We start from the raw sequence: 57,671 nt of genomic DNA, 5'->3' as shown, positions 1-57,671 counted from the left end.
ATTGAACCTCCAAAAGCGCTATTAGGCACTATTACTACCGGTGAAGAAGTAACTATAAAATTTTCAAGCACATTTAAATAATATAAAACAACACTAAATATATATAACATGAGAACAATTTTAAAGAAAGTACTCGTAACAGGAATAATACTTACAGGATTCAGCACTTTTGCACAAAGTAATCGTAGTATTGATAATTATAGAGAGCCAGACCAACATGGAATTAATGTATTTGAAACACCAAAAGATACAACTAGTACGTTTGAAAACGTAAAAGTAAGAGTGGGAGGTTCATTTGCTTTACAATACCAATCAATTGATCACGAAAACTCAGGAGCAGTTGAACTGGCTGAAATAGGAACTAATTTTAACTTAGCTACAGCTAACTGGGATTTAGATGTGGCACTATATGACGGTGTAAATATGCACTTACGTACGTATTTATCTTCAAGACACCATAATGAACCTTATGTAAAAGGTGGTTATTTTCAAGTGGACAAACTAGATTTTATCAAAGAAGGTTTTTTAGAAGATATCATGAAAAATACGACCATTAAAATTGGTCATATGGAAATCAACTACGGTGATACTCATTTTAGAAGAACTGATAATGCACAAGCTATATACAACCCTTTTGTTGGAAACTTAATAATGGATGCTTTTACTACTGAGGTTGGTGCTGAATTGTACTATAGAACAGAGAGTGGATTTTTAGGAATGATTGGTTTTACTAATGGAAAATTAAACCAAAGTGTCGAAACCTCTAATGGCAGTACTGGCGGTGCAGCTTTTATTGCAAAACTTGGTTATGATAAGCAATTAAACGATGATTTAAGATTCAGGTTAACAGGGTCATTATACAACACAGGTTATGCACAATCTGTATACTTATATCATGCAGACAGAGCTGGATCACGTTATTACCATGTAATGCAAGCAGTTGATGATGATGACGATTTTAGATCAGGTCGTTTTTATCCTGAGTTTACAAACCAAATTACCACAGTAATGGTAAATCCATTTGTAAAATACGGTGGTTTAGAATTTTTCGGAACACTTGAATTTGCATCTGGTAAAAGTTTAGATGAAGTTGACCGTAGAAATGTAGAACAATATGCTGGTGAAGTAATTTATAGATTCGGACCACAAGAAAAAGTTTATGTAGGCGGTCGTTACAATACAGTTAGTGCCGAACTAAATACTGGTGACGATGTTAATATTGATAGATTTCAATTAGGTGCAGGTTGGTTTATGACTAAAAATATATTACTAAAAGCTGAATATGTAAATCAAAACTATAATGATTACGCAACTGGAGACATTCTTGAAGATGGCCAATTTAATGGTGTTATTGCAGAGGCTGTAATTAGCTTCTAATTAAATCAAGTACAAACAACACATCTTAAAGTACAACTCATTACTCGTATTTTAAGATGTGTTGTTTTAACCTCAACATATAATCTCATGACACTAAAAAAGATTTTACTGTTGCTAACCCTTTTTTTCGTGTTTGCTTTTACCAATAGCGATACTGCACTAAAAAGGACACAAATACACATTTCAAAAAATAGCTCTTTACTTATTAAAGGCACAAGTAATGTAAACTCCTTTAAATGTTATTATAACATCAAAAAAATAGGAAACCCAATTCCTATACAATATAAATTTAAAGACGAGAATTTAAAATTTGAGAATACGCTGTTAACTCTAAATAATTCTTGCTTTGATTGTGGTGGGAGAGCTATTAATAATGACTTCAATAAAATATTAGACTCTAATAATCACCCTCAACTATTCTTAACATTACAAGAAATTAATCCGATAAAAAACACCACTAGCGTTGAAGCTAATTTGGCTATCACAATTGCAGGTGTCACTAATAATTACAGAATACCTGTAGGTATTGAAAATGGTATAAACATGCAGGTTACAGGTGATTTATCACTTAGTTTAAATGACTTCAATTTAAAGTCACCAAAAAAAATATTTGGATTAATTAAAGTTGATGATACTATCAACATTTTTTTTAAGTTATTTATTAATGTAGAATAATTCTAAATAAACTCACATAAACTTAATTAAGTTACCAAAATATAACAGCAATAATGTTGTTATAGGTATACAAAATTCTTATTTTTAAAACTCTTTTTAAGAAACCATTACGCATGAGCAAAGCTATTTATATTGCCACTTCTGAACCCAATAGTGGAAAGTCAATTATATCATTAGGATTAATGCAAATTCTACTTGGTAAAACCGCTAAAGTTGGTTATTTCAGACCAATAATTGATGATTCTGAAGATGATAAAACAGATAATCATATCCAAACAGTTCTAAGTTATTTTGATGTTGATTTGAAACCTGAAGATGCCTACGCTTACAAACGTAGTAAGGTTTTAAAACTAAAAAATGAAAATAAAGATGATGAGATTATAAACCACATCATTCATAAATACAAAGCTGTAGAAGATAAGTTTGATTTTGTTTTAGTAGAAGGAACAGATTTTTCTGGTGAGGGTGCAATTATTGAGTGGGATATCAATGTACTTATCGCTAAAAATTTAGGAATACCTGCTATCGTAATTAGTAGCGCTAGAAAGAAAACTACTGAAGATTTGGTAAGCAACTTGTATATGGCTTACGATTCATTTAAAGAAAAAGGCGTTGAAGTTTTACTGGCAATCGCCAATAAAATAAAAGAAGAAAATGTTAAAGAAACACTTGCCGAATTAAAAGAAAAATTCCCTAAAGAAGTACTCTTAGGCGCTATTCCTAAAAACAATATTTTAGGTAGCCCTACTATCAAACAAATTACTGATGAGTTAGACGGTCAAGTGTTATTCGGCGAAGAATATATTAACAACCAAGTATTAGGTTTTGGTGTTGGTGCCATGCAACTTCGCAATTACATCACTCATTTACGAAAAGGTAGTTTAGTTATTACTCCTGGTGACAGAGCAGATATTATATTGGGTGCATTACAAGCCAATGCATCAAGCAATTACCCAAATTTATCAGGAATCATACTTACTGGTGGCTTAATACCTGAAGATTCTATTATTAAACTAATTGAAGGTTTGTCTGATATAATCCCGATTGTTGCTGTTAATGAGGGTACATTCTCTGTAACTAATAAAATTGGCGCTATAAAACCACGTATTTATGCTGATGATACTAAAAAAATTGTCACTTCAATACAAGAGTTTGAAAAACACATTCCCGTTAATGAATTGGCGGAAAGTCTCATTACATTTAAGGCGGAAGGTATTACACCAAGAATGTTTCAGTACAACTTATTGAAAAGAGCAAAATCATCAAAAAAACATATTGTTTTACCCGAAGGTAATGATGAGCGTATTTTAATTGCTGCTAAAAAATTAATTGAGTCTGATGCTGTAAAACTAACCATTCTAGGTGATGTTGCCCAAGTAAAAGCTAATTTGAAAGAGCTTGGTTTGGCAATAGACCCTAATCAAATTCAAATTATAGACCCTTTAAAGTCTGATAACTTTGAAGATTATGCTGCTACCCTATACGAACTTCGTAAACATAAAAATGTGAATCTTGCCATGGCAAAAGATCTTATGGAAGATGTATCGTATTTTGGTACTATGATGGTATATAAAGGTCATGCAGATGGTATGGTTTCTGGTGCAGTACATACTACACAACACACTATTTTACCCGCATTGCAATTTATAAAAACAAAACCAGGCGTATCAATCGTATCTTCTGTATTTTTCATGTGCTTGCCTAACCGTATTACTGTTTTTGGCGATTGTGCTATTAACCCAAACCCTACGGCAGAACAATTATCAGAGATTGCAATATCATCGGCAGCAACAAGTGCTGCATTTGGCATTGACCCTAAAATAGCTATGTTATCATACTCTTCTGGTGCCTCTGGTGTTGGTGTTGATGTTGACCGTGTTCGTAAAGCCACTGAAATTATCAAAGAAAAAAATCCGGAATTAAAAGTAGAAGGTCCTATACAATACGATGCTGCGGTAGATAGTAAAGTTGGTTTAAGTAAACTACCAAATTCTCAAGTAGCAGGGCAAGCAAGTGTGTTTATTTTTCCAGATTTAAATACTGGAAATAACACCTATAAAGCGGTACAAAGAGAAACTGGAGCCCTAGCAATTGGCCCTATGTTACAAGGTTTAAACAAGCCAGTAAACGATTTAAGTCGTGGTTGTACTGTTGATGATATTTTTAATACCGTAATAATAACTGCCATCCAAGCTGAAGGCTTATAAAATTTAAAATGTGAACATATTAATCATAAATTCAGGAAGCTCATCAATCAAATACCAGTTAATTCATATGCCATCGGAAAAAGTTACTTGCGGTGGTTTAATTGAACGTATTGGTACTGATAAAGCAACTATAAAATATAAAACAGAAACCGAAGATATTGAAGAAGTACTGCCTATTGCAGATCATCAAATTGGTTTACAAAAAATAGCACAATTACTTCTAGATAATGAAATTGGTGTTATTGCCGATACTAAAGAAATTGATATTGTTGGGCACCGCGTGGTACATGGTGGAAAACCGTTTAAAAAAACTACGGTTATTGATGATGATGTAAAAGACAAAATAAAAAGTCTGTTTACCCTAGCTCCATTACACAACCCGCCAAATTTACAAGGTATTATTCTGGCAGAAGAAATATTTAGTACGGCCAAACAGGTTGCGGTTTTTGACACTGCTTTTCATCATACTATTCCTGAAAAAGTAAAGAAATACGCAATTCCTACCGATTTTTATGATAATCACAGAATTCAGTTATATGGTTTTCATGGTACAAGCCATAAATATGTATCTGAAAAAGCAATTGAATTTTTAAAGCTAAAACAGTCTAAAATAATTACCATTCATTTAGGTAACGGTTGTAGTATTACTGCTGTAAAAGATGGTGTAAGTATTGATCATAGTATGGGCTTTACGCCTTCAAACGGACTTATTATGGGCTCACGAAGTGGTGATATTGATCATGCACTTATTTTTCACATGGTAACAACAATGGGGTACAATCTTGAAGATGTAAATACGCTTTTAACCAAAAAAAGTGGTATGCTTGGCCTAACGGGCTATAGCGATTTACGTGATATTGAAGCTGAAGCCGCCAATGGTAATAAAGCTTGCCAATTAGGACTTGAAATGAATGCTTATAGAATTAAGAAATATATTGGCTCATATGCTGTTGCTATGAACGGATTAGATGCTATTGTATTTACTGCTGGTATTGGTGAAAATTCTGATTTATTACGCACTATGGTTTGTAGTGATATGGACTTTATGGGTATTGAAATAGATAACATTAAAAATGAAGCCCGTAGTAAAGGTATTAATGTAATTAGTAAAGATGATGCTAAAGTAAAGGTAATGGTAATACCTACTAATGAAGAGTTAGAAATTGCAAAACAAGCATATAACTTATAAACCACAATCATAAAAACAACTATGGATTTTACTTTTAAAACCCATAGTTGTTTTTTTATATTTTTTTATCTCCGCAACTACCTAAAACCCTTAATAATACACATTTAGGTAACTATCTTACAAAAATGTAACTTATTGTTTTACAATATCATATACTATAATTTTGTCCTAAAATTAATAAGTATAGTTATGAATAAATTTTTCACAATAGTATATTTCTCCCTTATGTTTTTACAAGTGGGACAAGCACAAAATAAAGAAGAAGTTGCAAAACCATTCCCTAGAACATTTTCACATATTGGTATTACCGTACCTAATATTGAAAAAGCTGTAAAGTTTTATACTGAGGTTTTAGGTTTTTATACCATAATGGAACCAACAACCATTAAAGAAGAGAGTGATACTGCTATAGGCAAAATGTGTATTGATGTATTTGGTACGGGCTGGAAACAGTTTAATATCGCACATCTTTCTACAGGTGATAAAATTGGTGTTGAGTTATTTGAATTCCCACAGAGTAAAGATTTGAAACCATCTTTTGAGCCTTTTAAAACAGGATTATTTCATTTTGCAGTACAGGATCCAGATATTGAAGGTTTGGTTGCTAAAATTGTTGTCGCAGGTGGCAAACAAAGAATGCCAATTAGAGCGTATTACCCAGGTGAAAAGCCTTACCGTATGTGCTATGTTGAAGATCCATTTGGGAATGTTTTTGAAGTATACTCACACTCTTACGAATTAAATTATTCTGCAGGAGCATACAACTAATTGTTTTTAAATTTTTATCCCCCCCCCGAAATCCCCAATAATCTAATAATTAGATAATGGGGATTTTTAGTTTTTAATATAAGTTATTTATTTCCAGAATTCCCACCATTTTTTAGCTGGTTCCGGATTTTTCTTTATATCTTGACTTATTTTTACTTTGGATACCGCCTGCGATGCTGACGAACTTGATTCTGCTGTTTTACTTCTTTTATCTGGAGTTTCAATTCCCCGTTTTTTATATTCCGCTAATAACTTAGACATTTTTGTTAATGCCTCAATATTTGTTCGTGCATTCGGAATTTGTAAAATAGCAACAAATGCCAAGTCTAATTCAGCTGTTGACAGTCCTGATAAAACAAAACCTTCTTCTGATTTTTCTTCTGATAAATTGAGGTGATTTGATTTCGCTTCAAATAAAATTTTATCATTGTACTTAGCCTCTATAGTAACCTCTCTACCATGTGTTTTTGACCAATTTTTGGTATTCTCTTCTGCTAATTCTTCTCTAATAGCATTCTTTATGGCAAAAGCTAAAAAACTCTCATCTTTTACACAGTTATCAGGAATTTGTATTTTAAACTCACCACTCAATTTATTTGAATCTGGAGAAGAAAATTTACTCCTTAAAAATCTTTTCATTGTAGCGGTAATAATACTCGGGTTATCATGAGTTAAAACTGCTACATAATTTACAAGCCCTGTCTTTTTATCCTTTAATGCTATACCATTAAAACCAATTTCTTCAACAGAATAATCTGGGTTATCAGTAACTTTAACAGGCATTTTTAATTCAGGACTGCCTAAAAAAGTAACCTTTGAAATTTTAGAAAAAGCTCCTTTTTCTTTTGGTAAAAACATTTGACCTAATACCACACCTTTCTCTTGTGTAACATCATAACCATGTACTATAATAGCATCTGTTCGCTCATTATTTTCCCCAACCAAATTACCTTCAAAGCCTATGATAAACTGTTGAAATGGTTTTTCTTCTTTCTCTAAAATTTTAAAAGCAAACTCTACAGGATCACCATCTACCATTAAACTTCTAATATATTGGTTCTCTCCGTCTTTTAAATATATAAATGGAGAAATAGGCGATTCCATATCATGACGTAAAAAAACACCCCAATCAACACCAAACATCACTAGTTCTTCTAATTTTCTATTTGAATTGAATATGTCCATAATTTATTATTTAATTGGTTGGTTATTGAGAACTTATGTTATTTACTTCCAGAATTGCCACCATTTTTTTTGTGATTTTAATGTAGACTTAGATTGAATTACTGGTGATGTTTCCGGTTTTGTTGAAGTTATTTCACTTCTTTTATCAGGAGTTTCAATTCCTCGATTTTTATACTCCGCTAATAATTTAGACATTTTCCTTAACGCTTCAATATTTGTTCGCGCATTCGGAATTTGTGTAATTGCAACAAATGCCATATCTAACTCCGTTGTAGAAAACTCTGATAATTCATTATCTTCTTTTGGCTTTTCTTCTAAAGAACTACCCATATTCTGAGTAGTATTTTTTTTATCTTTTGAAAGTATTTTTTCCCTATCATTATCACTTAAACAAGTGGTTAAATTAGCTAAGTCTACAGGTACTCTTTCAGCCAACTCTGCTTCAACAACTCCAGTTGCATTACAATAAGCACAATTACCAGTACCCCAAACACCTACTTTATTTAACCTTATAATATCGTCTTTATTTACATGACCATCACCTAAACATCTTGGGCAAGTAACTTCTCCTTCTTTCAATAATACAGTTTTAGAATCTATTTTTCCTTTACGCTCTATTTCATCATTCTCATTTTTTTTCGGAGCCGAACTAAAAACATATCTTACGGCTTTTTCTTCCATATCAATATCCCAAAAACGTTTACCAAGAACAACTCCTATTTGATTCCAAATTAAATCTGATGTATCCCCTGAAGTTGCTTCCACCGCTAATGGATCACCTTCATCATTCATTCTATCATCTTCAATTTGCATAATTGAGCGTTTTACCTCTGTGTTTTCTAAATACTCAAGATTAAATGCCATCGAAGTTTCAGAAAGTGCAAAAGTCAACACATTTTGATTTGCAACACTATACCTTTTCGTACATCTATCCATACTAATGAAAAGTAATGTTCCTTCTTCAGAAAAGTATACATCACAAATTCCTTCCTCTTTCCAATTAGATGATGCAGTCTCAAAAATAATATCAGATTCTTTTTCTAAATGCCAACCGAGCTCTTCTTGTAATTCTTCAAAATTGTCTTTGTAGTTTTTATTAACGGCAATACCTGAAAGGTTAAATCCCATACGAATTGGTGGTTTTTTGGTTATATTAATATAAAACACATCCAATTTCATTTTATTGCATAGGTTTTACTTATTGACTACTAGTCTAATTATGATCTTTTATTTGATAAAAATCATTTTTAATAAAAAACAAAATCCCCAAAAATCTAATAATTAGACAATGGGGATTTTTAGTTTTTAATTACCTGTTCTATACTGCTATTTGCTATTCAAAAGGATTGTCTGCATTGCTCTTGGTGCAATTTTAGTAGTGTATAACTCAGTTTCTAAATTTATAGACACTTCCACATCTTCTTCATTTTTATTAAAAATAACAACCGCTATTGAGCCATCTGTGTTTTTTGCCGCTGTGTATATAATTCCGTCTACCTGTTCACCATCCAAAGCAATTCTTTCTGCATCAGGGCGAATAAATTTACTAAAGTGACTCAATAAGTAATACAATGGTGTGTAAATTACTTCATCCGTTTCTGGGTTAATAAGTACAGGTGCACTGTTGAAGTTATTATACGGGTTTGGTTGCCCTTTATCGCTCAAAATACTGCACCACTCTACATACCCTTGTGTTCCGTGATTTAAATCGCTAATAATATCATAAGCATAGGTCTCAAACGGAATAAATTTTCCTGCATAATCAGTACTCAACCTCCAATATTGACCAATTGGATCATTAGCATCAATATCAATACTAGACTCAGAATGTATAATTGCTTTGTTAGGCCATTTCTCTTTCAGCTTTGTAATTTCACCTGCATAGTAATTGTTTTCTTCTAATTCAGAATTTGCATACCAATGGAAAGCTGTTCCCCATGCATATTTTGATGCTTCTGGGTCTTCATAAGTTGGTGTTACATAATCTATCATGTTTGATTTGTTGTGGTCATACAACAACACATGCAAACTAGCGTCTAAATCATCAATATTTAAATGACCATCTTTTACTAGTTGAGGCCCTAAATAATCTCTCAAAAAATCTCGCCCTTGTTTGGGTTCAAATCCATTACTATCCCATTGCGCATCATGATAATGCAAAGGCTCGTTTTGTGGTGTAAGCCCCCAAATAGCAATACCTTTTTCGGCATAAGCTGTTATGTATTTAGATAAATAGTTGGCCCAAAGTCCGTAATATTTTGGCAGTAAGCTGCCGTTAGTCATTGGTGCTGTTTCTCCAGTTTTCATCCACGATGGAGGACTCCATGCTGATGCTATAATTTTAAAGTCTGCTCCGGGAATGTTTGATGCTTCTAAAATCATTGGGATAAGATCATAGCCTGGTGTTACTAATGCGACACCTCGAACTTGATCATTTTCATCACCTGTAAAACCTTTTAAATCTTCTGCTATACTAAATGTAGAAAGGTCTTTATCTCCATCTTCAACATAGGTATAATGTGTGTTAGAATAATCACTACTGTTTATATGCGTTCGGGTAAGTGAAAAACCCGCTCCTTCTGTTGGACTAAAAAGTTTAGTCATTACTTCTTTTCGCTTAGCTACAGGAATGGTTGCTAAATTCCATGCTGATGATTCTGTAAATGATGCGCCAAAACCATAATATTTTTGATAGGTTTTATTGGGTTGTAGTTCTAAGTTTACTTGTTTTAATTCTTCAGTATCTGTGGTACGTTTATCAAGTGATAGTAGTTTTAAATTATCGCCTGCAAATGATGTTTGATAAACTTCAGTTGTATATTTTTTAGTTTCAGGTTTGGCTTCGGGTTTACACCCAATAAATAAAGCTGAAATTGCTAAAAGTGGCAACCACTTAGTTTGTACTATTTTTGATTTTTTTAAGTTGGTTTGAATACTAGTTTCCCCCATAGTAGTTGTGAATATTTTAAATTAAGGTTGAGTTTGTTTTTAACAAGCTAAATATAATTGGATTTTTTCATAATAATATAATTTAAAATACTTTAATCGTTCTTTTTTAAGTATAAAAAAAATCTCAAAAAATCTATAGCTAGATCTCTGAGATTTTTTTATTTAACCCTGAATATTATAAAGATTTATTTTTTTACTATTTGAGCATTTTGAATCAATATTCTTTCATCATTTTTATAAACAATTAAATTAGCTGGTGCACTTTCTGATGTTCCTATAACATTTATAGAACATATATATTTATAATTCCCATTAGTAAATTCATAACTATGATTGCCACCTGTACCTTCCCTTATCCATTGGCCATTTTTTAATACTAAATCTGGTTTTAAATCCATACCTGAATTTATAGACCATGAAGCATATCTATACGTTTGATCTTCAAGCTCATCTATTCTAATTCTAAATTTTTTAGTTTCTAATATTAATTCCGGATTTTTAAATGTAGTTAAGCTATAATGAATTGCATTTCTATCAGTTTCTATCAGCTTAGCTCTTAACCCCGCTTCTATATCTGACTGATAATTTACGGCTATTAATTTTCCATCATAATCCAACCAAAGTGTTCCGTTATTTAGCATTATGCCTCTCCAGCCTACAGCAGACCAATCATTATAAAGGTTAGAACTAGATATTTCATTTATCAATTTATCGTCAAAAACGTCATCAAACCTTTTTTCAAATTCAATTTCATTTTTAATATCAGGAATTGGATACTCCCGTGTTAATGGATAAGCTATTAACGTTTTTAATTTTTCAATATTCCGTGTTTTAATACTTTCAGCGAATATGGACACAATATCATGATACTTTGTTTCTAATTCTTGCGCTTTACTCAAGTTGGAAACAAAAAAGAATAGAATAAATAACAATTTTATTTTCATGCTTTTATCTTATAAAAACTACTTTAATCTTTAATTATAGGCAATTTTATTTGTGACGGATATTTTGAAGAATGATGTATGGTATTATGCGCCACAATTCCCTCTTTTTCATCATAATTATTACCACCTGTATTTAAATTACGAGCAAATCGCGGGAAATTACTACTTGAAATTTCAATACGAATGCGGTGTCCTTTTTTAAAGTAATTACTGGTAGCCATAGCCGTTAAGTCTATTTTATAGACTTCTCCTTTTTTCATAAATACTTCTTTCTCATAGCCTTCACGGTAGCGCGCTCGTTGAATGGTTTCATCTAAATTGTACGCTTTTCCGTCAGGATGAACATCAATAAGTTTAATGGTAAAATCGGTATCTTTTACGTCAGACGATACATAAAGGGTTGATTCTATAAAACCAGTTACTTCAATACCTTTTTCTAAAACATCAGATGTGTACACCAAAATATCATCTCTGGTTTCTTCCTCTTGATGATCAAAAGCACCACCTCGTAATATACTATCATCACAACATGGAGTGCCACCAAAAGATGGTATTGGTAACATTGGATCGTACGTAAAAGTATCAAGGTTATTCGTTTTTGCTTTTGTAGTGCTCAATATTCCGTCACCATACAAACTGTTTGCATCACCATTACTGTTTAAATAATACGTAGTTAATTTAGAATTTTCAGGTGGCCAGGTTTCTGATGCTTGCCACTTGTTGCTTCCCATCGTATAATATTGTACTCTAGGTGTTTTCGCTTTAAAATCGTTATCCTCGCCTTTTAATAGAAAATCATACCAATCATAAATCTGCTCGGTATAATTTAAACGTGCATCACCTACATTTAGCTCACCAATCATGGTATTTTCGCTTGAGCCACGAGTAAAACCGCAATGTAAATTTGGCGAAATTATCAAATACTGGTTATCTCTAACGGCCTTATCTTTAGTAGTTTTACGTACATGATTAAATAATTTTAAGTTGGGCGTTATAGACATATCATACCAAGAAGCAAACCAAAAACTAGGCACTTTAATTTCCATATCATCATGATACAAACCACCTTTATACCAAGCTTCATCATTGGGTTCACGACGAATCATTTTATCAAAAATCTCCGTTTTCCCTTTTAAATTTTTAATACCATCTTGTATGGGTAAATAATCAAAAGCCTGTTCAAAATCTACTGCCGGATTTTCAGGGTCTAAATCATAATACCTTGATATTCTAATTAAATCTTCTTGCGTTGCATCTTTAGGAATTCGAGGCTTAAACTTATCATGCTCTACGCGATACAACCACGCCATAAATGACATTTGAAAAACACCACCACGGTACCAATTACCTTGTTCGTATATATCACCAATACGACCAATACCTGCACCATAACCTTGTGATACCATTGCGGCATGAGACGGATGATCTAAGGCTGCTACTGCCATTTGCCATTCTGCTGAAGAAGAACAACCATACGTAGCAATTTTACCGTTAGACCATGGTTGATTTTTCATCCACGTAAAGGTATCGTAACCATCAGTTACAGGGGTACCTAAAATATCCCATACGCCTTCAGAAAAATAACGCCCACGCTCATTTTCAACAATATATGCATAGCCTTTTTTTACCGCTTCTAATGCTTTTCTAACTCGTATAGTGGTAATTTCTTTACCATCAACCCAATTGTTGAAGTTGTATGGTGTTCGTGAAAATATAATTGGGACTTTTTTGTCTGTTTTTGGACGGTACACATCAGCCACCAAACGCACACCATCGCGCATAGGTATCCTAACCTTTTGATCAATAATCGCAATCTCTCTTAACTCTTGAAGTTCTTTAGATTGTGCTTGAAGTTTAAAATTTGTTACAGCAAAAAATGCAATTAGCGCAACTATTAAAATAGTACTTTTTTTCATGGTATTAAGGGTATTCTTGTTACTAAAAAAAGCTAATGGCGACCTAAAAATACATATAAAAGCGCATTAAATCAGCTTCTTTTTTTACAAAAAAATAAACTAAATGAACCGTAATAAAAACTTAGTTAAACATCAGGTATTTATAAGTTACTAATACTCAATTATACTTTATGCAGACTTCTCTAAAGCATTAGCTTTATTTACTGATTCCATTTTTTAGGCGTCGGTTAACACTAATTGTTTCCACTTACCAGATTCTGCAAAGTCTTTAACAATTCTATTGCGCTCGGTTAACAAGTCTGTCATGTAATTTAATAAGAATAACTTATCTGCTACCTTACCCAAAACACCTAATGGAGACTCATAATAAAAATAATCAGTCATTAAAGTACCAGCTTCAAGTTTAGTAAAATGATGCTCATGCCTAAAACTCTTAAAAGCTCCTTTAACCATTTCATCTACAAACAAATTTGGACGCTCAAACGCTGTTATTTTTGAAGTAAGCCGTTGATAAATACCAAAGTGTTTTGCTCGCCACGTAACAGATTCATTCATACCAATTAAACCGCTAGTTTTGCCTGCAATTGCCGTTTCATTAGTCTGTTCTGTAGAAATTTTATGTAAATCAATACTTCTTGATAAATCAAATACAATATCAATATCCGCTACAATTTCTGTGGTTAATTTTATTTTTGCCATCTTAATTCTTTAGTTAAGCTTTCTTTTTTTAATATTTTCTTCAATTTCATATAAAATTCTAGCTTCAAATTCTTTTTTTGCTTTCGAATTTTTCCACCACCAAAAATATTTATTTGCATCAGTCCAATTTCCTAAATCATTGCCGCTTTTATAAGCACTAAATGCAAATGTTGTGGTTGTTTCACTCTTTGGTCTTGCCCACGTATGAATAATTTGATTCTTATCTTGGTAATAAAAATAAAAAGAATACAAATTATTTTTTCTTCCATCTTCATAACCATAAGATGGCACCTTAAGTTCTTGATGTTCCTGTTTGACTTCGTCAATTATTTTAATAAATATTTCTTCTGATATTTGAAACTCGTAGGTTTCAGATCTTGCATAACTTCCGGGTGCAAATAACTAAGCTAAGTAATACATAAATAGTCCGAATCCGAAAATTACGATAGTTATAAATAAAAATTTCTTGTTCATTTAAATTGGAGAAATAGGCTTATTTAATAACGTATTAAGCTTGTTATATATAAAATTTAACTATAAATCAGGAAGACTACATTATAAAACTTAAGCTTTAATATTGCCTAATTATATAGAAAATCAATATACTAAAAAAAAGCTCAAATAATCTATTTTTGAATGTATAAGCCTAGAATAATAGTATCTAAATTTAATGAAGATTTTGTTTGTTTTTTACCTCAGTTCTTTGTTGGGCACTGGCTTTATTTTATTCCTAGTAGAGATTCTTTGAAATTATCTATTGTTAAATCCTCATCTTGGTGCTTATCCAATAAATCATTATGATACTCTAAAGTTGTATTTATTTCTAAAATTGCCTGTTCAATTGTTCCAATTTGCTTCTCGCTCCCTAATTCAATCAACTTTTTTACAAGGATATCTAAATAATTATGAAGATGTTCAATTAAAATTTGAGTGTATGTAGGATATGAGCCTGAATGGATAATTAAACTTCTAGTGCGATAAATTCTTCTTAAATGCCAACCTATTTTAGTGTAATGCTTAGAAAGGACTTTCTTTATGTTTTTAGGACAATTAAACATTTCGTGAATACCATATATTCTATTTTTTAGCAAAGGAAAGTCATCTAATTTTTCATAGATTTTTAAACGTAAATCCTTATTCTCACTTAAAGTTACGAGTGCTGCTACTGATACAATTGGATTATTTTCCTCAAAACCTTTTGCCTTCTTTAGTTGCTCAAGAAAAAAATCACTATCCCAATTTTCTAAGTTATCATATAATTCAGCAAACTGTTTTTCAATGTAATTGATTTGTAGAAATGGAATTAGCTGGTCTGCTATTTGTACGATTCTATCCTTATTTGATTCGTTAGACTTGGGTATTAAAGTTTCTAATGCTGCCCATAAATCAAGCATTTGATTTTCAATTGCTGAAGCTGAAAGTGCGGCACTATGTAAATCTATGCTTCTTGAAAAACGATATGTTGATTCGCCATCGAATTTAAAACCTTCTAGAACCTTTTCGACTGATTTCGCAGCAATGTTAGGATATTCATCACTTTTTGTTTTTAGAATTGATTTTATTGGTTTATCAATTACAACAACATAATTGTCACTTGTTCGAGAAACTATACTAATGTCGTTTATTTTTGGTTTCTCTTTGTGATGAAAGAAATTAAAGAGATTGGTTACTTGTCCTAGAAATTTTTCTATATTTTCTCTAGCAGAGTGGTGGTCCAAACCATCAACTTTAGAACAAATAATGAATGATTCGTTATTTCGTCTACTTTTTTGGAATGAAATATCTCCTGGTATTGTTGAAAAGCAGTTGTATGTCCTAGTAACAACAATATCATATTTATTTAATGTTTCTTTAAATTCTCTAAACAATATACTTCCAATAAAGACTACTGTATATTCATTTGATTCGAAATTAAATAAATTGTAGAAGTCTTTTAGCTGTTTTACTTCTTTTACTTCTTGGTTTTTAGATGTGTCAAAAAAGAAATGGTAGTTCTGATAGTCAATATGATTCGGATGATAACCATAGTTAATTAACTCAGTAAGCAGAGAGCTTGTTAGGTTTTTTATCTTTTCTTTTTGTTTGCCCTCCGCAACAAGCTGATAAAGACATTTTTTTACTTCTTTGAGATATTTTCGTTGACTAAAATGGTTATGAATAAACTTTATTACATTTTCTAAAGTTTTAAGTTTTATTTCATTAGGTTTTATTTGGTTTAAATAAAATTCAAATTTTTTCCCTAAAATGCTTTTGGCTGCAATATCTTTCTCCAAACTCCATTTTAACTCTTCTAAAACAGATTGAAGATTTTTTTTTGGCATAAAGCCATCTCTAATTTCTCCAATAGTACTTAAGCATTCAATACATAATAATCGACAATTTAATGCCATTGGTTTGTATGAGTCCAAAGTGTATTCGAATAACATTTCATCTACAGTTTGCGCAAAAAATAAAAGACCTTCTAAGTCAGAAAGATTTTTCCAATGTGATGATGATGTTTTTCTCATATTTTGTTTTTTTCAGCTTGTGCCCAACGGTTAATGTATGGTGTCGTAGCATTCCGAAGGGTGCTATGCACTATACATATTGTTGTATGCCGTTTTTACTATTTAATTTTTCCACTCGTTTAGAATGTTTTCGAAGTTTACATTCTTCCATTGTTCTTTCCATATTTCAAAGTATTCAATGTCAGATGATTTTGGTTCAGGATCACATCTTTCTATTTTCACTAAAGAAGGGAGAACAATTGATTCACCTATTAACAATGCTTCTCCAGACTGAAGCGTAGGAAGAGTTTCAGTTAAATTACCTAAAGTATCAGGCAACAATCTCTTTACATAGTTTTGGTCTTCAGGATTTGTTAGTCTCATGGCTATAAAATTATTGCATTGAGAAAATATTGTTTCTGATATTTCGGAAGGTCTTTGACTTACAATACCCAATGTAACTCCATATTTTCGACCTTCTTTCGCAATTCTTTCAATAGCTAGTTTTGATGCTTTATATTTTAGCAGATCACTTTTAGGAACATATATATGGGCTTCTTCATATAAGAGAAGAATAGGAGTTTTTGTTTTTTCTCCTTGTTGTAGAGTTTTATTGAAAAAGAAGCCAAAATCAAATAGAATTCTTGAGATTAAAGAAACGGTTATACTGAGAACTTCAAAAGGAATTCCTCCCAAATTTATAATAGTTACATTGGCTTTATTATCATCTCTAAAACCAATAAATTGCTTGACAGTATCCTCAAATGAAATATCCCTAGATTGATTTCCAAAAAGAAACTCTAATCTTAAATTCTGGAGTTTATTCTCTAATCTTTCGACAAACTTATCTAGTGTTCCATCGGCATAAACTCCATTCGCAACACTTTGATTTTTATTGGGGTAAAATTCTAACTTGGATTCAAAATATTTAAGTATTCTAGCTTCTTGAGTTAGTTCAAGACCACTTTCGATAGTAGTTGAATCTCCAGCATTATAGCCTTCGCATTCTCCAACAACCATATATCTGTTACTAGCCTTAGAATTAATAGATTCTGTTTGCACATTATACAGACAATTATAAACTTCTGTAATGTCAAATTTTAAAGGTGAATCAAAATGAATTTTATCTATACCTGAATTGTGCTTTTTTTTGTTTTCTGTTATTATTTTCCTTAGCACGGAAGATTGGTTGTAATTGTTGCGATCACCAGTGTCTAAGAATAACTGTTCGAGTTCATCTCCATTTAACATCCAATATGGTAGCGAAAGATTTGAAGCATTAAGAATTTGAGCGTCTGGAAATGCTTGTTCATATTCACCATGTATGTCAAAGATTACTATGTGAGAGTTGTTCAACCCATCATACTGTCCATTTTTTTGACTAACAGCTTCTTGTATTACTTTAGCAACTGTATGGGATTTTCCAGACCCTGTTGATCCAACTATAGCAAAGTGTTTATTAAAAAATTTGTTGCCATTAACAGGAATACGTATTTCCTTTGTTGTTAATTCTGAAAAATAAAACCTTTCATTTTCGGACATTTTTGTGGTAAATATCCCATTCAACTCTTCCTCTGTTAGCAAGGCAATTCCGTTATTAGGAGGTAGTGGAATGCCATGCCCACCTCGTTCAAATATTGGAGCACCACCTTCTGTATCTATTGTACCAGTGAGTTTAACCTCTAGGACAAACGATGGAGGAGTTGAGTCTGTTTCGTCATCGCCATTATCTTCATCTTTAATACGATAGTTTTCTATTATACCTACAACGAATTTAGTATCGTTGTTTTTATATGGAATTTTTATGTAACTCCCTAGATTGAACTGGTCGTCAAACTGGGTGGGATCAACGATTTCAATACTTAGTGAAGTTGAAGAAACGTTAATGATTTTAAAATTATTTGAGTCCATGCTAAAAGAGTTTTAGTATTTGTTGAGTGTTTAATTGGTTAATTATTTGGAAGTCCGTTTCACCGATTAATTGGTGTCTGGGAGTGTTTATTAATACCCAGGAACCTTGGATTCCGAATTCAGACATCTGACTAAAAGTAGACTCTGAAACCAATCTGGCTTTGAATGAAGTTTTTGATAAACTATTGGTTGTCCTTCTTCCTGAGATTTTCTTATTGATGATAGCAGGTGATTCAAAAAGTTTTTGGTTAAACTGAATTGTCTCACAACCATCATTAAAAGGACAATTCTGTGATATAAAATGCTTTTTTACATCCTCAATTTTATCGTCTGTAATAATAAAAGTTAACGGCTTGACATCATGAGTTGCTTTGTAGTAGTGTTTTTCTACGATTTGATGCGTAAGAGATCCAAGGGTGCAAGAATCTTCCACTTCCACATTTCCAAATCTGAAGATTGTATTTTGATTCTTTCTTGGCCTAAGAAAACGAGATTTAAGTAATTTGAAATATTCTTGTTGTCCAATAAACTCTTTGTATGCAGGCATAAATACAATTCGTCTGCCACTGTTTAGATGAGAAAGTAATTCCCCCTTGGTCACTTGTCTCGAACCCAAATCTGAAGGTGGATTGTTTATTACTTTTTTGCGCAAGAAATCAACAAGGATAGAGTAATAATATCGCGCATCATCTTGAGAACCGCAAAAAGAAAGTTCTTGCAATTTATCTATTACTATGTCATACTGATTTTGAAATTCAGGAGAAAAACGAAGTTTGAACTTAGTTAAAAAATTGGTCTTTAATGAGACTGAAAAAGTAGTTTCCTCCTTACCTAAAATCTTGTCAAGAAGTACAGAATCTACCGTTTCATTATAGCCATTATTATCAGCGAAATAACAATATAAAATATAGTCCTTGTTCGGATCAGAACTATATTCCTCAATTAATTGAATTATAGGTTTTCGAATAACAGAAGGATTCAATTTTGTCGCTTCTTTGTACTTTACCTGCATAACGTAATCATCGGTATCAATGTCTTGAATTTGTTCAAGTCTAACCACTGAATCATTACTAGACGAGGTAAGAACTTCAAGAAGTGTTTTGTCTATTTGAAATTCAAATCCTTTTATTGCATAATATCCTCCATCCATTCTGATTAATTGATTTTGCTGGTTTTTAATGGCATACAACGGCTCGTATATGAAAAGTAGCGCTGAAAATAAGCGATAACTTTTCGGAATAAATTCAAGCCGAATTTTTAAATTTTATTAATTATTTTATTTTTGGGAATTTGTCAAATTTAAAAATTTGGCGACTTCCTAAAAATGCCCGAATCTTTGTTTTAGCAATGACTCGCGCTATTTTTTATATACATTGTTACCACACGTTTTTATTCCGTTCCGTATTTTCTCATAAATAAATTAACTCCGTCAAGCATAATTTTAATTCTGTTCTTATCTGCAACATTTTCCCAATGTCCGTGAGCAGCATCATTTCGAGTTCCGCCCCAAGAAACTATATCTTTAACGTCTTGTTTAGTTATTTTTTCTAACCTTTTTAATTCAGACGAATATGCATCAAGGCTATTTTTAATTTTCGTCAAATCAGTTCCCTCTTCTTCCAACCAGTTTCTTAAAAATTCCTCTAATGATGCTCCGATAATAACTGCTGGCGCAGCTGGATGAACTTTTTTGTCATTGAGTAAACTTTCTGCTTGTTCGAGATAATCAGATACTGTATCGATTTGGATTTCACGTTCTAAAGAAATACTCCGTAAAAGGTCGTTCTGTACAAATTGAGAAAATGATGTTAATACTTCACGAACTCTATTTGACTTTTGTGCATCAATCGCCCGACTTTGAATCTGAGATAATGTCTTAAAGAAAGAACTTTCTTCGCCAGCGACAACTCTCAAAAATTCACGAGCTTGAGTCAGTCCACCGTGAGGTTGATTTTGAGCGTCTTTAATAATTCGGTCGCAATGTGCTATTATTTCTTCTTTAGTCATATTTTTTCTCAAATGTGTGGTAACGATTAGGCTATGGTTAGTACGGGAATTAAAAGTAATTAATTTCCAATTAAGCACTTAGCCAAAGCTTTTTATTTTGTTTTATCTTTTCATTTTTAAAGCCAAATCAAAAGATTTGGCGGACTTAGTTAAAAGCTCTGAACTTTGGGTTAAGCACCAAAACCCGTATTAACTATAGCCATTGTTGTGCTTAGTTTTTTATATTATTTCTAAACATTTTATAAAGTCTTGAAGTACGTTTATTCCATTTTCTCCTTCATTCTTTAATTCATTATTATGCAATTCAATATTTAAATCGTCACAAAGGTTTATAATTTGACTAAACTTATTTTGTGTTTCAAATTGATTGACATTATTAGACTTTAATGTCTCAGTAAAAGTTCTTATGCTCTTTCTACTCTTAATATCTTCTTTAAGATGACTGTAATATTTTTTAGTAAACACGTCTTCTAATATTTTTCTAGATTTTGAAAATAACCCTTCAATTTCAGTCGGTGTAATATTATTATCAATTAGTTTAATGATTTCTTTTAAATCTTTCCGAGTATCACTTTCCAGATATAATTCTTTATTTGTTCTTAAAATTGTACTTTTTTTAATTCCGTCCTGCATTCCTTCATTTTGTATTTCTAAAGCTGTCGCTTCAGGAAACTTAATTAAACACCACTTATAAAAATCAAGTTCGTGTGTTAAAATAATTATTTGTTTAGGTTTTGACATAGTGCTATTAAAAGAAATATTTTGAATCTCTTTGATAATTGCTCTTCTTCTTTCTTTATCTAAGCTTGAAAAAGGGTCGTCTAGAATTATAATTTTATTATTTAATTTTTCATTATTCTTTAAAAGAGAGATGAAAAATGAAAAAGCCAGTACTCTTTTATCGCTTTCGCTTAATGAGTTTTTGAAATTTGGGATTGCAGAGTTTTCAGTCTCTAGAGTTATTTTGTGGTTATTATAAAAAACTAAAGAAAAAATTCTCTCAGTTTTACCAATTATTTTTTTCAAAGGTATAAATTCATCAAGTCTGTAATCTGCTTGAAGGTTAGATAGAACTTCATTTATTGTCTGATGATTTTTTTTATAAATTTCTCTACCATAAATTTCTAATTCCTCCCTTTTTTGTTCTCGTTTCTGTTTTAGTAATTTAAATTCTTTGTCTAAATCATCTTTTTTCTCAAAATAACTCTCCCAATTTTCAGTAGTTGAATATCTGATTTTAGTAAACTGTAATGTTGAAAGTTTTGATTTTAACTCTTTCAAATCGATATTGATTTCTTTTAATTTCGATTTCTTTTGAGTATTATATTCTTCTTTTATGTCTTCAAATGTTTTGATAAGTTCTTCAAATTCTTGAAAATTTATAGAATATGAAAGGTCATTCAATTTTTTATTAAATTCATTGTTGCATTCATTTTTTAATTCAATGAGTTTATCTTTAGGAATGTCAATGTTAATTTTAATCATTCCACCTATTGTCTTTATTTGACTGATAGCAAGTTCTATGTTCCAGTTATTGAAGTCGTTTATTACTGACGATATCTGCTTTTGAAAATCGATAAATTCTTTAGAAAATAATTTAGAATATTCATTTAATAATTTTAAAGCATCAATATTCAGTGATTGACCACAAAAAACACAGTCTTTAGGTTCTTCCTTAAGCAATTGAAAACCCTGTTGTAGGAAATTAAATGAGTTCTCAGACTTGTTCCAAGTTTTTTGAATATGTTCAATTACATATTCCTTGTTTAATTTAAAATGTTTAGATAAAAGGTTGATAATTGAATATTCTGGAATCGAAGAAAAGACATTTTCAATTTGATTGCATTTCGATTTTATATTGTCTTGATTATTATAATCGTCAATTTGGGCTTCAACTTTTAAAATTTCTTTGTCAATATCTTCTATATTCTTAAGTTTTCTGAATTTCTGTAATGTTATTGGTGCTTCAGGAAATCTATTTGTAAAAATATTTCCGTGTTTTTTTTTGTTTGCAGTAACTTTACTTATTTCACTTTGTAATTGTTCTATTTCGATAGCTAACTTTTGTCCTTCCTCTCCAATAATTATTGAATTCAAACTTTTTTGGTTATCATAAATTATTTGACCACCCAGATGAACATTATTGTTAATGAAATCTTCATCAAAAATTATAATATCCTTAATTCCGTTATTCCATTTGTTACTAGAAAAGGATATTTCTCCTTCATTTGCTAATTGAATAACTATTTTTTGAGAAGAAACTCCGAAGGTTTTTCTACCTTCGATAACACTTTTGTCTCCTAGTTTTAATGATTTAAAAATAGCAGTTAAAGTACTTTTACCTCTGGTATTTCCACCATAAATTAAGTTGAATTCACTAAATTTCAATCCACCTAAGTTTTTAGCAGAAAGAAACTTTCCAACTCCTTCTATTTGTTTAATTCTATCTATCATTGGTTTCGTGGTAAATTAAGCACAACGGTTCGGCTATGGCAAGTAGGGCAGGCAAGGAAACTTTTCGTTTCCGTCTGGTCTGCGAGCCATAGCTTTTTGTTTTGTAATTATTTTTTCTTTTTTAATTGCCAAATCCAAAAGATTTGGCGGAATTAGCAAACACGCTCAAGCCTTTAAATTCAGCACTTACCGCCCTATTTGCTATAGCCATTGTTATGTGCTGGCTTTTTTCCCAAAGTTGTTTAGTATATGTCGTTTTTCGCCTCGTGCGATGCTAATATGTCCATTAAGATTTGAGATTAATTGATTTACTCCGACTTGAAATAGCATCAAATTGGTTGCTCCTTCGGGTACATAATCCATAAATGAAATTTTATGCCATTCAAGTCCTTTACACCATGATTCAATCTGAGAATCTTGAAAGTCCACGAACATTTGATGCGCAAATTTATTTCGGATTTTACGGATTAAATTCAAGTCCTGCATGACGATTTTTTCAATTAACCCTAAACAAAAAGCCATCTGTATTTTATTGCTAAAATTCCCCAAAGGAGAATTAAATTCAAATAGTTTTTCAACTTGCTTATCATATTCCGGCAGAAATGAATATAAAACATGTTCCAAGGTCATCTCCAAAAAAGTCCCACCTAATATTGCAATTGAACGTTCATTAGTCTCGGTTTGATTAAACAAATCCGAAAATTCAATTAGTGCTTGATTGAAATCAAAATATCTTTCAACTTCTTTTCCCTTAAGAGTATGTTTATCTGAATCCAAGTGCATATTACGTGTTCTATAAACCTTTTATTAAATCTGTATTGAGGATTTCAATCAATTTTCCAGTCGCGACTACATGCGAACCTTCTCCTACTTCAAATTCCATTCCTATTTCCAGCATATTTTCGAAAAACTGCGGAGAAAGAATCATGATTTCAGCTTTAACTGTTTCGCCTGGATTAACCGAGTCTTGTCTAATAAAGGTCTGTTGTCCAGAAGTCATCGTTTTCGAAAACGGAAACTTCACATGCGGTCTATAACCTGAACTGGCAGGTGTCCGTCGACCTCCCTCTTCCGTAGTCCGATATTTCAGTTCTGCTATAAAATCTGGAGTACGTGTTTCAAATGACATCAAAATGTTTTTTTAGCTTGCACATAACTTGTTTATATACGGAACTTTCCTCCTCTTATACAGCTATTTTGGGTGGCTATGCGGAAGTTTTGTATAACTTTACGTTTTTAGCCTCCACAATTAAAAGTCGAAAATTCTTATTTTATTTGTGGTACAATATAAGCAGGTTAAAGCAACATATTGTGTAAAACATTCATCTCTTTTTAACAGTTTTATTAACAATACAAAACCTTACTGCTTCAAATTTAGATAATTAAGCAGGTACTAACCTTGCGGTTTTCCGCAATGAGGCAATTTATGTGTCAAATTTTGGTAAGAAATATAAACTTACACGTATTCTACTTAAGCCACTATACCTTTAAGTTAAGTTCTACTATTTATTCTCTGCTCACTTTCTTACAATAAATAAGTTTACAGTACTAAGTTCTAAAAAGTTAAATATAGCATTTAACTAAAAACGTTTAAGAGTCATTAAAAATAGGGAACGTATTAATTTATTAGTTCATTTCTATAGTTATTTGCTATACAATAATTAACTATGAACTTTTTAATCTGTTTGCTTTTAGGTTTTTGCATTGCTGCTTTAGGGAGCATTACACCTAGTTTTTTAAATTTAACTGTTGTAAAATATAGTTTAAGAAATGGTAAAAATGCTACGTTTTACTTAATTGCAGGTTATGCTACTGTTTTGTTTTTTCAAGCTAATTTAGGCGCTTACTTGGCAAATATTTTAATGAAAAATTCAGAATATATTACCTCAATTCAAAAAATAGGAATTGGTATTTTATTTCTATTATCCATTAATTTTTTTAGACTTTATTTTACATCAAAAGATAAGGTAAAGGCTAAAGAAATTCCGAAATCAAAATCATACTTCTATGGTATTTTAATGTCATTATTAAATATGATGGCTATTCCGTTTTATTTTACGTTTATTTCACTAATAATTGGTTTTGAGTATTTTGAGTATAGTTTAACAAACGCACTTTACTTTTCTATTGGTTCTACAATAGGCTCATTTACACTGTACACGCTTTACGCTGTGGTTGCCAAAAAAATAGAACATAGATTGAATTTTATTGCCGCTAAAATGGACTTTATTTTAGGTTGTTTAACTGGTGCAATAGCTATTGGTAATGTAATTTATCTATTTAGTAAATAGCTACTGAGGAGTTTTACATGTTTTAACTGCATTTGTAAGTCTTTAACTTATGATACAATTTAAGAAGATTATTTACCCTCTATTTAAAACAGTTTTAGTGACAATACTAAATGATGACATTTATAAGTAAATGCAACAATCGATTATAATAAAAAATATCGATGTTTAATTACAGGTTTAAATACAAGCTTAGCTTAACAGCCAATTAATAGCATCCGCTTTATTGTCGCATATATAAACGGTGGCTCCCCTATTTACCGCTACATTTTCGGCAAATTTATTAATCTTTTCTGCTTGTAAATAAATAGTTAGTTTGTGCGATTTAAATAAAGATGCTATTATTTCTCCCGTATAATACCGAATCATTTCATTATCTGGTAGTGACATTCCTCTAGCATTTATCAAAATTAAATTATAGCCTTGTGCATCGGCTTCAACTTTAATTGCATCGAGTATTAAAAAAGCATTTTCTTTTGTCCATGCGGCTTCAATTTCTGCATATAAATAATTATCACAATTTTTAAACTCAATAATTACACTCATTCTTTTAACAACTACAAAAAAAGATTCCACTTTACAATAGAAAGAAAAATCTTGTTAATTTTAAATGCTAAAATATAAAACTATCTGATATTTAAAAGTTTAGTTTCTTACAATTTTAACTCAATCAAATAAAAAAGGCGCTTATTTGGTTGCAAATAGTAGTTTTTTATTTTTTGGCACAAAAAAACCACCTAAAAATTCAGATGGTTATAATGGTTTTTATAGTATAGTCTAAATTATTATTCCATTTGCAGTTCCGCAAAAACTGGAAAATGGTCAGATGGAAACTTAAAGGCTACAGCACTAGACAAAACACCATACTTAGTTACTTTTATATTTTCAGATTTTGATACAAAAATGTAGTCTATTCTGCGTGTTACAGGCTCATTGTACTTGAACCCATTGAACGTTCCTGTAGCTCCAAATTTTATATTTGCTATATTCTCAGCGTCATTAAGCACTTTTTTTGTTGCTGTTAGAATTTCATTTTCAGGCGTTACATTAAAATCTCCTGTTAAAAAAACAGGGTAATTTTCTGTATTCTCAGAGGCTATTTTATTTAGCACAAGTTGCAAACCTTCCTTTTGAGCTATTGCCCCTACATGATCTAAATGCGTATTAAAAGCCCAGAATTTCTTATTTGAATTTTTAAATGAAAATAAAGCATACGTACAAATTCTAGGATACGCAGCATCCCAACTTTTAGAAACTATGGTTGGCGTTTGAGACAACCAAAAAGTGTGCGTTTTTTCTACCTTTAATTTATCTGAATTGTAAAAAATTGCCGAGTATTCGCCTTTACCATTACCGTCTCTACCCTCACCAACGTATTTATAATTTGTTAATGCTGTACTTAAATCTTGAATTTGATTAGGTTTCGCCTCTTGAACCCCTAAAATATCAGGTGCTAAAAACAGTACTTGAGAGGTTAAAAAATCTTTTCTGTTTGGCCACGCATTTTCACCGTCAGAAGCAACGTCTAAACGAATATTATAGGTCATTACTTTAAGTGACGTAGTTGTACGTTTTGTATTAAAACTAGTGATTAAAAAACAAAAAACTAATAAATATACTGCTTTCATAATTCCTTTTTCTTTTGATATACACGAACATAATCAATTAGTAATTGTTGCGGGAAAATAGTATCATCAATACCTTTTCTTCCGCCAAGCATACCACCAATTGCGGTGTTTATTTTAATATAAAAATTTTGATCAAATGGCCATTCTGCTGTTGTTTTATGGTCATTTTCAATGTGGTTATACACCTCATCATCTAATAAAAAATCAATAGACTCTGGTGTCCAAATTATAGAATAAATATGAAAAGTTTCATACGGTTTTTCAATTTCAATAGTTTTACCCCTTTGTGTCCCAATCATATGATTATACGCTTTGGTGTGTATGGTTCCAAAAATAGAATCAGCATTAAAACCTACATGCTCCATAATATCAATTTCACCACATTCTGGCCAACCTACTTCTGGTTGGTTTTCGCCAAGCATCCAAAATGCAGGCCAAAGACCAACACCTTTAGGTAGTTTCGCACGAATATCTATACGACCATAAGTCCATTGTGCTAAACCATTTGTGTGCAAACTTGCGGAAGTGTATGAACCGTATTTCTGATTCTTTCTCCAATCAGGATCAGTAGTACTTTTAAAAGCGCTATTAGCAACCTTTTCCTTATAAGATTCTAAAATTAATATGCCCTTTTCTACTCTACTATTTTTTAAACTATCTGTATAATATTGTTGTTCTTGGTTTCTTTTAAAACCTACTTCATAGTTCCATTTTAAAGGATTTGGGTTGCCTGTATAATTAAACTCATCACTCCAAACCAATTCATACTCTTTTGCTACAGGAAAGTTTTTAAATTTTTCAAGAACAAGCTCTGGTTCATCAGTGGTTATGTAATCAAAATCATTCGCCAATAACCAATCAATATCTTCCGATTTATTTGCTGTCCATGCATTTAAAACTAAATTCAAATCTTTAGCTTCTGTAATCCAATCAGGATGTATTTTGAGTTTATAAATTAAATAATCAAGTCCTGTTATGCTATCTTTTTTAAGCGCTTCTGGTTTTTTTGAACCGTCTAAATACAAGACCTTAGCTTTAGGCTCAATTGCCTTTATGTGTTTAATTATCTCGTAACTAAAACTGATGTAATAGGATACATAGGCTTCTGCCTTCAGCTCTTTTACCAATTGAACAACTTTGCCTGCTATCAACGCATTATGGTCTTTAAATTTTGATGGTTTAATTTCACAAACAAGACCTGTAGCTGTATTATTGGTCATACCCACTAGCAGGTACTCTTTTAATGTTGGGAGTTTTTCACCATTTGACAGTTTGAATTTTGACAACTCATTATAGGTTGAAGTTTCAATAGTCAAATCATTATAAGCAGCATCATGAGCTACCACCAACACCTCATCAGCCGTCATACGAACATCAAACTCTGAACCTGTACAATTTAATCGAATAGCCTCTTTTAATGATGCTATTGAGTTTTTAGGCAATTCTTTTGCTTTCCATGCACCACGATGTGCTATAACAGGATTGGTTGCAAAAACTAATGATGGTTTTTGGGTAGCCGTATTACAAGAAAATAACCCAACACATAAAATTAAAATAAAAAAATATCGCATATACTTCATCTAAAATAAAAAGATACCACGGGTAAATGAGATTACCCATGATATCATAAAACTAAAACTTAATTACTATTTTAATACCCATCGTTTTGTGGGTAACTAGACCCTAATAAATCTAAATCTATTTCTGCAATAGGCCAGTTTATAAAATGTGATTGCCAATTATCTCTCGGGTCATTTTCACCTAAGTTATTTGGGTAATACTCTCCATCACCAGCATAATTTGTTATTTGATAATCAATAACATCTTGCCCCATTCTTTTTAAGGTAAACCAACGTTGCCCTTCAAAAGCTAGTTCACGAGCTCTTTCATCTAAAATTGCTTGTTGATCTACTGTTGTTACTGCAGCCGCTCCTGCTCTTGTTCTAATTGCATTAAGGTATGGAAGCGGATCACCTTCTGATGACCTCATTAAAGCTTCTGCCGCTATTAAATAAGTTTCTGCTAACCTGTAAACTGTTACATTACTTCTGTTTAAATACGTATCAGGATCATCATCTTCTTGTGCAAATTTGATACAAGATGGATGCATTCTTTGGTAATATGTTGTATACGTATCACTAGGATTGTCTAAATCAGTTATCGGAGCATAATCATCAACTTCTTCTCCAATTCTGTCCCCAGAGGTATAATAATATTTTAACCTAAAATACGTGTCATCATCTCTCGTATCATTCTCATCTTCCGCTAATAAATTAAGCAAATAGAGGTTTGGTAATATACGTGAGAAACCACGACCACCTTGCTCTACATTTGCCTCAATACCCGATATATTGAAATACTGCGTAACATAATTTGCGTTAATCATTGTTGTGCTTCCACCACCAGATAAATCATCTTCAGATTGTATTACAAATAAAGATTCTGAGTTATTTCTATCTTCTGCAAAAACTTCAGCTGTAGAACTTACTAAACTATGTGGCCCTTCTTCAATTAGGCTTATTGCCTGGCTAGCCGCTTCTGCCCAATCACTTTGCCACATTGCTACTTTAGCTTTTACATGTTTTGCTGTACCTTTTGTAACACGACCAAAAGTATCTGTCCATTCTAAATTTTCTATTGAAAACGTAAGGTCACTATTAATTAGTTCAAAAATTTCTTCTTCAGAAGATTTATCGCTAATTACATCAAACGCATTATCAACTGTTACTGTTTCGGTAGTTACATAAATGTTGTTATACATTCTGTACAAATAGAAATATGCTTCTGCCCTGAAAAATTTAGCTTCAGCAATAATTTGATTTTTAACGTCTTCGTCAATATCCTCCATTGCTTCTGCCGCGTTGATAAGTGCAGTTGCTTTGTTTGCTAGGTTGTAAAAATGTTTCCAAAACAATGTTGACGCCAATTCAGTACCATAATCAATAGATGAAATCCCCCTTTGGTACCTGCCCATTAAACCTGTATAGCCAGATCTACTAAAAGCTAAATCACTTCGTGAAGACATAAGAACAGCTGCCATATAATCCTCTGAACTATATTCATAACGATCTCTATTTATGGTATATAAACTTACTACACCCGATTGCAAACCGTCTTCCGTAGTATATATATAATCAGAATCAATTAAAGTGCCTGGTTCTTCTTCTAGATAATCTTCACAAGAAACTGCAAAAAACAATACTGTAAGTAGCACCAAACTACTTTTTAATTTTATATAAGAATTCTTAAACTCCATAATTTATTAATTTTTTAAAATTTAACTTTTACTCCGAATGTGAAACTACTAGAATCTGGATACCCAGTATCTGCACTTGAATACGTATCTCTAATATTTACCTCAGGGCTATAGCCTATATAATCAGTTTTAGTAAATACATTAGTCGCTGTAGCGTAAAACCTAATTTGTCCAATATTTAATTTATCAGTTATGCCCTGATCTAAAGTATAGCCCAAACTCAATGTTCTTAATCTTAAATATGAAGCATCTCTTACAGCCAATGCGTTTAAATATAAAGGAGTAGAATCATAATTTGGTCTTGGGAATTCTGTTGATGGATTTTCAGGAGTATAATAATCTACTTTTACACCATTTAATTTACCCGATAATGTACCACCATTGTTATAATCTGATAAAAATGGATTCACTTTTGTTGCACCCTCTACCGCATAAAAATCAACAAACAAATCAAAACCTTTATAAACTATAGTTGTAGATAATGAACCAAACCAATCTGGATTAGAATCAGTAAACACTCTATCATCTTCAGTTATAATTCCATCTTCATTAGTATCTTTAATCTTAATATCACCCGCTTCTAAATCTTGAGTAAGTGTAGATTCTGAATTTGCTTGCGGTGCGTTTTCAAAATCTTCGCCTTCTTGCCAAATACCATCAAAATCATATTGGTATATTACATCAACTGCTTGTCCTACATAATAACCATAAGTATCATCATTTTCTATAGGATTACCATCACCATCATCATAAAGCTCTAAGATTTTATTTTTATTATTAGACCAGTTAGTTGAAACTGACCATTTAAAATCTTTAGTATTGATAATATTAGCGGTTAAGCTTAATTCTATACCTGTATTTTGTAATTCGCCGGCATTAAAATAGGTATACGAGTAACCCGTAGTTGAAGGAACACCTCTTTTTAATAACAAATCTGTCGTGCGAGCATCATACCAGTTTACATTTCCTTCTAATATTCTATTAAGTACTGAAAAGTCTAAACCAATGTTAGCCGTAGTAATCCTTTCAAATTTTAAATCGGTATTTGGCAAAATAGTTGAAGGAGAATACCCTGAAGTAGATTCACTATCAAAAATGTAATTTTCACCATCAGCCGTAAATAATGAAGTATATGCAATACCTAAATCATTCACCAAAGAACCATAACTAGCTCTAAGTTTTAATTCTTGAATAGCACTAACATCTTCTAAAAAGCTTTCATTATGAATTTTCCATGCAAATGAAGCTGCAGGGTTAAAACTCCATTTATTATCTTCTGAATTTACCGAAGCACCATCGGCTCTAGCCGTTGCCGTAAACAAATACTTATTGTTTAAATTGTAACGTGCTCTGGTCATAAAAGAAGCCAAGGTTTGCTTATCTTTTTCACGATCTACAGTTATACTCCCTATAGCATTTGAAATTCCGTCATAACTCAACGTCTCATTTACAAATCCTTGGCCTTCTGTTAAAGTACTTGAATACCCATTCTCTTGTGCAGACTGTACAAAAGTTACATTCAATTTATTATTCTCATTAAACGCTTTATCATACGTAAGTATGTTTTCAATAAGATATGATTCTGTTAATTGATTTTCAATTGTAGCAATACCATCAACATCGTCACCAGCAGAACTTAATGAAGATTGATACTGCCCTCTTTCTGATGTTCTACGTGTTAAATTTGTTTTTAATTGATAGTTTAAATCTTTTGTTATTTGCCATCTTGGAGTCACGTTAATAACATAATCATTTCCCTTTTCATGGTTTTCTTGTTCATTAAGATTCCAAATTGGATTTATTGCAGATGATTCTTCACCACTTGGATATTGTGTCAAGTTACCATCTTCATCATAAGCACTCCCTAAAGGTGATGTTGTAATCACATTTACATTTGCAGCTCTATCTGTATCATCATTTAATAAGTTTAAATCAAAATTTACCGAGAACTTATCACTTATTTTTTGATCTACATTTAAACGTAATGTTTTTCTTGTATAGCTTGATGTTGGTATCATACCTTCTTCTTTAAAGTAGTTGATACTTGCAAATACTTTAGTTAGTTCTGTACCACCAGAAATACTAATTGCTTGATTGTTTACAAAGCCATTGGTCATCAATTCATCTTCCCAATCTACAAACTCATTATTTGCGATATTCTCTAATTCTATTTCTGAAAAAATATCCGAATCTAAAGGATACGCATCACCATCAATAGTAGACCTAACCGCTTCTCTTCGTAATTGTGCAAATTCTTGACCGCTATATACATCAAAATTTCTTTCGATTGATTTTGTTGTTACATACCCATGATAGCTTACAGTTACTTTACCTGCTTCACCTCTTTTCGTAGTAATTAATACAACACCATTTGCTCCTCTTGAACCGTATATTGCTTGGGCTGATGCATCTTTTAAAAATTCTATAGATTCTATATCATCAGAATCTATATCTTCAATACCGCCATCTCTAATAATACCATCAACAACATAAATAGCACTTACATTACCTTCAATAGAACCTTGACCTCTAAAAATAATATCAGAAGTTCCGCCTGGTCGTAAAGTACCACTACCTACATCAACTTGTAAACCTGCAATTCTACCTCTCAACATTTCATTAACATCAGATGTTGGTGTTAATGTTGCTTGTGCCAAATTGGTAGTTGCAACTGCATTTACAATATCACTTTTGTTTTGTGTACCGTAGCCAACAACAACAACTTCATTAAGCAAATTGTCATTTTCTAAGGCAATAGTCATCTCAGCATTTTTTGCGCTAAGTTCTTTTGTTTTAAACCCTACATAAGACACTATTAGTGTACCTGATGGGTTTGACACATTTAACGTAAAGTTTCCATCAAAATCTGTAGAAGCTCCGTTCGTAGTACCTTTTTCTACAACAGATGCTCCTGGTAAAGGCATGTTATCTGCTGCTGAAAGTACTGTTCCTCTTACTGTAGTTTGGGCCAATAAGGTAAAAGAACCACAAACTAAAAAAAGACCAAAGAATACTGCAATTCTTAATTTTTGAAATTTAAATTTCATGAATGTTTGATTTAGTTAAAATTTATTATTTGCTCAAAAATGCTGTTCTGGTTCATATAGGTTTTCAACACTTTCAATACTCCGGCAAATGTATACTCAAACCATTCTGGAACTAAAAAACAAGACCTCGACAAAAGACGAACAACGCGTTTTTAGCTCAAAAATGCGCTGAATACAGTTCAAAAACTATTGAATACACACTAGTTAAGGTGCAATATTATCTTTACGTTAAGTGCCTAAAATAGAGCATAAAACAATGCTTTGTAGTGGTAAAGTCTAGGTGAAAAAAGTATTCGTAGAGGTCTAAAATTTTAAAATATAGTCTACCAAACTATCATCATGCAATAAATTCATTCTTTTTCGCAATCTATAGCGTTTGGTTTCGACACTTTTTGTAGAGATATTTAATAAAGGCGCAATTTCTTTTGAAGATAAATTAAGCCTTAGGTAAGCACAAAATTTTAAATCATTAGGTGTCAGGTCTGGGTGTGCCACTTTAATCTTATCCATAAAGTCTTTATCGGCATTATTAAATGCTTGCTTAAAAAACTTCCAATCTTTATTGTTATTTAAATTCGTATCAATTAATTCAATTGCACTGGCTAAATCTTCTTTGGCCTTAACATTTTTTAATTCTTTTTTTATTTTCCGAAGTAATTCATTCTTTTTAACAATACTCATTGTAGATATTGCTAACTCTCTATTTTTACTATCAATATCTTGATTTAATTTTTCGTTCTTTATTTCAATAATCGCACGATCGCTCTTAACTTGTTCATGCTTTAATATTTTCTCGTAATAAAAGGTATAGGCTTTATGAATAAAAAAACCAATACCTATAAGTAGTAGCACATAAATAAACAATGCTACATTAGCTATGTACCAAGGTCTATTTACTTCAAAAGAATACGATACAGTATTATTAGTCAACTGATTACCTACTTTACCTTTTACCTCAAACGTATAATCACCAAAAGGTAAGTTTTCAAATTGTATACTTGCTTTTTTTGACCAATCGCTCCAATGATCACTCTGGCCAACTAGCCTGTATTGGTACGTAATATCTAAATACTTGTAATATTCTGGAACTGAATAGTTGAAAGATAAACTCCCTTGTTTGTGTTCAAATTCACCACTTTGGGCTAATGGCAGAAGTTCGTTTTCTGAATCTAAATCTTTTTTACTAACACTATTTAAGTAAATGGTATGTTTTTTATTTGTGACTAACTTAGATAAATCCATCGTTAAATAACCATTTACTATACCTAATACATATTTTGAATTCGCTATGTGCTGAATATTCTCAAAACCTACAACTCCTTTTTTTAAATCTGAAGAAATGTAAATATCTTTAATTTCAGGTGTATTGGTAAGATTATCATTGGTAATAAAGCTAACATTATCCTTAGAAAATGTCCATAATTTTCCGGTCTCGTCAAAAATCATTTTACCAGAAGTATATATTTTTGATGCTATAAGTGTACTTAATAGAGAATCTTTCAAAAACTTATTTTCAGTAGTATTATATGTAAACATTCCTTCTTTTGATGTATACAAAATATTGCCTTGATAAGTAACTAAACTTGAATTTTCTCCTATGGATAACTCCTCTCTTAAACTTACTTTTTCTGCTTTTGTTAAAGAGTCATTTAATACAATATCAAAAACCCCTTTATACTCATGATTTACTAAAACCTTATTAGCACCATTGAGTTCAAAAAAACGTGATGAATTACTAAAGCCTTCTATCTTATTTCTTAAACTCCAAGAATCATTTTTCTTTTCAAGAACGTACAAACCATCATAATTACCTTGTAGTATTAAATTCTCACGTTCAGGTATTTTTTTGAAATTCCAAGCACCTAAAATCGGACTTATATGTTTTGCTTTTTCATTTTTAATTAAATAGGTACCTAAATGATGTCCACAAAAAAGGTTTTCACTATCATCACTATATAAGCTCCATACTTGGCCAGCAGTTCCTTTTACGTATGAGAATGGCTTTTCCGAATTACCTATTGGTCTGTAAAACAATCCTTGATTAGTTCCCACATATAAATTATCATCAAAAATTAGTGTGGTGTACACGGTACCTAACACACCATCGTAATCAACAAAGGTTTTCAACGGCGATGTCATATTTATACGGTCAATGCCGTTATCCAAAGCAATCCAAACATTATTTTTTGCATCCTCAAATAAAGATAAAATGGTATTGTTACTTAAACCTAACTTATGGTTTATCGTATATTCAATTTTACCTTGTTGGCTAATTTTTACAATTCCGTTTGATATGGTTCCTGCAACAAAACTTCCATCTTTGAGCTGAATACTATTAAACACACTCAATTCTTTTAGTCGTTCGTTCGCTTCTACGTCCCAAGGAAGTAGACCTTCTTTTTTTAATTCAAAAAATCCTGAGCTTCTTGTTAAAACAACTAATTTACTTTCAATTTTAAATAGGTTAATTACTCTATCATTTAAAACTACAGCATCGTTATTTAATAATTCCGAAGTACCATTTTTAATACTATAAATACCTTCATTGGCAACATGGTAGTAAATTTGATTGTCAATATTAAAAACCTTGTAGATTATATTTACGGAGTGTATTGTTTTAAATTCTTCTGTTTTTTTATTAAAAAAATAGAGACTGTGGCTTGATTGAAACAAAACCCATTCTTTATAATCAATAATATTCCAAATCCGATCATTCTCAATTTTATCTTTCCCTAAATTTGGCATTAATGAAGTGTACTCTAATCTACCAAGCTGATTCCTGACCCAATACCCAAACTCTTCGTAACATCCCGTGTAAATTTTATCACCAATAACGTTAACAGCTCTTAATTTTGTTTTATTAGGCGATGCGTAGGTATTCCATTCCGAGCCATTAAATTCTAGAAGACCCGTATTGTTTGCAACGTAGATATAATTGTTCTCATCTTGAGAAATCATCCAATTTTGGTTGTCTCCACCATACCCTGACGTTGAAAAATTTTCAATAGGTGGCAACTCTTGCCCAAATGATAATAGACAAATTAAAAATGAAAAAATAAACTGTAAAAATTTCATGTTCAGACTTAAATGTAAAAGCAATTTTCAGGCGCAATTATACAATATTACTAAAACTAATAAGACTCTTACATACAACATTATACAGCTACTTTTTTTAAATGCAATTACTTAATATTAAAGATGCAATTACTTAAAGATTTGATAAAATTGGTTGTTCTATTTTTTAGTACGTAATTGGTTTTATTTGTGTGTTCAACATTTATTTTTCACAGCTACAATTATGCGTTATTTTTTAAAATTTCTTTTAGTTTTAATATGTATTCAGTCTAGTACTGCAACTTCGCAAACAAAAAAAATTGAAGGATTTGTTTTTCACGATCTAAATAAAAACGAAGTTTTTGACGCAAATGAAAAAGGAATTCCATCTGTTGCAATCTCTAACGGAAGTGGTGTAGTTGTTACAGATAAAAATGGAAAATACAGTCTAAAAATTGACGATGACACCACGGTTTTTTTAATTAAACCTTCCGGATACATTTCTAAAGTATCAACTAATTTTGTACCTGAAAATTATGCCTTTAATAAGCCCAACGGAACTCCTGATCTTCATTTTAAAGGTGTTGAAGCTCAAACATTAAATGCGACATTAAATTTTCCGCTTTATAAAAATGAAGGAGAAAATGAATTAAAAATTGGACTTTTAGGAGATATACAAGCCAAAACAATTGATGATGTATATTATTTAAGTAAAGCTGTCTCTGAAAAAATGCTCGAAGAAGAGTATGATTTTTTAGTACCGCTAGGTGATATCACATTTGATAACCTAAGATTATTTGAGCCTATTAAAAGTGTTTTAGGCAAAGTAGGCGCTCCGGTTTATTATATCTATGGGAATCATGACCGTAATTATGATGGTGAGAATATCGACTTAAGAGACGAAACCTATGAGCGTAATTTTGGTCCTTCATATTACGCTTTCAATTATGGTTCTCACACCTTTATAGCATTAAATAATATTTTTCCAAAACCGCATCATGAATACGATGCCAAAATTGATGACAAACAAATGCAGTTTGTAAAAGGGCTTTTAAAAACAGTTCCCACAGAAAATACAGTCCATTTATTAATGCATATTCCTTTGGAGCAATTGATAAATTTAGAAGACTTTTCTAGCCTATTTAAAAAACACCCTAATGTACATGCTTATGCTGGTCATACGCACACACAGTTTTTTGAAACTATTAAAAAGAAAGATGGTTGGCTTGTGAATAATGCTGTTGAAGAATTGGTTGCTGGTGCGCTATGTGGTTCTTGGTGGCACGGAGAAAAAGATAGTTTTGGTATTCCTGCTTCTATGATGGCAGACGGAACACCAAAAGGGTTTTGGATTATGAACCTCAATGGTAATAAAAAAACCTATGACTATAAAGTCTCTGAGCCCGATAATCGACAAATGCATATTTGGACACCTTTTGAGTTTGATAGAGAATTAATCCCTTTTAGTGCTCAAAAAATAATCGCTAATATTTATGCTGGAAACGAAAATACAACGGTCGAAATTAAAATTGGAAACGGTACATGGGAGCCTATGATATACACCAATGAAATTGATCCGTTTTTTAAGAGACTACATGAACTCCAAAATATGGGAATTACCCCTAGTAAAAACAGTATTAAACTAGGAAAACCTAAAAAGAGTCTGCACCTATGGAGCTTCCCTATTTCTGAAGATTTAGCTCCCGGAATACATTTAATAAGTATAAAAGCTAAAAATAGTTACGGCTTAGATGTAACTGCTAAAACAATGCTTTTCAATAAAACAGATAACGAACAGTTTTTTATTAAGAAGTAATGAATTAATTGTTTTTAATCAACAATGCTTTTACAACCAAATCTCAATAAATCATATAACAGAGTAATACGTTTATACGCAATAAATATTTTTTCTATAAAAAAGAGTAACTCAATGTACTTTAGTTTATGAAATAGCCATTAAATAGCTTTCAATTTCAATTTTCGAGTCTTATACAAATGAAAAGTAAGTGCAATAGCTATTAGGGTAAAACCAAAAGCGGTAAGTCCGAACCAACCAAATTGGCTCATTACTTTAACCCCGATTGCAGAGCCAACTGCAGCACCTAAATAATAAAACAACATATACACCGCATTTGCTCTACTCTGCGCATTTACATCTACTGAAAAAACGCGGACTTGGTTCGGCACTTGAGAACCAAACACGCCTAAATCTAAAAGTACAATACCAATACAAAGCATAGCTATAGAGTCTTTACCAAGAGCCATAACTACAAAACTTAAAAGTATAACGGATAACGAAACGGTCATTACTGATCTTGATCCTACTTTATCCGCCCACTTACCTGCTATTTTTGCTCCGAAAATCCCTGAAGCACCAACAAAACCTAGCAAACCGACTTGCTGTACTGAATATCCAAAAGGATCATCCATAAGATGAATGGCTATTGTTGCCCAAAGCGCATTAAATGCCGCAAACCATAAAGCACCTACTAAAGCAGATTCTTGTAATAAAGATTTGGTTTTAATAAGCGTTAGCATTGATTTTAAAAGCTTTGAATAACTAAGTGTTACAATTGGTTTGTTTGATGGTAATACTATTTGCAGTACAATACCAATTATAGCCGCTATAATTGCTGCTCCTAAAAACACAGCGCGCCACCCTAAATGTTCTGCAATAAAACCACTTAACGTTCTTGATAGTAAGATACCTATTGTTAACCCAGTCATTAGTGTAGCTACTACCCTACCTTTATTTTCCGGACTTGTTAATGATACACCTAAAGGAATAAGCTGTTGTGTTATATTAGAGCTAAGCCCTACTACAAATGTAGCCACTATTAATACTGCAAAATTGGGCGCAAAATATACTCCTAAAAGTGCGGTTACTAATGCTATTGATAGGTTGCGGATTACCAATTTTCTATTCATAATATCACCTAAAGGCGAGATAAAAAATATAGCAGTTGCATAGCCAATTTGAGATGCTGAAGGAATAAAACCCAATATGTGCTCATCTAAACCCATTGTTTTTCCAATTTCTGGAATCAATGGCTGATTGTAATACAAGTTAGCGGCTGTTGCTGCTATGGCTGTAGCCATAATAACTAACAAACTCCTGCTTATGGTTTTATTTTCTTTATTACCCATTTGAGGCTAGTTTTTTGGGCTACAAATGTAGAAAGTAAAAAAAGCCTACAGGGTACCTTTCTTCTTAAAAAAAGTATAATTAATTGATTTTAATTTTTCTACTTTATCAAGTAAATTCAATAAACACCCAACTTATTACTTCATTTTTTAAAAATATTGAGTTCGTTTTTTTATTATTCATAATAATTGCACAATCGCTTGTTCAAATATTGAATTTCAGCTATATTGCATACTGCGCTAGCCTCAACAACACTGATGCTTTGTACTCCAAAAACATATAATGAGATTTAGAACTGAAAGAATAATTGAACGTTTAAATACACTTGCAAGCATAAGTGATAGCGAAAATTGCATTGATAGAGTTTATGGAACCGAAGCACATACGATATCAGGAAATGTACTTATTACTTGGATGCAAGAAGCTGGACTTAAAGCATACCGCGATACTATTGGTAATATAAAAGGAGAACTTACCTCATCAAAAAAAGGTGCAAAACATTTTATCATCGGTTCGCATTACGATACTGTTTTTGATGCTGGTAAATATGACGGACCATTAGGTATTCTTCTAGGTTTAGAAGTTGCCGAATATTTTTACGAAAACAATATTCCGCTACCCTTTCATTTAAACATTGTAGCATTTGCCGATGAAGAAGGTGCACGTTACAATACGGCTTATTTAGGAAGTTCTGCCATCGCAGGTTGTTTTGAACACGAATGGTTAGAACGCAAAGATGATTCTGGTATTTCATTAGCAGAAGTTCTAAAAAATAATGCCTGCGATAACAGTACTATTAATAACGATGCTTTTATAAAAGAAAACTGTTTGGGTTATTTTGAAGCGCATATTGAGCAAGGACCTGTTTTATGTAACGAAGATTTGCCTGTTTGCCTTGTTGATGGAATTGCTTCGCAAACAAGAATAAATGTAGCATGGTCTGGTGTTAGTGGTCATGCTGGCACATACCCTATGATGCATAGAAATGATGCTTTTTGCGCTTCGGCAGCATTTGCTTTAGAAGTAGAAAAAATAGGAAAAGACAATACCGATAAATTAGTTGCTACCATTGGTAAATTAAACCTATTCCCCAATACACCTAATGTAATCCCCGGAAAAGTAATTCACACCCTAGATATTAGAAGTAGTGATGATGATTTTTTAAAAGAGGTTTCTGAAATTTTAGAAGATAGAGCAACTGAAATAGCAAAAGAACGAAACATTGATTTGGTTTGGGATATAAAACAAACAAACCCATCTGTGCAGTGCGATGAAACTTTAAAAGAAGTATTACGTACAAGTATAAAAAATTCAGGCATAAAAAAAATAGTAGAATTGCCTAGTGGTGCAGGTCATGATGCTGTAATGGTATCAAAAATAGCACCAGTGTCTATGTTGTTTATTCGGTGTAAAGAAGGTATCAGCCACAATCCATTAGAATACGCAAGTCCTGAAGATATAGAGAAATCACTTGAAGTATGTGATAACTTTATCTTAGAATTAAAAAAACAATACGATTAATTATTAAAATATGAACGATATAAAACTTACAGCAATATCAACTACTGTATTTGAAAGAGACCATGCCGTATTAACGGGTGATGGTTTTGTAAACAGTGTGTACCCTGGTTGGACAAATTGTACTGTAAATGTAGTTATCAATGAAGCTATGGGAGCAAAATTTTGCCAGCTTTTAGTAACTCCTGAACAAACCGCAATTCTTAAAGGAAAAAATATAGCAACACAAATATTCTTTTATGTTGTTGAAGGTACCGCCACAGTAACTATTGACGGAGCTAAAACAGCACTTACAAAAGGTTCTTATGTGTATATTCCGGTTGGAAAAGAATATGTATTTGACAGTTTTGGAGAAAACACACAACTGCTTACGTTTCATAAAAAATTTGAAGCTTTAGATGGTTATGAAATACCTAGCGTAGTTATCGGAAATGAAGCTGATATACCTCAAAATATCTACTGTGATGATCCTGATTTATTAATGCAGAATTTATTACCCGATAGCACAGATATGGCTTTTGATATGGCGATAAATATTTTTACGTATAATCCTGGTGCAAATCTTCCATTTGTTGAAACTCATATTATGGAGCATGGATTAATGTACTTACAAGGACAAGGTGTTTATAGGCTAGCCGATAAATGGTACCCAATTAAAAAAGGAGATAGTATTTGGATGGCACCTTATTGTCCGCAATGGTTTGGTGCTTTGGGTAAAGAGCCTGCCGTATATATCTACTATAAAAATGTAAACAGATTTCCTATTCAACCTTAAAACTAACTATGCAAAAAATACATAAAGAACTTGAAAAATTAGCAAGTATTTCTGCTTGTCCTACCCCATCAGTTACCCGAATTGTTTTTTCTGAACAAGATGCAAAAGCTAGAGAATACTTTATTGGCCTATGTACCGATATCGGATTAAAAGTGAGAACTGATGCCGTAGGAAATACATTTTGCCGTTGGGAAGGTAAAAACAAAGATTTACCTGCAATTGGTACAGGATCTCATATTGATGCTATACCAGAATCTGGTATGTATGATGGTACCGTTGGTGTTTTTGGAGGATTAGAAGCTATCCGTTATTTAATGGAAATGGGTTATGAACCTGAACGTTCTATTGAAGTTTTAATGTTTACTTCAGAAGAACCAACACGTTTTGGAATAGGTTGTTTAGGAAGTAGAATGCTTTGTGGACAACTATCTCCTGAAGAAGCTTTAAAATTTAAAGATTTTGATGGTCGAGGACTTGCTGAATTATTAGAGCGTTTTGATTTTGATGGCACTTTGGATGAAGTAAAAATGGGGAATGATTATTATGATGCTTTTGTAGAGTTTCATATTGAGCAAGGTCCTATTTTAGAAAAAGAAGGTTTAGATATTGGTATTGTAACTAAAATTGCAGCACCAAGTTCACTTCGTGTTTCGTTAATCGGGCAAGGTGGTCACGCTGGTGCAGTTTTAATGGACAAAAGAAGAGATGCTGGTTGTGCCGCTGCTGAAATTTCATTAGCTGTTGAGCGTATTGCTAAAGAATCTACAAGCCCTGATACCGTAGCAACTACTGGTATTTTAGATATAAAACCTCGTGCTGTAAATAGTATACCCAAAGAAGCCTATTTAGAGATTGATTTAAGAGATACTGATCTTGAAGTTCGCGATAAAGCCCTGGAAGATTTAAAACAAGAAATTGAAGAAATTTGCAAACGTAGAAATATAGAAAGTACTGTAGAACTAATTAATAAAGATAGCCCTGCAATTTGTGAAACAAAACTTATAGATGCAGTTGAAGCTGCTACAAAAGAATTAGGATTAACTAGTAAAAAGATGATTAGTAGAGCATACCACGATTCTTTGTTTATGGCACAAGTTTGCCCTACAACTATGATATTCATTCCGTGTCGTGATGGAATTAGCCACCATGCTGATGAATACAGTACACCTGAGCAGATTGAAAAAGGAGTAAAAACACTTGCTCTGACTTTAAAAACTTTATCTTCAAAATAATTTAAGGGGAATTATTACAGATGAAAAAAGAGCGCCTAAATTGGCGCTCTTTTTAGTATAAACTATTTTGTAATGGCTACTATAAAATTTCTTTTAAAGCACCAACAAGCATATTTACATGGTTTTTAGTACAGCTTTCGCCCATAATACCAATTCTCCATATTTTACCAGCAAAATCTCCTAAACCACCACCAACTTCAATGTTATAGTCATTTAATAAAGTAGTTCTAATTTTAGCTTCATCTTCTATACCTTCTGGCAAGTACACAGAGTTTAAGTTTGGTAATCTATTAGCTTCATCAACTAAATATTTAAAACCTAAACTTTCTAATTCTGTCTTTAAATATTGATGTACTGTTTGGTGACGTTCCCATCTATTTTCTAAGCCTTCTTCTAAAACAACATTTAACGCTTCATGCAATGCATAAACTGATGAAACTGGAGCTGTATGATGGTACGCTCTTTTAGCTCCTGCCCAGTAATTTTTAACCAAGTTCAAATCTAAGAACCAACTCTGTACTTTTGTTTTTCTGTTTTCAAGAACTTTCACTGCTCTAGGCGAAAAACTTACAGGAGATAAGCCTGGAGGTGCACTTAAGTTTTTCTGTGTACCACTATAAATAGCATCAATTCCCCATTCATCAACTTTTAATGGTACACCACACCATGAGGTAACAGCATCAACCACTAAAAGAGAATCTGCATCATGTATTAGATCACTAATTTCCTTCATTGGCTGCAAAGCTCCTGTTGAAGTTTCTGCATGTACAAGGGCAACTAATTTTGGTTTTGGACATGTTTTTAAAGCTTCTTTTATTTGCTCTGGTGTTGTCACTTCTCCCCAAGGAGTGGTAACTTTATGAACTGTTGCGCCACAACGTTCTGCTATATCAACCATTCTACCACCAAAAACCCCATTCACACAAATAATACACTCATCACCTGGCTCTAAAAGGTTAACCAAACAAGTTTCCATCCCTGCACTTCCTGGAGCAGAAACCACAAAAGTTAATTCGCTTTTAGTCAAAAAAGTCTGCTGTACCATATCCTTAACTTCGTCCATCATTTGAACAAACTGCGGATCTAAATGCCCAATTAATGGTGTCGCCATTGCTTTTAGTACTCTTGGGTGTGCATCAGAAGGTCCAGGACCCATTAAAACTCTTTTCTGCGGATTAAATGTATAACTCATATTCTTCTCTATTTAATATCTATTTTTTTATTCTATTTTATTTATTCGTATCGCTATAATGAACCTGTAAAAGTTCTGCAACTACACTTATAGCAATCTCTTTGGGAGTACTACCTCCTATTTTTAACCCAATTGGGCAAACTACATTCTTCATTCCTTCAGCAATTTCCATTTCATTAATTAGCATATTGTTAAAACGAACTGCTTTTGTTTTACTACCTATCAACCCTAAATATTTTGTTTTTTTAGGAATAGCCATTGCTATAATATCAAAATCAATAGTGTGATCATGTGTTAATACCAAAACATAACAATTATCACCCCAGCGCACTACATCAGAAAATGTTTTAAAATCTTCTACTTGCACTTCTTTTGTTTTTACTTCTGGAGCTAAAGCTAATTTAGCAAACCAATCTTTACGAGAGTCTATTAAATTTACTTGAAAAGGCGTGCCTACCAAAAGGTTGCTTATCTCTACTCCAATATGTCCTGCTCCAAATAAAAAAAGCTCTGGTAATTTATTCATAGGCTCTATTAATAATTCAACTTTACCGCCACAACATTGTTCATATTCCGGGCCTAAAATATATTCTACTACTTCAGTTTGATTAGCAAATAAAACATCTAAAGCCTTATCAATGACCTGAAATTCCATTTTACCACCACCAACAGTACCATGCACTTTATCAGCATTTACTACAATCATTCGTGAACCCACAACACAAGGTGCAGAACCTAATACTTTTGTCACCGTGACCAAAGTTACGGGTTCGTACTTCTGTTTGTATTCTTGTAATATATGAATCCAATCAAACATATTTCTCCTTCCCTACGCTTTAACTTCCTTTATATGTTGAAAACCCAAACGGACTAATCAATAACGGAATGTGATAATGTCCAGCATCGGTCACCATAAATTTTATAGTAGCATCAGGATAAAAAACAGTCTGTTCTTGAGCTTCATGATAAAATTTAGTGTCAAATTCCATCTCATAAGTACCAACAGCTAACATTCTTCCCGGAGGCAATAAATCGGCAACTCTACCGTCTGAATTTGTTAAACCAATACTTACTAATGTTTTAGTATTCCCCTCAATAATTCGCAACGCTACTGGCATCGCCTTTGCAGGTACTCCTTTTGTTGTATCTAATGCATGAGTAGTTATATGACTTTTCAAATTTTGATCTGCATTAACCTCTGTAATTAATTTTTTCAAACGAATTACTGTGATTTTATGCTGTTCGTTCATGGCTATTTGCAACTCCTCTTTTTCAGAATTTAAAAGTCGTTTATGTAAAATAGTCAACATTTCTTTTGCTGATTTACCACTTGCACTTACTATAAAAATGTACCCGAATTTCTCTAAATACGCATCATTTCCTTTCGCTAAATCGTGCAAGGTTTTATCGTCTGCATCATCTACTTTTGATTGTTCATTGTTAGCCCAATCTTTTGTATTGCTAAATTTTTGCTTTAAACTAGTTACATCTCCAATTTTTGGATGCCCCGAAAAGGCTTCTTTATAGTCTTCAGCAGTACATTTAGTATACCAAATAGTAGCTGCTTTTTCAATCAAATCTGAACTTGAAGTAAAAGGTCTTGAAGCCGCCATTTCAGAAATCCATGTTTTAGAAACACAACATTTCTCTAAATGCATTGCCACTTCAATAGCTGTATTTGAATTTAATTCTTCTAATGTCATCATAAATCAATTATTTTGAGCGCCTTGTATCATCCAACAATTAATCATATCACGCTCTTCAGGAGTCATTCCGGTTTGATTGTTATTAAACGGCATGTTTTTGCTCAACACTGCTCTTTGGTATATTTTATCTTTTAGATTATATATCTGTTCTGGTGTATCATATGTAACCCCATTTGGCGCAACTTTCCAAACCTCATCTGTTGGTGTTTTTGAGTGACAAACTATGCATCTATTTTGTATAATACCGACAACTTCTGTAAATGTTACCGCTTCGGCACAATTTTCATATTTTGGAGGCTGTGGAGCTGTAAAAAAGGCTACCGTTAATAAAACTACCACTGCAACAGGCATAATCCAAACCGACAACTGCCCTTTTTCTCTTAAATTTAAATAGTGTTTTATACCTGCACTACCAACAGTAATAGCGATAAGCACTGCCCACTCATATTCATTCCCAAAAGTACTTGGGAAGTGATTACTAATCATCACAAACAAAACAGGTAATGTAAAGTAGTTATTAGTGTAGGAACGCATCATGGCTGCCTGCCCATCTTTAGGATTTGGTAACTCCCCTTTTTTAGCCGCATTTACCATACGTTTTTGCCCAGGAATAATCACGAAGAATACATTCGCAGCCATTAAAGTTCCTAAAAAAGCACCAAAGTGAATGTATGCCGCACGGCCACTAAATACTTGGCAATAAAACCATGCAAATGAAAAAACCAAAACTGTAATAGCAATAGTAAAGACCAATTTATTTTTGGCTAGATGTTTACAGATTTGATCGTATAATACCCAACCTACAATTAATGATGCTATGCTAATAGCGATAGCCGTCACAGGCTCAATATCTAAAACCTCAGGATCGATAAGAATAGAATTTGCATTAAAATAATACACCACCATTAGCAAACAAAAACCTGATAACCACGTAAAATATGCTTCGTATTTAAACCAATGTAAATCTTTAGGAATTGTTTTTGGTGCTAGTTTATATTTTTCTAAATAATAAAACCCACCACCGTGTACAGCCCATAAATTACCTGCTAATTCATCACGCACATTTTCTGTTCTATTAAGTGCATTTTCAAGAAAAACAAAATAAAAAGATGCTCCAATCCATGCAATACCAAAGGTTATATGTATCCAACGTACAGTTAGGTTCAGCCATTCCATAAAATGACCTTCGTAGATAGTCCCCTTTAAAAAAAGATACACAACACCAATACCACAAAGTGCGGCAAAAACTAAAAGTACATAAAACCAATTTTGTGATTTTTGTAAAGATGCCACTTTAGCTTCGTTATCTTCTTTTTTATACTGCTCTACTAAACTTCTTAATTTGTAGGTACCTGATACTATTACGACAAAAAGAAAAAGCCAGCAAAAAAGTATTAAATATTTCATCATCATATTTTGCTTGGTTTAGTTATGGTTATACGGTTTCTTGTTATTTCTTTCCAATAATTCTCCTTTGTTTGTTGCTATAATTTCCGATTCTGAAAATACAAGATTTCCGTTTACAAAAGTAGCTTTTACTACACCTTTTAATTTATGATTTAAATATGGCGTTGGCTTATGTCTGTGTTGTATTAGTTCTTCTTTTAATTCAAAAATTTCGTTATCGTCCCAAACTACAATATCGGCATCAAATCCTTCTTTTAAAAATCCCTTTTTATTTTCTAGACCCAAAAATTTGGCAGGATTTTCAGTAAGTAATGGAATTAACTTTTCTAAAGCAATCGCTTCTTTAAAACATTTAGTATTCATTACTGGCAGTGAAAATTGCAAGCCTGAAATACCACCCCAAGCTTTAAAAAAGTCACCTGATTCTAATTGTTTCACATCTGGTGGAGCTGGTGAATGATCCGACCCTATAAAATCTATCAATCCTGTTTGTATTCCTTTTAAAAGCAAAAGATTATTCTCTTTTCCTCTAATAGGCGGTGCACATTTATAAATAGGTGATGCATCTGGTATTTCTTCTGCATTAAAATATACGTAATGCGGACAAGTTTCTACCGTCAGTTTTCTGGTCTCTAATTTTCTTTGAATTAGTTTATCAATCGCATCCGAAGCTGATAAGTGTACTACGTGTACTTTTATATCAAACTCTTTTTGAACTTCTATCGCTAAGTCAATCGCATTCTGCTCCCAACGTTGCGGTCTTGAAGCTAAATATTCTTGATAACTTTTGGTATCTACAACCTCAGGAACATCAGTATCTTCTAACTCACAATGCAACAATAAAGGAACATCATACTTTTTTAATATCGGAGCAATAGTACTCAAAACTTTTTTATCAACTTTTGGGAATTCATCAATACCAGAATGAGACAAAAACCCTTTAATACCAAAGGCTCCGAACCTTAATAAATCTTCAATATCTTCTGTATTGTGTGGCACTATCCCTCCATAAAAACCACAGTTTACATGCAATTTACCTTTTGTAGCCACTTTCTTTTGTTTAAAAGCTGGTAATGTAGAGGTTACCGGACTTGCATTTAAAGGCATTTCAATTAATGTTGTAATACCACCAACTGCTGCCGCTTTTGTAGCACTATCAAAACCTTCCCATAACGTACGGCCAGGTTCATTAATATGTACATGTGCATCAATAATACCAGGCATCATAATTTTATTGCCGTAAGATGTAAAAGTTACACTATCAAGACGCTTTTCGCCTTCAAAAATGCGTTCAATTCTATTTCCCTTAATATAAAGCGTAGCTTCTTTAAAGCTTCCGTTAAGAAAGCAACGTGTACTGTGAATAAAAAAATCTGACATGTAATTTACTTTTGATATAGTCCCATTAATACTTTTTCAGGAGTCATAGGCGCATGAAACCTCATTTTATACTTCGGGTTAAAAGCTCGTATCGCATTTTGAATGGCAAAATAAGCACCTATGCCATACATTAACGGTGGTTCGCCCACAGCTTTAGATTTTAAAACAGCCATATCATTACCTGGTGTTTCTAAAGGAATAACTTCAACTTCTTTTGGTACCGAATACACATCAGGTACTTTATACGTTGATAATGCATTTGATAACAACTTACCATTTGCTGCATACGAAATCTCTTCCATGGTCATCCAACCAATACCCTGAATAAGTCCGCCTTCAATCTGACCTAAATCAATACCTAAATTCATACTTTTCCCGAAATCGTGTATTATTTTAACGCTATCAAATTCATAAGTTCCTCGTAAACAATCTACTGTAGTGGTTACAATTGCAGTTCCGTATACGTGATACGCAAACGGATGCCCTTTTTCTTTTGTTTTATCAAAATGAATAACAGGTGTAGCGTAGTGTGCATTTTCTGTTAATGCGACGCGTAGCGCCATCGCTTTGAAAATTAAATGTTCCCAAGAAATGGTCGATTTTTGATCATTTATATACACCCATTCATCACGCAGTGAAACAGTTTTTATGTCTACTTTATATTCTTCTGCAACAATATTTTTTAAACGAAATAACAAACTATCACAAGCCATAAGTAATGCTTTTCCATTTAAATCGGCTGTTGCACTTGCTGCACTTGGTGACGTATTTGCGACACGAGTTGTATTGGTACTTTCTATTTTTACCCTATGGTTTTCAATAGAAAAAGAGTCTACAGCAATTTGTAATAATTTGGTGTTCACACCCTGCCCCATTTCAACCGCAGCAGTACTCACGCCAATACTACCATCTTGGTAAATATGCACTAATGCTCGTGCATGATTCATTTGCGTATTTGTAAAAGAAATTCCGAAAGTGATAGGCATTACAGCTACCCCTTTTTTAATATTGGCAGAATTCTCATTAAATACCGCTACTTCATTTTGTACTTTTTCAAGTTCAAACTTTTCTTTAGCAGTGTTCCAAGAATTTCGGATTTCTACTTTTTGAGCAATTTGCCCGTATGAAAATTCATCATTCTCTTTTAATAAATTTGCTTCTTGAATTGTGGTGTTCAAAACACCTAATTCTGATGCTACTCTTGCAATAGCTGACTCAATAACAAACATACCTTGTGGACCACCAAAACCTCTAAAAGCCGTATTAGGCGGTAAATTTGTTTTACAACTATATACGGTAGATTTTACATTCGGCACATAATAACTATTGGTTGCATGAAAAAGCGTACGCTCGGCAATGGCAGGCGATAAATCGGCCGCTGCACCTGAGTTTTGCAATAATTCAATTTCAAAAGCTTGAATTTTCAAATCTTTTGATAAACCAATTTTATAGGTTGTTTCATATGGATGTCTTTTACCTGTCATTCGCAAATCGTCATGACGATCAAGAATTAGTTTTACTGACTGGTTTAGAATTTGAGCAGCTAAAGCAGCCATTACCGCCCAAGGTGTAGCTTGATCTTCTTTACCCCCAAAACCACCACCTAAACGAGTAACATCAACTTCAATTTTATGCATTGGAATACCCAACACTCGTGCCGCTATTCGCTGTACTTGTGTAGGGCCTTGCGTTGAAGAAACAATTCTGAAATTTCCATTTTCTAAAGGTTCTACATAAGCACCTTGTGATTCAATATATAAATGTTCTTGTCCGTTTGAAAAAGTTTCGCCTTCAAAAACATACTCACAATTAGCAAAAGCCTCATTTACATTTCCTAAATTAAAAGATCTTGGTGCATTTATAAAACTCCCCTTTTCTTTAGCCTGTTTAGCTGTTGTTATTACGGGTAACTCTTCAAACTCTGCAATAATCAGTTTGCGTGCTTTTTTTGCAATACTAATAGATTCCGCAACTATTAAACCAATAGGTTGCCCCCAAAAATGTACTTCACCTTCAGCAAACAGAGGCTCGTCAGGAATAATACCACCAATTTGATTTTCACCCGTTACATCATCCGAAGTTAAAATACGAACCACACCATCTAAAGCTAATGCTTTAGAATAATCAACACTTTTAATTTTACCATGCGCACAATTAGAGTCAAAAACCACCGCATGCAATGTACCTTGACGCACATTTACATCATCTACATAAATAGACTCACCTCTAAGATGTGTGTATGAATCTATATTCTGCAAGCTTTTTTTTGTTTGCTTTGTGGGTTTTATTTTTTGGGTATTAGCTTTCATAGGCTAAACAATCTTTTAAATTTAATTTACTCGGGAAAAGTTCTATAAAATGTGCCATAAACAACTGCCTTGCTAATAAGCGTTTATAGTCTTCCGTTCCCCGCACATCAGATATAGGAGCAATTTCTTCTTGTAGTTTTTCCATTGCTACATTAACCATTACTACATCAACAGTTTTACCTACTAAGTATGCTGATGTTTGCTCTAAATATTTTGGTATTGGCGCCACACCACCCATTGCTACATGTGCATTACTAATTATACCATTAGCATCTGCTTGTATACGCATGGCGGAATTTACACTAGCAATATCTAAATAGCTACGTTTACATACTTTTTCAAAATTAAATTTGAAATCTGAAGCGGTATTAAAACTAATTGAAGTCACTAACTCCCCTTCTTGTAAATCGAATGTTTTATAGCCTTTATAAAAATCTTTAAGTAAAATTTCTCTAGTTCCTTTTTCATTTTGTAATGTAATGCTAGTATTTAAAGCCAGAAAGAAAATAGTCATATCACCAATGGGTGATGCATTCACAAAATTACCACCAAATGATGCCATATTTCGTATAGGCTCTGAAGAGACCAATGCCATATGCTTTTTTAAATTGGGAAATAATTCTTGAATTATAGTATGCGATGCAAATTCGGTTACTGTTGTATTGGCTCCGATTACAATTTTATCATCAGAAGCAATAATGCCTTTTAAACCAATATGATCACTGACCAAATTGATCTGCTCATCAATTAAACTATCGGCACGTTGTACATACATATCTGTACCACCAGAAACTACAAATGAGTTTGCCTCACTTTCTTGCTTTACAGGTATTTTCTTAATTTTATCAGGGATTGTTAAAAAGTATTCAGGAATAAAACTATTTGCTACCAACCATGCCATTTTATTATCAAGCTCTAAAGCCTCTAATTTAGTTGCAATATCAGTTGCGGCACGTTGAATAGATTTATACCCTGTGCAACGACATATATTACCACTAATAGCGGCCATAATATTCTCGTTTGTATTCTCTTTACCAGAAAATGTAAAGCCTGTAAGTGATAATACAAAACCAGGTGTACAAAAACCGCATTGTGTTGCATAATTAAGCTTCATAGCTTCTTGAGCGACATTCAATTCATTTTTCAGGTTAATACCTTCAATAGTTACAATATGCTTGCCATGGGCATTACCTAAAGGTGAAATACATGAAGTGATACTTTGGTACTCTAAAACGCCATTGGCATTCATAGTGCCCACCAAAGCTGTACAAGCCGCACAATCACCCTCTCTACAGCCAATTTTTGTACCTGTTAATCTTTTTTCATACCTAATAAAATCAAGTAAGGTCATACCCGATTTTGCATCGGTACGAATATGCCTCTCGTTTAAAATGAATTCAATCATATAATTAATCTGCTAATGCCTATTTGGAAGTATAAACTGTAGTTCAACTAAAGGTTTTTAGTTAAAACGTTCTTGCAAAATAGGAAAAAAAGTAATTGGTTCAAAATAATGTTTACTAAGCTTGATGTTAAATATAGCGTAGTGTACAAACGATTGTGCAAATTTAAATAGTAAATGCTTTATTCATTTAATTGAAAACTAAAAAGTTGACTACTTTACACACTAAAGCCAATAATTATTAAATTATAATAATTAAGCTGTTATATATATATATTATGTTAATAGTTGTTATTAAAAATGAATTTATTTAAAAATCATAACTTTTTGAAGTTGTTTTTGTGAGAATAATTGGGTTTAAAAATGGTTTGATTTTGTGATTTAACTAGTCAAAGGATAACCAAAAAATACTTTTGTAAAAAAATTAATATTTTTTTTAAATGAGCGCTTTTGTGAGGTTTTGTAACTGTAAAATTGGCAATATATTTTTAACAAGAGTTATATTTTCGTTTTAGTGAATAAAAAAGCTTAAACCAAAGTTTAAGCCCGCTATAATAGTATCTAAATTTAAAGAATATTTTGTTTGTTTTTTACTTCAGTTTTTTTTGTTAGCAACTAGCTTTGTAATCAATCCTCTTTTTTAAATCAATTATTTCGTTTTCTAAATCAGACTTCGTTCTTAATTTCCATTCTCTACTTTTCTTCTCCGCTTTTGATTTAGATTTATTTTCATTTGGTGACAATGGTTCAGGTGATCTAGTTGCAAAAACATTATATTCTTGTCTTTTAAAACTCCGAGTTATTCCACAAACAGTTATTTCAATCAAATTGTCAGAGTTGTAATTTGCATAAATTAACCATTTTCCTTTTTCGTCAATTATAAGACCACATAGTTCATCATAAATTCCGTTGTAAATTTTTTCCGATTTCGTCTCCACTAAAAGATTCAATAACTTTTATTTCAAAAGAATTTTTTTCAGCATCGATTTTTATAACTTCTCCTATGAAAATACATTCTGTATTTTCAAATTCCCTGTCCTGAACTGCTTTCAAACTTTTTGGCACTTTACAATCACAAGCAAAAAATTTACTAGTAAACAGAAAAGTCAGAAATAATAATAATATTAAAATTTGTTTCCTCATAGTTTCTTCAACTGTTCGTAAAGAGACATAGTTTACACAAGTTAATAATAAATTATAGGCTTGTGCAACGGTTAACGTTGATAAACTCGGGCTTTATTCTAATTCCTCACAATTAAAATCAAATACTTTAAATAAGAAGATAATTAAATCAGGCATACTTTCATTAATCTCAATTCTGAAAATATTATCACAATCCTCAAGGTCAAAACTCCATTTTGAAAACGGAAAAAGTTTTTCAATATATGGTTTTAACTCCTGAATTTCTATTTCAGTATTTACAGAGGTTTTAAATACATAAATCATTCTTTCAAACTATATTTTTCAATTATGGTCTCTAAGTCAGACATTGTTCCTCCATTGAAAACCTTTTTGAAGCCTTTATCTTTTAAAATGTTTTTCACTTTTATACTCCGTAATCCGTGTGAGCAATATGTAACATAAGTTTTAGTTAAATCTAATTCAATATAACGTTCTCTAATTGTCCCTAAAGAAATATTTACAGAACCTTCAATATGACATTTTTTATATTCACTATCTGTTCGTACATCAAGTATAGTGGCTCCACTTATAATCTTTTTTCTTAAACGTTTATCTATTATTTTATAACGATAAATTTTATTGAAGGTGAAAAATAGCATTAAGACAGCAATAATAACACTGATTATTATATAACCAGTTTTCATAATTTGCTTAAAAATTTATAGTCTATATAAAAAGTGCCAAACGGTATGATACATGCGATTAATACTTTCCATGTTGCTGTTTTGAATCTCCAATTAAATTCTGCACCTACACTTATGGTGTTAAAAATGAATAGTAAGAATAATAAACCATGAATAGGACCTAAAATTGAAGATATTGTAGTTACTCCATAAATGTATTTGAGAGGCATTGACACAAAAACTAGAATCAATAAGGAAAACCCTTCTAAAAATGCTAGTATACGTAATCTTCCTAAACTTGAATTGAAAAGCTGTTTCATTTAAAATGTTCTTAAAAGTGGTCTATTAGCCAATGGTGAAAACGGCCAAGGAATTGCTATAAAAATTATTGTTATTCCAATTGAAAAATAAATCAACATAGTTTTAAATTTTTCTAGATCTGTTTTCTTTCGTTTTGCCTTTGCTGACCCTATAGTAATAATAACTATTGCTGAAACCATAAGGATAAAATGAAACAGACCAAAAAATGTCAAATCCCAATTATTGATTAAGTTTTTAAAATCGGAAAAGTAATATTTAACAATAGGACTTTTTATATATACAAGCATACCAATAATGAGCTGAATATGCGCTATTGTAGCTGTCCAATGACGTACTTTGTTATCAATATTGGTGAAGGCCGACTGAGTATTAAACCCTTTGTAAGCTCTAAAGATTGCATAGCACAATGATAGTAATACAAACCACCTGAGTATTGAATGTAATATGAGAACAGTAGAATACATAACCTTTTATTTTGTCCGTGCAAAGGTCTGTATTATAACGATTTTTGAGTAGAAATATTTATTCCGTTATTAGGACTTTTCAATCAATCCTCTAAATTCTTTAGGTGAAACCCCTTCACGTTTCTTAAAAAACCGTGTAAAATATGATACATCCAAATACCCCATTTCATAAGATATTTCGCTAATTGATAAGTTGGACTGGTAGAGAAGATATTTAATTTCAATGAGTTTAATCTCGTCAATAATTTCAGTTGCAGATTTTGAAGTATTTACTCGTACTGATTTGTTTAAGTGGTTAGGACTTATGTTCATCAACTTGGCAAAGTCAGCTACTTTTAAATTATCTTTTGCCTTTTTATTTGCTAATATTTTAAATTGAGTAGTAATGCGATAAGACGCATTCTGCCTATTTTGATTTTTCAATCCATACAAGATTTTTAATTCTGTTAATAAGGTATAAAGGTAAGCATGAACAATATCTGGATTAGGTTTTTCATCACTTTTAAATTCAGTAACTAACCTTTCAAATACATTAAGAATTGCATGCTTTGAATCTTGATTAATTTGAATAATTGGATGATTACCATTGTTTAAAAAATGAAAATCTGACACCAAAGAACGATTACCAAATTCTCTAACAAGTATCTCTGGGTGAAAATGACAAGTATATCCTTTAACATTTTTAGAAATATCTTCTGTTGAAAATACTGCACCTGCTTGTATTACTAAAATATTGTTGGGTGTAATTGTGTATTCTCTAAATCCTATTTTAGTTCTATATGAGCCTTCAGTAACAAAAATAAGCGTGTGACTTTCTTCCCTTGAAGGAAGTATTGGTTTAAAAACTCTTTCAATTAATTCTTCAATTTTTAGACAAAAGAAATCTTCAATATTCTTTTCAAAAAGCTTATTAAGTTCAGGACTAGCGTTGAAATATTCTTTTCGGAAACCCTCAGAGTTATATGTTTTTATTTCAGAATTCACATTTTCTATTTAGTGAGATGTTTCTCTAGCTTATGGGTAACGGCAGTTTGTCTAATAATCTACTGCAATTTTATATATGTGTACTAAAATACATTTTTTTGAATTAGTTGAGTGCGATTATTCAAGAATAACTAGCTTTAATAGCAGTAGCTAATAACTTATTAAAACAGTGTTTTGCTATTGCAAAATCTAAAAGGCCGTATGATGAAACCTATGTTTCTGTTTTAAAGCTTAAGTAAAATTTAAATAAAAAAACAAGCATAAAAAAAGCTTAAACCAAAGTTTAAGCCTAGAATAATAATATCTAAATTTAACGAAGATTTTGTTTGTTTTTTACCTCAGTTCTTTGTTGTGGTGCGTTTATTTCATTTTTGATGTAAATATATTCTTAATTGTATCTAATTCTTTTTTGTATTTTAAATCCGTTCTTGATGCAAAATATAAGGTGTTTTCCGTTTTTACTTTTCCTTCCCAAACTAAATTTATTTCGTTTCTTAAAATTTGTTCTTGGCATAAAAAATCTGGAACTAATGCAAGTCCGTTTCCATTGTTTAAACATCTTATTATAGAAGTAATATTTGGTAAAATATAGTTTGGTTTAAAAGCGGGTTTCTTCTTGAAATTTTCAAACCAAAAACGTCTAAAATGTTCCATTTCGTTTGATGAACTATACCAAACATTTTGAAGGAGTTCTTCTTCTAATTGACTTAGATTTTTTGATTTAATGTGTTTTTGTATTTTAGTTACATTGGTTTTATTTCCTGCTATTAAAACGATTCTTTCTTTTGAAAAAGGAATATACTCAACTAATGATTTTTTTTCATTCTGTTTTTTAGGTGTTATTACTAAATCTAAAATTCCATTATTTAGATCTTTTATTAAATCTGTATGTGCTCCAAATCGAGCTACTAGGTCAAAGTCTAGTTTTGGGATTTCTGGTTCAATAATAAGTTGAAACATTTCAGAGCACATTCCTATATTTAAAGATGGATTTTTTTCTTGCGTTGTTTTTTTAAAATGCTGTTCTGCTATTTCAAGTTTTTTTAAAGATTCAATTATATATTCATATAAAAACTTTCCATCTTCTGTTGGAATCATTTTTCTCGAAGTACGTTCAAATAGTTTTTTGCCAACATAGGCTTCCAGAGCATTTAAATGTACACTAACTCCAGGTTGAGAAGCATATAAAGCAATAGAAGCTTTGGTTAAAGTTCCGTTTTCATATATTTCTTTAAATGTTCTGTACCATTCTAAATTCACCATAGCTATTAAAAATTTAATACAAATGTATGATTTGTATTATTTTTACAATAACAAACATTGCTTTAGTTTTGCCCCATATAAAATAAGAGACAAATGAAAAACATATTTATAATTAATGGAAGTCATCCATTTGCACATTCTGGTGGAAGATTTAACGAAACACTTTTTAATAACACTATTTCATATTTTGATTCACGTGAGGGTTTTGAAGTGAAATTTACTCAAGTAGGTGAAAATTATAATGTGAAAGAAGAAGTTGAAAAATTTAAGTGGGCTGATATAGTGATTTATCATACTCCAATTTGGTGGTTTCAAATACCGTTTGGATTCAAAAAATATATAGATGAAGTCTTTACGGAAGGTCATCAAAATGGAATTTATGCAAGTGATGGAAGAAGTAGAAAAAATCCAAACATCAATTACGGAACAGGTGGTTTAATGCACGGGAAAAAATATATATTGACTACAAGTTGGAATGCACCTAAAACCGCATTCACTTTAGAAAATGAATTTTTTAATCAAAAAAGTGTAGATGAAGGTGTTATGTTTGGGTTTCACAGAATGAATGCTTTTACAGGAATGGAATTATTAGCAACACATCATTTTCACGATATGGAGAAAAATGCAGATGTCCCTTTTGAGTTAAATAATTACGGAGTTTTTTTAAACGATTTGATGATTAATTTGTAGTTTATCTGGTTCGTTCCGAAAATGTCTTGTCCTGAAAT

The 57,671-nt window shown here is 32.0% G+C and carries 47 protein-coding genes and 1 pseudogene (1 of these 48 running past the window's edge); 13 read left to right on the top strand and 35 right to left on the bottom strand.

The window, feature by feature from the left end; all coding sequences use genetic code 11:
- The 6 genes from KO500_RS09450 to KO500_RS09425 form a co-directional block, all read left to right on the top strand.
- Window positions 1–81, top strand: partial view of a YceI family protein gene (locus tag KO500_RS09450; protein WP_215956296.1) — the 3' portion only. 507 nt of this gene lie to the left of the window's left edge; the window shows 81 of its 588 coding nt (coding positions 508–588); its start codon lies off the left edge, out of view; its stop codon occupies window positions 79–81.
- Window positions 82–108: 27 nt separating this feature from the next.
- Complete coding sequence (locus KO500_RS09445) at window positions 109–1,377, top strand: hypothetical protein (protein WP_215956295.1); 1,269 nt, start codon at window positions 109–111, stop codon at window positions 1,375–1,377.
- A 129-nt stretch (window positions 1,378–1,506) separates the two neighbouring features.
- The gene (locus tag KO500_RS09440) at window positions 1,507–2,052 is read left to right on the top strand and encodes a YceI family protein (RefSeq protein ID WP_215956294.1); all 546 of its coding nucleotides are present in this window, start codon (window positions 1,507–1,509) and stop codon (window positions 2,050–2,052) included.
- A 113-nt stretch (window positions 2,053–2,165) separates the two neighbouring features.
- On the top strand, window positions 2,166–4,259 hold the full coding sequence (gene pta / locus KO500_RS09435) for a phosphate acetyltransferase (protein ID WP_215956293.1): 2,094 nt from the start codon (window positions 2,166–2,168) through the stop codon (window positions 4,257–4,259).
- Between the two features lie 10 nt (window positions 4,260–4,269).
- The gene (locus KO500_RS09430; RefSeq protein ID WP_215956292.1) at window positions 4,270–5,448 is read left to right on the top strand and encodes an acetate/propionate family kinase; all 1,179 of its coding nucleotides are present in this window, start codon (window positions 4,270–4,272) and stop codon (window positions 5,446–5,448) included.
- A 225-nt stretch (window positions 5,449–5,673) separates the two neighbouring features.
- The gene (locus KO500_RS09425; protein WP_215956466.1) at window positions 5,674–6,216 is read left to right on the top strand and encodes a lactoylglutathione lyase family protein; all 543 of its coding nucleotides are present in this window, start codon (window positions 5,674–5,676) and stop codon (window positions 6,214–6,216) included.
- Window positions 6,217–6,303: 87 nt separating this feature from the next.
- Here the strand turns inward: KO500_RS09425 and KO500_RS09420 are convergent, their stop codons facing one another.
- The 14 genes from KO500_RS09420 to KO500_RS09355 all read right to left on the bottom strand — a co-directional run bounded on the left by KO500_RS09420 (window position 6,304) and on the right by KO500_RS09355 (window position 23,896).
- On the bottom strand, window positions 6,304–7,401 hold the full coding sequence (locus KO500_RS09420) for a hypothetical protein (protein ID WP_215956291.1): 1,098 nt from the start codon (window positions 7,399–7,401) through the stop codon (window positions 6,304–6,306).
- A 42-nt stretch (window positions 7,402–7,443) separates the two neighbouring features.
- The gene (locus KO500_RS09415; protein WP_215956290.1) at window positions 7,444–8,529 is read right to left on the bottom strand and encodes a hypothetical protein; all 1,086 of its coding nucleotides are present in this window, start codon (window positions 8,527–8,529) and stop codon (window positions 7,444–7,446) included.
- Window positions 8,530–8,727: 198 nt separating this feature from the next.
- The gene (locus tag KO500_RS09410) at window positions 8,728–10,350 is read right to left on the bottom strand and encodes a glycoside hydrolase family 30 protein (RefSeq protein ID WP_215956289.1); all 1,623 of its coding nucleotides are present in this window, start codon (window positions 10,348–10,350) and stop codon (window positions 8,728–8,730) included.
- A 185-nt stretch (window positions 10,351–10,535) separates the two neighbouring features.
- Complete coding sequence (locus tag KO500_RS09405) at window positions 10,536–11,294, bottom strand: hypothetical protein (RefSeq protein WP_215956288.1); 759 nt, start codon at window positions 11,292–11,294, stop codon at window positions 10,536–10,538.
- Window positions 11,295–11,317: 23 nt separating this feature from the next.
- The gene (locus KO500_RS09400; protein WP_215956287.1) at window positions 11,318–13,210 is read right to left on the bottom strand and encodes a CocE/NonD family hydrolase; all 1,893 of its coding nucleotides are present in this window, start codon (window positions 13,208–13,210) and stop codon (window positions 11,318–11,320) included.
- 216 nt (window positions 13,211–13,426) lie between these two features.
- Window positions 13,427–13,909 (bottom strand): SRPBCC family protein, encoded by a 483-nt coding sequence (locus KO500_RS09395; protein WP_215956286.1) that lies wholly within the window; start codon window positions 13,907–13,909, stop codon window positions 13,427–13,429.
- 9 nt (window positions 13,910–13,918) lie between these two features.
- Window positions 13,919–14,200: a hypothetical protein gene (locus KO500_RS09390; RefSeq protein WP_215956285.1), complete on the bottom strand. Its 282-nt coding sequence runs from the start codon at window positions 14,198–14,200 to the stop codon at window positions 13,919–13,921.
- A gap of 428 nt (window positions 14,201–14,628) precedes the next feature.
- Window positions 14,629–16,416: a hypothetical protein gene (locus KO500_RS09385; RefSeq protein ID WP_215956284.1), complete on the bottom strand. Its 1,788-nt coding sequence runs from the start codon at window positions 16,414–16,416 to the stop codon at window positions 14,629–14,631.
- Between the two features lie 102 nt (window positions 16,417–16,518).
- Window positions 16,519–18,306 carry an ATP-binding protein gene (locus KO500_RS09380; RefSeq protein WP_215956283.1) on the bottom strand — a complete coding sequence of 596 codons (1,788 nt, stop codon included), beginning with the start codon at window positions 18,304–18,306 and terminating at the stop codon, window positions 16,519–16,521.
- A gap of 1 nt (window position 18,307) precedes the next feature.
- Window positions 18,308–19,456, bottom strand: coding sequence for a hypothetical protein (locus KO500_RS09375; RefSeq protein ID WP_215956282.1), 1,149 nt, complete (start codon window positions 19,454–19,456; stop codon window positions 18,308–18,310).
- 239 nt (window positions 19,457–19,695) lie between these two features.
- Entirely contained in the window at window positions 19,696–20,313 is a 618-nt protein-coding gene (locus KO500_RS09370) for a hypothetical protein (RefSeq protein WP_215956281.1), read from the bottom strand.
- 219 nt (window positions 20,314–20,532) lie between these two features.
- Entirely contained in the window at window positions 20,533–22,767 is a 2,235-nt protein-coding gene (locus tag KO500_RS09365) for an AAA family ATPase (RefSeq protein ID WP_215956280.1), read from the bottom strand.
- A gap of 213 nt (window positions 22,768–22,980) precedes the next feature.
- Window positions 22,981–23,544: an MltR family transcriptional regulator gene (locus KO500_RS09360; RefSeq protein ID WP_215956279.1), complete on the bottom strand. Its 564-nt coding sequence runs from the start codon at window positions 23,542–23,544 to the stop codon at window positions 22,981–22,983.
- A 16-nt stretch (window positions 23,545–23,560) separates the two neighbouring features.
- Window positions 23,561–23,896: a hypothetical protein gene (locus KO500_RS09355; protein ID WP_215956278.1), complete on the bottom strand. Its 336-nt coding sequence runs from the start codon at window positions 23,894–23,896 to the stop codon at window positions 23,561–23,563.
- 538 nt (window positions 23,897–24,434) lie between these two features.
- Here KO500_RS09355 and KO500_RS09350 point away from each other — a divergent pair.
- Window positions 24,435–25,058: a LysE family translocator gene (locus KO500_RS09350; protein WP_215956277.1), complete on the top strand. Its 624-nt coding sequence runs from the start codon at window positions 24,435–24,437 to the stop codon at window positions 25,056–25,058.
- A gap of 189 nt (window positions 25,059–25,247) precedes the next feature.
- Here KO500_RS09350 and KO500_RS09345 read toward each other — a convergent pair whose 3' ends face one another.
- The 6 genes from KO500_RS09345 to KO500_RS09320 form a co-directional block, all read right to left on the bottom strand.
- Entirely contained in the window at window positions 25,248–25,601 is a 354-nt protein-coding gene (locus KO500_RS09345) for a hypothetical protein (RefSeq protein ID WP_215956276.1), read from the bottom strand.
- A gap of 239 nt (window positions 25,602–25,840) precedes the next feature.
- Window positions 25,841–26,683 (bottom strand): endonuclease/exonuclease/phosphatase family protein, encoded by an 843-nt coding sequence (locus KO500_RS09340; RefSeq protein ID WP_215956275.1) that lies wholly within the window; start codon window positions 26,681–26,683, stop codon window positions 25,841–25,843.
- On the bottom strand, window positions 26,680–28,254 hold the full coding sequence (locus KO500_RS09335; RefSeq protein ID WP_215956274.1) for a family 16 glycosylhydrolase: 1,575 nt from the start codon (window positions 28,252–28,254) through the stop codon (window positions 26,680–26,682). Before KO500_RS09335 ends, KO500_RS09340 begins: the two co-directional genes overlap by 4 nt.
- 80 nt (window positions 28,255–28,334) lie before the next feature.
- Entirely contained in the window at window positions 28,335–29,939 is a 1,605-nt protein-coding gene (locus KO500_RS09330; RefSeq protein WP_215956273.1) for a RagB/SusD family nutrient uptake outer membrane protein, read from the bottom strand.
- Between the two features lie 14 nt (window positions 29,940–29,953).
- Window positions 29,954–32,986 carry a SusC/RagA family TonB-linked outer membrane protein gene (locus KO500_RS09325; protein WP_215956272.1) on the bottom strand — a complete coding sequence of 1,011 codons (3,033 nt, stop codon included), beginning with the start codon at window positions 32,984–32,986 and terminating at the stop codon, window positions 29,954–29,956.
- 303 nt (window positions 32,987–33,289) lie between these two features.
- Window positions 33,290–36,061 carry a helix-turn-helix and ligand-binding sensor domain-containing protein gene (locus KO500_RS09320; protein WP_215956271.1) on the bottom strand — a complete coding sequence of 924 codons (2,772 nt, stop codon included), beginning with the start codon at window positions 36,059–36,061 and terminating at the stop codon, window positions 33,290–33,292.
- 223 nt (window positions 36,062–36,284) lie between these two features.
- Between KO500_RS09320 and KO500_RS09315 the strand changes: the two genes are divergently transcribed.
- Window positions 36,285–37,856, top strand: a complete 1,572-nt coding sequence (locus tag KO500_RS09315) for a calcineurin-like phosphoesterase C-terminal domain-containing protein (protein WP_215956270.1) — start codon at window positions 36,285–36,287, stop codon at window positions 37,854–37,856.
- Window positions 37,857–37,996: 140 nt separating this feature from the next.
- Here the strand turns inward: KO500_RS09315 and KO500_RS09310 are convergent, their stop codons facing one another.
- Window positions 37,997–39,187 carry an MFS transporter gene (locus tag KO500_RS09310; protein ID WP_215956269.1) on the bottom strand — a complete coding sequence of 397 codons (1,191 nt, stop codon included), beginning with the start codon at window positions 39,185–39,187 and terminating at the stop codon, window positions 37,997–37,999.
- A 280-nt stretch (window positions 39,188–39,467) separates the two neighbouring features.
- Here KO500_RS09310 and KO500_RS09305 point away from each other — a divergent pair, with 280 nt between their 5' ends.
- Genes KO500_RS09305 through KO500_RS09295 form a run of 3 tightly spaced genes read left to right on the top strand, consistent with a single transcriptional unit; the run spans window position 39,468 to window position 42,710 of the window.
- Entirely contained in the window at window positions 39,468–40,706 is a 1,239-nt protein-coding gene (locus tag KO500_RS09305) for a M20 family metallo-hydrolase (protein ID WP_215956268.1), read from the top strand.
- A 10-nt stretch (window positions 40,707–40,716) separates the two neighbouring features.
- Window positions 40,717–41,478, top strand: a complete 762-nt coding sequence (gene allE, locus KO500_RS09300) for a (S)-ureidoglycine aminohydrolase (protein ID WP_215956267.1) — start codon at window positions 40,717–40,719, stop codon at window positions 41,476–41,478.
- 8 nt (window positions 41,479–41,486) lie between these two features.
- Window positions 41,487–42,710: a M20 family metallo-hydrolase gene (locus tag KO500_RS09295; protein WP_215956266.1), complete on the top strand. Its 1,224-nt coding sequence runs from the start codon at window positions 41,487–41,489 to the stop codon at window positions 42,708–42,710.
- Window positions 42,711–42,789: 79 nt separating this feature from the next.
- Here KO500_RS09295 and KO500_RS09290 read toward each other — a convergent pair whose 3' ends face one another.
- From KO500_RS09290 to KO500_RS17555, 13 genes are all read right to left on the bottom strand, one after another.
- Window positions 42,790–43,902, bottom strand: coding sequence for a pyridoxal-phosphate-dependent aminotransferase family protein (locus tag KO500_RS09290; RefSeq protein WP_215956265.1), 1,113 nt, complete (start codon window positions 43,900–43,902; stop codon window positions 42,790–42,792).
- Between the two features lie 37 nt (window positions 43,903–43,939).
- Window positions 43,940–44,719, bottom strand: a complete 780-nt coding sequence (gene xdhC / locus KO500_RS09285) for a xanthine dehydrogenase accessory protein XdhC (protein WP_215956264.1) — start codon at window positions 44,717–44,719, stop codon at window positions 43,940–43,942.
- Between the two features lie 19 nt (window positions 44,720–44,738).
- Window positions 44,739–45,608, bottom strand: coding sequence for a 2-oxo-4-hydroxy-4-carboxy-5-ureidoimidazoline decarboxylase (gene uraD / locus KO500_RS09280; protein WP_215956263.1), 870 nt, complete (start codon window positions 45,606–45,608; stop codon window positions 44,739–44,741).
- Window positions 45,609–45,611: 3 nt separating this feature from the next.
- A complete protein-coding gene (locus KO500_RS09275; RefSeq protein ID WP_215956262.1) occupies window positions 45,612–47,021 on the bottom strand; it encodes a urate hydroxylase PuuD in 1,410 nt (469 codons plus the stop codon).
- Window positions 47,022–47,033: 12 nt separating this feature from the next.
- The gene (allB, locus tag KO500_RS09270) at window positions 47,034–48,395 is read right to left on the bottom strand and encodes an allantoinase AllB (RefSeq protein ID WP_215956261.1); all 1,362 of its coding nucleotides are present in this window, start codon (window positions 48,393–48,395) and stop codon (window positions 47,034–47,036) included.
- A gap of 5 nt (window positions 48,396–48,400) precedes the next feature.
- Window positions 48,401–50,704: a xanthine dehydrogenase molybdopterin binding subunit gene (locus KO500_RS09265; RefSeq protein WP_215956260.1), complete on the bottom strand. Its 2,304-nt coding sequence runs from the start codon at window positions 50,702–50,704 to the stop codon at window positions 48,401–48,403.
- A complete protein-coding gene (locus tag KO500_RS09260) occupies window positions 50,694–52,109 on the bottom strand; it encodes an FAD binding domain-containing protein (protein ID WP_252732468.1) in 1,416 nt (471 codons plus the stop codon). The genes KO500_RS09265 and KO500_RS09260 overlap by 11 nt, the downstream gene beginning before the upstream one ends.
- A gap of 605 nt (window positions 52,110–52,714) precedes the next feature.
- Window positions 52,715–53,044, bottom strand: coding sequence for a hypothetical protein (locus KO500_RS09255; protein WP_215956259.1), 330 nt, complete (start codon window positions 53,042–53,044; stop codon window positions 52,715–52,717).
- A 298-nt stretch (window positions 53,045–53,342) separates the two neighbouring features.
- The gene (locus KO500_RS09250) at window positions 53,343–53,552 is read right to left on the bottom strand and encodes a hypothetical protein (protein ID WP_215956258.1); all 210 of its coding nucleotides are present in this window, start codon (window positions 53,550–53,552) and stop codon (window positions 53,343–53,345) included.
- Window positions 53,549–53,887 carry a rhodanese-like domain-containing protein gene (locus KO500_RS09245; protein WP_252732467.1) on the bottom strand — a complete coding sequence of 113 codons (339 nt, stop codon included), beginning with the start codon at window positions 53,885–53,887 and terminating at the stop codon, window positions 53,549–53,551. The genes KO500_RS09250 and KO500_RS09245 overlap by 4 nt, the downstream gene beginning before the upstream one ends.
- A 41-nt stretch (window positions 53,888–53,928) precedes the next feature.
- Window positions 53,929–54,231 (bottom strand): DUF3817 domain-containing protein, encoded by a 303-nt coding sequence (locus tag KO500_RS09240; protein ID WP_215956256.1) that lies wholly within the window; start codon window positions 54,229–54,231, stop codon window positions 53,929–53,931.
- Window positions 54,232–54,696 (bottom strand): hypothetical protein, encoded by a 465-nt coding sequence (locus KO500_RS09235; RefSeq protein ID WP_215956255.1) that lies wholly within the window; start codon window positions 54,694–54,696, stop codon window positions 54,232–54,234. It lies immediately after the preceding gene.
- 69 nt (window positions 54,697–54,765) lie between these two features.
- Entirely contained in the window at window positions 54,766–55,680 is a 915-nt protein-coding gene (locus KO500_RS17555; protein WP_215956254.1) for a helix-turn-helix domain-containing protein, read from the bottom strand.
- Window positions 55,681–55,811: 131 nt separating this feature from the next.
- Here KO500_RS17555 and KO500_RS17610 point away from each other — a divergent pair.
- Window positions 55,812–55,919: pseudogene (locus tag KO500_RS17610) on the top strand (IS110 family transposase); the annotation flags it as partial.
- Between the two features lie 121 nt (window positions 55,920–56,040).
- On the opposite strand, the gene KO500_RS09225 reads toward KO500_RS17610, so the two are convergent.
- Window positions 56,041–56,943, bottom strand: a complete 903-nt coding sequence (locus KO500_RS09225) for a LysR family transcriptional regulator (protein WP_215956253.1) — start codon at window positions 56,941–56,943, stop codon at window positions 56,041–56,043.
- Window positions 56,944–57,036: 93 nt separating this feature from the next.
- Here KO500_RS09225 and KO500_RS09220 point away from each other — a divergent pair, with 93 nt between their 5' ends.
- Window positions 57,037–57,633 carry an NAD(P)H-dependent oxidoreductase gene (locus tag KO500_RS09220; protein ID WP_215956252.1) on the top strand — a complete coding sequence of 199 codons (597 nt, stop codon included), beginning with the start codon at window positions 57,037–57,039 and terminating at the stop codon, window positions 57,631–57,633.
- Window positions 57,634–57,671 lie beyond the last annotated feature (38 nt).

This window comes from Cellulophaga baltica (assembly GCF_018861125.1).
GTDB lineage: Bacteria > Bacteroidota > Bacteroidia > Flavobacteriales > Flavobacteriaceae > Cellulophaga > Cellulophaga baltica_A.
The sequence above is the reverse complement of the archived record's forward strand: the minus strand, read 5'-3'. Positions and strand labels throughout refer to the sequence as shown.

Bases quoted from the DNA above. Each gene is read 5' to 3' on its own strand.
- KO500_RS09445 (WP_215956295.1), top strand. From the start codon at position 109: ATGAGAACAATTTTAAAGAAAGTACTCGTAACAGGAATAATACTTACA.
- pta (WP_215956293.1), top strand. From the start codon at position 2,166: ATGAGCAAAGCTATTTATATTGCCACTTCTGAACCCAATAGTGGAAAG.
- KO500_RS09425 (WP_215956466.1), top strand. From the start codon at position 5,674: ATGTTTTTACAAGTGGGACAAGCACAAAATAAAGAAGAAGTTGCAAAA.
- KO500_RS09420 (WP_215956291.1), bottom strand. From the start codon at position 7,401: ATGGACATATTCAATTCAAATAGAAAATTAGAAGAACTAGTGATGTTT.
- KO500_RS09415 (WP_215956290.1), bottom strand. From the start codon at position 8,529: ATGGGATTTAACCTTTCAGGTATTGCCGTTAATAAAAACTACAAAGAC.
- KO500_RS09410 (WP_215956289.1), bottom strand. From the start codon at position 10,350: ATGGGGGAAACTAGTATTCAAACCAACTTAAAAAAATCAAAAATAGTA.
- KO500_RS09405 (WP_215956288.1), bottom strand. From the start codon at position 11,294: ATGAAAATAAAATTGTTATTTATTCTATTCTTTTTTGTTTCCAACTTG.
- KO500_RS09400 (WP_215956287.1), bottom strand. From the start codon at position 13,210: ATGAAAAAAAGTACTATTTTAATAGTTGCGCTAATTGCATTTTTTGCT.
- KO500_RS09395 (WP_215956286.1), bottom strand. From the start codon at position 13,909: ATGGCAAAAATAAAATTAACCACAGAAATTGTAGCGGATATTGATATT.
- KO500_RS09385 (WP_215956284.1), bottom strand. From the start codon at position 16,416: ATGAGAAAAACATCATCATCACATTGGAAAAATCTTTCTGACTTAGAA.
- KO500_RS09380 (WP_215956283.1), bottom strand. From the start codon at position 18,306: ATGGACTCAAATAATTTTAAAATCATTAACGTTTCTTCAACTTCACTA.
- KO500_RS09375 (WP_215956282.1), bottom strand. From the start codon at position 19,456: ATGGATGGAGGATATTATGCAATAAAAGGATTTGAATTTCAAATAGAC.
- KO500_RS09370 (WP_215956281.1), bottom strand. From the start codon at position 20,313: ATGACTAAAGAAGAAATAATAGCACATTGCGACCGAATTATTAAAGAC.
- KO500_RS09365 (WP_215956280.1), bottom strand. From the start codon at position 22,767: ATGATAGATAGAATTAAACAAATAGAAGGAGTTGGAAAGTTTCTTTCT.
- KO500_RS09355 (WP_215956278.1), bottom strand. From the start codon at position 23,896: ATGTCATTTGAAACACGTACTCCAGATTTTATAGCAGAACTGAAATAT.
- KO500_RS09350 (WP_215956277.1), top strand. From the start codon at position 24,435: ATGAACTTTTTAATCTGTTTGCTTTTAGGTTTTTGCATTGCTGCTTTA.
- KO500_RS09345 (WP_215956276.1), bottom strand. From the start codon at position 25,601: ATGAGTGTAATTATTGAGTTTAAAAATTGTGATAATTATTTATATGCA.
- KO500_RS09340 (WP_215956275.1), bottom strand. From the start codon at position 26,683: ATGAAAGCAGTATATTTATTAGTTTTTTGTTTTTTAATCACTAGTTTT.
- KO500_RS09335 (WP_215956274.1), bottom strand. From the start codon at position 28,254: ATGCGATATTTTTTTATTTTAATTTTATGTGTTGGGTTATTTTCTTGT.
- KO500_RS09330 (WP_215956273.1), bottom strand. From the start codon at position 29,939: ATGGAGTTTAAGAATTCTTATATAAAATTAAAAAGTAGTTTGGTGCTA.
- KO500_RS09325 (WP_215956272.1), bottom strand. From the start codon at position 32,986: ATGAAATTTAAATTTCAAAAATTAAGAATTGCAGTATTCTTTGGTCTT.
- KO500_RS09320 (WP_215956271.1), bottom strand. From the start codon at position 36,061: ATGAAATTTTTACAGTTTATTTTTTCATTTTTAATTTGTCTATTATCA.
- KO500_RS09315 (WP_215956270.1), top strand. From the start codon at position 36,285: ATGCGTTATTTTTTAAAATTTCTTTTAGTTTTAATATGTATTCAGTCT.
- KO500_RS09310 (WP_215956269.1), bottom strand. From the start codon at position 39,187: ATGGGTAATAAAGAAAATAAAACCATAAGCAGGAGTTTGTTAGTTATT.
- KO500_RS09305 (WP_215956268.1), top strand. From the start codon at position 39,468: ATGAGATTTAGAACTGAAAGAATAATTGAACGTTTAAATACACTTGCA.
- allE (WP_215956267.1), top strand. From the start codon at position 40,717: ATGAACGATATAAAACTTACAGCAATATCAACTACTGTATTTGAAAGA.
- KO500_RS09295 (WP_215956266.1), top strand. From the start codon at position 41,487: ATGCAAAAAATACATAAAGAACTTGAAAAATTAGCAAGTATTTCTGCT.
- KO500_RS09290 (WP_215956265.1), bottom strand. From the start codon at position 43,902: ATGAGTTATACATTTAATCCGCAGAAAAGAGTTTTAATGGGTCCTGGA.
- xdhC (WP_215956264.1), bottom strand. From the start codon at position 44,719: ATGTTTGATTGGATTCATATATTACAAGAATACAAACAGAAGTACGAA.
- uraD (WP_215956263.1), bottom strand. From the start codon at position 45,608: ATGATGACATTAGAAGAATTAAATTCAAATACAGCTATTGAAGTGGCA.
- KO500_RS09275 (WP_215956262.1), bottom strand. From the start codon at position 47,021: ATGATGATGAAATATTTAATACTTTTTTGCTGGCTTTTTCTTTTTGTC.
- allB (WP_215956261.1), bottom strand. From the start codon at position 48,395: ATGTCAGATTTTTTTATTCACAGTACACGTTGCTTTCTTAACGGAAGC.
- KO500_RS09265 (WP_215956260.1), bottom strand. From the start codon at position 50,704: ATGAAAGCTAATACCCAAAAAATAAAACCCACAAAGCAAACAAAAAAA.
- KO500_RS09260 (WP_252732468.1), bottom strand. From the start codon at position 52,109: ATGATTGAATTCATTTTAAACGAGAGGCATATTCGTACCGATGCAAAA.
- KO500_RS09250 (WP_215956258.1), bottom strand. From the start codon at position 53,552: ATGATTTATGTATTTAAAACCTCTGTAAATACTGAAATAGAAATTCAG.
- KO500_RS09245 (WP_252732467.1), bottom strand. From the start codon at position 53,887: ATGCTATTTTTCACCTTCAATAAAATTTATCGTTATAAAATAATAGAT.
- KO500_RS09240 (WP_215956256.1), bottom strand. From the start codon at position 54,231: ATGAAACAGCTTTTCAATTCAAGTTTAGGAAGATTACGTATACTAGCA.
- KO500_RS09235 (WP_215956255.1), bottom strand. From the start codon at position 54,696: ATGTATTCTACTGTTCTCATATTACATTCAATACTCAGGTGGTTTGTA.
- KO500_RS09225 (WP_215956253.1), bottom strand. From the start codon at position 56,943: ATGGTGAATTTAGAATGGTACAGAACATTTAAAGAAATATATGAAAAC.
- KO500_RS09220 (WP_215956252.1), top strand. From the start codon at position 57,037: ATGAAAAACATATTTATAATTAATGGAAGTCATCCATTTGCACATTCT.